Below are 57671 nucleotides of genomic sequence, written 5' to 3' on the forward strand. Positions count from 1 at the left end.
CTCCTCGTCGCTGTCGGTGACGTCCTCGACGACGCCGCCCGTGGCGGGTGTGTCCCAGGCGCGCACACTGTGGTGCTGCGAGGTGATCGCCATCCCCGACAGCTCCAGGTCGACCCCGACCGATCCGGCCGCGGAGAGCAGCAGGAACTGCAGCGCCACCGGCAGCGGCGGTTCGGCCTGCCCGTTCGCGGTGAAGTACGAGCTGACCGCCGCCCTCAGCTCGCTCCAGGTCAACGGGGCCGTGAAACCGTTGGCCGCTCGGGTCCGCTCCAGCGCCCAGAAGCCCCGCAGCAGCGCCTCGAACGCGGTCGCGTCGTTCTCCAGCAGGGGGCCGTAGACCAGCCGGACCGCCCGGACCCACCGCAGGACGACGGGGGCCCGGCCTCGGTCGCCGGTGATCCGCTCGGCCCACCGGGCCAGTTCGGCGGTCGACAGCTCGGGGCGGAACCCGGCCCACCAGTCGCCCTCGGCCAGTTGCCAGCGCGGCCCGGCCATCTGGTCGCCGGGGACGAGGAGTGCCTCCGCACCGCTGCCGGTGGTCCAGATCCAGCGGCCCAGGCCGTTGGCCAGCTGCTGGCCGGCCACCGGGGTCTCCAGCGGGTCGGCGGACGGCGGGCCCGCCAGGTCGGCCTCGGTCACCACGACCGGCCGTTCCGGGGCGAGCGCGGTCAGATCGCCGTCGACCGCGAACAGGAAGTCCACGATCCGGGCGTAAGAGAACGCCGCGTCGGTGCCGTCGGTCAGTGCGAGGAGCGCGCCGTCGGGGCCGCCGCGCAGCCCGACCAGGTACGCGTCGTGGAACGGCAGGTTCTGGACCGGGCTCTCCAGGGTCACCGGGCCGGGGCGCACGTAGGTGAAACCGACCACCTCGGGCAGCAGGCCGTACGTCTGCCGGCGGGCGTCCTGCCAGTCCTGGTCGGGGCGGGAGGAGGTGCCCAGCGGGGTGCCGTCGGCGGCCCGGTGCCTGACCGCGAGGATCCGGTCCAGGAGGACGCGGGAGCCGTCCGCCGCGACCAGCTCGGACGCCCACTCCAGCGGCGGCGGGGTCCGCTCCGGGTCGGCCAGGACCTCCAGGGCGCCCTGGGCGGCGGTGATCATGGCCTGGAGCCGCGGCCGGTGGCCCGGGGGAAGCGTGTCGACGGCGTCGGCCGCCTCCTGGACCGCCGTGCGCAGGGCCCGGTGCAGGGGGTGGTCGGCGGGCAGCGGGGTGCCGAGCGCGTACTCGCCCAGGGCACGGGAGATCCGCTGGCTCTCGCCCACCGGCATCAGGCGGCGGGGGGACCCCGACGGCTGGGGCAGGCCGGCCATCAGGACCATCTGCACGAAGGGGGCGAGGCCCCGGACGGCCTCGTTGTCCAGGATGCGGTTCAGGGACTCGGTCAGGACGTCGTCGGGCAGCGGGGCCCGCTGCGCGAGGGCCCGGCGGTAGGCCTCACGGCTCAGCTCCGCCAGCTCGGCCACGGCCTGCCGGATCTGCTCCGGCGTCATCAGCTGCTCGCCGTCGTAGGCGAAGTGGCGCAGTTCCGTGAGGATCAGCGGGATGTCGAGGCGGCCGTCGTCGGTGTCCAGGGTCGGATACCGGTCGTCGTCCATGTCGACCGTCTGCTTCTGCGTGACGGTTCTGCCGTCGGAGGTGCGGCCGGTCAGCACGGAGGTCGTGTGCTCGCGCGCGGAGGGGACGTCGCCGATCGTGGCGTCGAAGTATCCCGGGAAAAGGGGCTTGTCCGGGGTGATGGTGCGTCGGTAGAGCTCCAGCAGCCGCCCGAGGGTGGCGGCGAGTCCCGCGCTGATGCTGTCGTGGTGCCGGTCGAGGAAGCCCCTGGCCCGGGGCCGCAGCGCCCGCAGGACCCGGTCGAGGGCCGGGCGCGACGCCACCGCCAGGCCGTTCTTCACCATGAAGGCGGCGGGGCCCTGGTTGAGGATGACGCCGGTCGGCCGGGCGACGGCGTGGGCGTAGGCGAAGCGGAGGTAACCCCACAGGTCGTCGACGTCCGGGACCGGGGCGAGGAAGGGGACGACCACGTCGGGCACGTCGGTCCGCCCGGTGACGGCGCGGACGAACTCCGCGGTGGCCTTCATCGCGAACTCCCGGCCCGACGCCTCCACCGTCCCGATCGCGCCCCTGGGCAGCCGGTCCACCGCCCGGTCCTGGAGCAGGCTCAGCCCCAGGGCGGGGAAGCCGGTGGTGGGCTGCACGTAGGCGCGGTTGGTCCGGACCGGGGTCTGGCCGACCAGAGTCCTGCCGCCCAGTTCGGTGACCGTCCAGCCGTCCTGGGCGGGCAGCAGGTCCGCGAGGGCGGTCTGCGGGGCGGCGCCCGGCCGGTCGCGGCCGTCCAGGGCCCGTTCCACCCGGGCGAGCCGCTCCAGCGCCTCCTCGGGGGACTGCCGCCGCTCGCCCGGGAGTACCGCCATCGGCTCGACGACGATCTCGCCGATGAGGTAGCTGAACTGCTGGGGCTTCGGGTCGCCCGGCGCGATGGGCGGGTAGGTCAGGTGCAGGCGGCCGTCGGCCGTCCGCGTGACGCTCGCGTGGTCCGTGACGATGCTGAAGCCGGGGGCGGTGGCCAGGACCTGCTTGGCCGGAACGTCGCCGAGGCCGCTGACCACGAAGACCAGCCGCCGTTCGATCTCCAGGCCGATGGCTCCGTAGGCGCGGCCGGTCGCCGCGTCCAGCAGGGAGTGCGGGGTGGACGACGACGCGGCGAAGGCGGGCAGGGCCCCCTCGACGGCCCGGCCCGCCGGGTCGACGACCATGGCCCGTGCATCGGACGCCGCGACCGGGGGCGGCGCGGAGGAGAGCTGCCGGCCCTCCCGGGCCGACAGGTCCAGCCACATCACACCGTCGAAACCGCCGAGGTGGTAGGCCGCCCACGCGTGGCCCAGCGCCTCGCCCTGACGGCGTGCCAGGACGAACGCCGCCGCGCCCGGCCCCTGGGCGGCGACGGTCCGGGCCACCGCCTCCCACGAGCCCACGGGGCTCCAGCCCGGCCCCGGGACCAGGGCGGAGCCGGGTGTCGTGGTGCTGAGCGCCGCGTCGTCGAGCGTGGCCGCCGGCCGTACGCCGCTCGGGTACAGGGCGTCGCGGAGCGAGCCCAGCAGCACCAGGCACCGCCGCTCGGTGAGGCCTTGGCGCGGCGCGGGGCCCGCGATCCGCCGGGCCGTCGCCGTCAGCCGGGGGCGGCTGAGCGGGGCCCCGCGCGGTGGGGCGGGCGGAGCGGGGACGGGGCCGTGGGGCTGCGGCTCGTACGCCCCGTCGTTCTCGTCCCACAGGGCGCGGAAGGCCGCCCAGGTGTCCTCCTCGGCCCGGGGGTTGGCGCCCCAGTGGTGTACGGCCTTCGGATCGGCTCCGTACAGCTCGCGGAGGAGCGGCAGCAGCTTCGGCTCGTTGCGCCGGACCCACTTCGCGCCGTTGTTGCGGGGATGGCCGGTGTAGGGGTCGGTGCCGGTGTTCGTGCCGAGGTAGGCGTTGGTGAGCTGGGCGAAGTACTCGAACTCGTTGCGGGCCGAGTAGTTGCGGTGGGTGCCGGTGCTGTCGTACAGCGGCCCGTCGGGCCAGGCGGCGAATCCCCCGGCGAGCACCTTGTCGTGGTACGCCTCGGTGATGAGCCGGCGCTGTTCGTCGGTGAGGCCGTGGCGGTGGAGGGCGTGCGCGAACTCGTGGGTCGCGGCGGAGTAGCCGTCGGCGTACAGCCCGGACCCGGGTACGGCGGTGGTGTCGCCCAGCAGGTTCTCCTCGCCGACGGCGGCCAGCCCGCCGGCCTCGACACCGCGCAGGAGGTCGTAGGGGCGCGCGTTCTCGTCCGTCTCGCCGCGCAGGAGGCCGAACGCGTCGAGCGAGGTCGTCGCGGTGTCCTTGGGGACCACGATCAGCCGCGCGCCCTCGTTCAGCATGCGTTCGGCCACGGCGGGCGAGCGCAGCATCCGGGCCACCTGCGCCCGCGCCTCGATGCCGGAGGAGACGGGGAGGTCCACGCCGGGCGGTACGTCGACCATCAGGAGGGCGGCGGTCCGGGCGAATTCCTCGGCGGGCAGGGCCCGGCGCAGCCCGGCGGTGAGCGCCGGGTCGGCGGCCAGGGCCTCGCGGTCGGCGGGCGACAGGGACAGCAGCCGGGAGGTGCGCTCGTCCTCGGTCATCGCGGCCAGCCCGGCGGCCAGTTCGGTGCGTTCGGCGACGGGCAGGCCGGGGCGTGGCGCGGTCGCCGGGGTCGCGGCGGGCGGCGGGGCCGTGGCGGTGGCCGTCGCCGTGGCTGTCTCCGACGTCTCGGGCGGCGGGGCGGGCAGGGGCTGCCCGCGCAGCCGCCCGGCGCGGGTCGGGCGGGCGGGCGCCGAGGAGACGGTGCTGCGCAGGGACGGCCCGTCGCCGAGCCCCTCGGCGCGGCGGCCGGTCTCCAGCGCGTCGGTGAGGGCGGGCAGGTCCTCCCACGCCTGGGTGTGGCGGCGCGCCTGCTCGCTCAGCTCATCGCGTACGTCGATCAGTTCGGCCTCGATGCCGTCGACCTGGTCCTGGACCGTGTCGCGTACCCCGGTCGCCCGGCGTAGCGCGGTCTCCGTCTGCCGCAGGACGCGGGCGGCCTCGGCGACGGCCGTCTCGGCGCGGCGGAGGTCCCCGGCGAGTGCGGTCTCCCGGGCGACGGCCCGCTCCAGGCGGCTCCGCAGCTCGCCCGCCTCCTCGCGGGCGGTCTCCGCCGTGTCCAGGTCCTCCTCGCGCCGCTGGTGCAGTGCGCGGCCCCGGTCCCGGAGCGCGTCGGCCTGTTCGATCGCCGCGTTCAGGGCCTCCTGTCCGTCCGGGGACGCCGGGTCGGCGTCCGGGGCGGCGGCGACGAGCTCTTCGAGCCGGGCCACCTCGGCCCGTGCCTGCTGCCACCGGTCGTGGAGCCCGCGCTCCTCGTCGGCGGTGTCGTCGTAGCGGGCCTGTGCTTCCCGGGCCTCGGTGTCGAGCCGGGTGGTCTCCGCCCGGTCCTCGGCGATCCTGCCCCGCAGCGTGGTGAGTTCCGTCCGTACCGTCGCGGCGTCGCGGCGGGCGGCAGTATGGGCGCGGTCGGCGTCCCGGTGTGCGGTGGTGGCGGTGTCCACGGCCCGGTCGGCGGTGTCCAGCGCGGCGAGCGCGCCGGGCTGTCGCCGGGTGAGCCGCCCCTCGCGGTACCGGGCCGCCGCCTCGGCCCGGACGGCGCCGAGGTAAACGCCGATGGTGTCCGCCACGTTCTGCCAGGCCTCGTCGGTGGCGGCCGTGGTGTCGGTGAGGGAGCCGTCGGCGGCGAAGGGCCAGGTCCGGAGCCCCTGGCCGGTGCGGATGACCAGTTCGACCGGTTTCCCGGCCCGGGCGGCCGTGAGGGAGCCGGCGAACAGGGCGCGGGCCAGCCGGGTGCCGTCCGGGTCGGGGCCGAGCGCGAGCCACAGCTCGGCCGACGCGTCCTGCTCGTCGATGGCGTCCGCCAGCACGTCCGGCAGGTCGGTGACCGGGTGCTGGGCCCAGTCGCGCAGGTCGTCCGCGTCCTGGTCGGCCAGGATCGCGGGCAGGTCGTAGATCCGGGGCCCCGGTCGCGCCGGGGTGACGCCGAAGCCGAGGACGTCGCGTTCCCACAGGCGGGTGGTGGAGCTGCCGGTGACGTACCGGACGCCGTCGGGGCCGTCGACCTCGATGACGGTGTCGACGAGGGTCTCGTAGGTGCGGGGGATGCGCCGGTCGGTCGGGTCGCTGGTCGCACCGGTCCGCAGTCGGCTGAAGGAGAAGGCGGAAGCGTTGCCGCCCGAGGAGAGGGCGTGGGGCTGCTGCGCCGCCAGGGGGAAGGTCACCCCGAGCACCTGGCGGTTGCCGTCGGCCAGGCTGTAGGAGCCCTGCTGGTTGAGGACGAAGGAGCCGGCGGCGGACGATGCCACGGCCACGGTGCGGTTCTGCCGCCGGACCCGGTCGATGGCGACGTCGCCGGCCTCGGTGACCGGCCGCGGGTTGTGCAGGGATATGCGTAGGGACGGCGCGGTGTCGGGGCTCTCGACCGGCCAGCTGCCGGGCATCCGCTCGGTCAGCCCCGCTGCCGAGCGTGAGGGGTCGAGGCTGATCTCGCCTGCCTGGACCAGCTCGGCCAGGCGGGCGGCGACGGCCTCCGCCGAGGCGTTGGCGGGCAGCCCCCACGCGGCGGCCATGCGCGGGTCGACGTCGTGCAGCGCCCGCATCAGCTGCGGGGCGGCGTTGTAGTCGTACACCGGTGTCGGGCCGGTGGTCTCCAGCCGGACGCCCTGCGGGAAGGGGGTGGTCCCCTGGGCCGCGGCGTCGGCAGCCGTGAGCAGCAGCGGATCGCCGCCGAGCAGCGCGGGCGCCCGGGGCCCCTCGTGCCGCTTGGGCTGGTCGGCCTCGGAGGCGACGAACCGCAGGGCCGTCGCGGCCGGTACGGAGACGCGGCTGACCGGGCGGCCGCGCAGCAGGCGCCCGGCCCAGCTGCGGACCCGCTGCGCCACGTCCCCTTCCAGGCCGGAAAGGTTGAGCAGGCCGGACTGGAAGAGGGCGCCGGGAATGTTGGCGGGCCACTGCCACACGGCCTGGGAGCGGACGGTGGCGGTGTAGCGGTAGTCGACGGCGAAGTCGGCGGCGCTGCCCGAACGGGTCCAGAAGCGGTCCTCCGTGGCCACTTCGGAGCGGGCTGTACGGGCCCGGGTCTCGGCCCCCGCCAGGGACGGCCCCGCGCGGTCCGTCCACCCGGTCGCGCCGGGGCGCGGGTAGCGGGAGACCGGGTTGACCGTGCCCTGACGGGTGGTGGTGGTCCCGGACGTGGTCACCCTGGACTGCGGGGTGTGGGTGTCGACGTGTTCCAGTCCGGTGCCCTCGACCGCCCGGCGACCGCGCAGGCCGCGCAGGGCGGGCGTCTGGAGCACCGGTTCGGCGGTCAGGGTGACCTCGACCAGGCGTGCCCCGCCGTAGGCGACGTGGAGGAAGTGGAAGCGCACCTTTCCGTCGGGGCCCCGTCCGGGCAGGGCGCGCAGCGCGGCGGGTTCGGTGACCCGGGCGATCTCGGTGGCCACGCCCGGCAGGTAGGAGGCGTGGCCGGGCCGGAGGGCGCCGGGCGCCTCGCTCTCCACCAGGCCGGACAGCTCCTGGCGCATCCGGTCGCGGCGCTCGCGGCGGTTGGTCGTGTCGTCGAGCTGGGTGACGGTCAGGACGGTCGCCTTGCCCAACTGGCGGGTCCGGGCGTACCGGTCGGGCAGCGGGACGTCGAGCGGGTTCAGGGTGAGGGCGGGGATGCCGGGCATGCTCTGGAACCAGGCCGCCAGTTGCGCCACGGCCTGGGCGGGGGCGAGGTACGTGACGGCGCGCGGCAGATCGATGGCGACCGTGACCGGGGCGTAGGGGCCGAGGCCGACGGTGTTCCCCGCGATGTTGCGCACGCCCCGGCGGACGGTCAGCAGCAGCGTCAGGTCGTTGCCGATCCAGAGGGTGTCGCCGCTGTGCTCCGTGGCGTGGGTGATCTTCGTGCCGGAGCCCACGGTGGCGGTGCCGTCGGTGCGGCGGGACTGGGAGTAGCGGCCGCCCGGGTTGGCCTGGTGGACCAGCAGCTCGGGCGGGGTCGGGGCCGCCTGCAACGCCGTGACCTGGAGGTTGCCCTGGTGGGTGACGCCCACGCCGCGCTGTCGGCCGGAGGTGTCCCCGCTCAGGACGTCCTGCTCCGAGTAGAGCGATTCGGAGCCCAGGTGGCGGGGGTTGGAGAGGTAGCCGCTGACCTCCAGCATCATGACCTGGTCGGCCGCCATGCCGGGCAGCGTCAGCCCCTCCACCACGTAGGCGCCGCCCAGGATCTGCGGGGCCCGGGAGATGAGCTGGCCGGGCCTGATCGCGTCCTGCCGGGCCTCGGCCGCCAGGGTGCCCCGGTCGTTCAGGGAGGCGCCCGCCACGGCGACGGAGGTCCACTTGTAGGTCGCCGCCGCACCGTCCGTGGACGTCTTGGCCGCCCAGACCACCGGTGCGGCGGCCCAGTTGACGGCCGAGCCCGCCCGGTTGACGGCACCGGACAGGCTCGCTGGGAGCGCCTCCTTCACCGCGGAGCCCCGCCGGGCGGTTTCGGTGGCCAGCCCGGACAGCGTCGCGGAGGCGTGCTGGACGGCGCGCCCGACACGGCCCCGGCCCGGACTGCCGGGGTAGGTGCCCGCGACGATCTGCCGCAGAGCCGCCATCAGCGCGGTCGTGCCCCGGAAGGTGTCGACGATGGCGCCTTCCGGGAGCCTGGTCAGGCCGGGCAGCGGACGGCCGCGCTCGTCGACCAGGGCGAGGCGGCGCTGGTCGTCCGTCGGGCCACCGTCGGTGACGGGCTGCCGGATCACATGTCCCGGACGGGGCGCGGGGGCCGGGGCGGGCAGGGGCGCCGGGGCGGGGACGCGGGTGCGGTAGTGCGGCACCAGCAGGCGGACGCTCCCCGGCACGGTGGGCGTGGCCGCGGCCCCGAGCTGCATCTCCAGGTCGTCCTCCGCCTCCGGCTCCGCCTCGGGCCGCGCCGGGTTCCCGTCGGCGTCGGTCTCGGCGAACCGGACGAGCGGGTCCTCGCCGGTGCCCTCGTACAGGTCGAGGCCGAGCCGGGCGGGCACCTCGAAGAGTTCGCTGCCGTTGCGGGTGGTCATCGTCAACTGGTCGTAGCCGACCTGGCCGGCGGTGGCGGAGGCGTCGGTGAGCTGCCGGGTGCCGAGGTAGTCCGGGGCCGTGTTCAGGCCCCAGGAGCCCTGGTCGATGGGGGCGTTGAGGCCGCCGCCGCCACCGAGGGCGCCGCTCAGCGCGGTGCCCCGCTGGCGGCCGCCGCCGGACTCGTACGAGCTGGAGCCGATGTGCAGCACGTCGGGCAGGTGGCGGGTGTGGACGGCGGGCCGGGTGGTGTCCCGGGCGGCGGAGAAGACCAGTTGCACACGACGGGTGCCCGAGACCGCGTTCGGCCGCTCGAACCAGACCGACTCCCCGCCGTCAACGGCGTCCGGCGCCGACGAGGCGAGGCCGAAGGTCGAGCGCATCTGCCGCAGCCGCCGCAGGTTCTCCAACTGGGCCACCACGAGCGGCTCGTCCAGCCGGAACACCGCCGACCTGCTCCGGGGCCGGGCGGGCGGCAGGAACCCCTCCCGGCGCAGCCATGCCTCCGCGGCGGTGAACAGCGGGTCCGCCCCGTCCACCTTCAGCGGCGTCTCGGTGTACCCGATGCTCTCCAGGTTCTCCAGGTGCTCGGGGAGTTCGCGCAGTTCCGCGGGGGCCGGGCGGTGGCCCGCCATCGTGGCGCGCTGGGCGATCCGCAGCCGCAGGCCGTCCGTCCACGGACCGAAGGTGGAGCTGACCCGGCCGCCGCCGGCCTGGTGCAGCGTCGCGGTGTAGGCGACCCGGCCACTGGTCAGCAGGTGGCTGCTCTTGGTGCGGAGCCCGTGCATGAGCGTGGCGCTGCTGACGTTGCTGAGCTGGTCGGTCAGCTGCCAGTTGACGGCGGCCTTGCCCATGAGGTTGCCGCCGAAGGACGAGCCGGCGGCCGGATGGCCGGGCGCGTGGTCGGTGGTGAACGCCGGCCCGCCGGCCGCCTCGACGCCCATACCGCTGGTCAGCTTCGCCGACTTGTCCACGCTGGACGCGTGCGAGAACCAGGTCTCCAGCGTGGACTTGCCGTCGGCGCTCTTGCGCAGCGGCCGGCCCGGTTCGATCACCGCGGTCAGTTCCAGGACGCCGACCGCGTTGCCGTCGTCGTCCAGGAGGGTCGGCGAGAACACCCCGCCGTCGCGCTGGAGGTGGGGGGTGCCCTGGAGCATGCGCTGCGAGAGGAAGGTCTCCAGCGCCCGTTCCGAGTCCTCGTCGAGGTTCCGCAGCGCCGCGAACGTGTCGTCCTGGAGCAGTTCGGTCAGCAGGCGGCGCGGTTCGGCGACGCTGTCGCCGCCCCACAGCGGCAGGTCGTCGACGTCACCGGGCTCCGGCAGCGCGGTGGTGTCGTCGCCGTCGAAGGCGAGGTGCTCGTGGAACCAGATCGTGAGGGCGCCGTGCGACTGCTCCGGCTGCCAGTTGTCGGTCTCGCCCTCGCGGGGGGTGTCGAGCTGGATCTGCCACCGCCCGTCGACGTCCATCGGGTGCGCGGGTTCCTCGGCCTGCTGCTTGCTCGTGACCAGGAAGGTCTCGCCGACCGTCACGGACTGGGTGAGCTGGTTGTGCGTCGCGGACACGTTGACGGTGCTGTCCCACCAGCGGAGCGCCCCGGCGCGGTCGTCCGGGAAGATCCCGCTCCACGGCACCGAGCCGGTGCGGATGTTGCCCGCGCCCTCGACGTGCGAGGAGGACTGCCCGCCGCCGGTCCTGACCTCGAGCCCGATGTCCGGGACGGTCGGCGGGCGCCGGTCGGTGTCGCCGCCGTACTTCGTGGACCGCACGGGGTCGGCGTAGGAGAGACGTACGTCCACCGACCGGTCGCGGCCGCCGTGCCGGAGCGTGATCCGGTGCCCCTGGCGGCTGCGCAGGTACGGCCGGTTGAGCTCGATCTCCTCGGCGCTCAGCACGTCCTGGAGCCGGGTCAGCAGCCGCTGTCCGTCCGCGTCCTCCGGGTCGGCGCCGAGGGCCTGGACGATGCTCCGGTGCAGTCCGTCCAGGACGGTGGCGGGGGTCGGCTCGTGGAGGACGAGGCCGACGTGCCCGTCGTGGCGGCGGCCGTGGTCGCGGATGTACTGCGAGAGCGGGGCGGGCGCGACCGCGGTGGACGTGGTCCCCACCGCCGTGGACGACTCGGTCCCGGGGGCCCGTCCGGTGAACGTGTGGAGGGGCCCCTGCTGGGCGGAGACACCGGGCAGGGCGGCGGGCCGCCGGGTCTGCCAGTGGTCGGACCGTGCGGCCGTCCCCTCGGTCAGGACGATCGTGTTCCGGCCGTTCGCCGGATGGGGGACGGGGGCGCTGGGCAGCTCGGACAGCAGGGTCGTGCGGGCCGTCCCCGCACGCCCGGCGAGGTGCTGCGCGAGGCTGCCGGGGTTGGTGTGGGAACCGATCACCAGGAGCGGGGCGCGCAGGGCGATCTGCTGGTGGACCCGGTCGTGGCGGAGCAGGGCGGCGACCTCGCCGCCCGGCACCCAGCGGCTGGAGCCGTCGGTCCAGGGCATGGAGACATGGCCGTTCGTGCTGTCCGCGTTGAGCACGTACGCCTTGGCGGCCGATCCCCGCGGGGCTTCGGGCCACGGCGCCGGGTGCGGGGTGGCGCCGTCCAGGCCCCCGTCGGACGAGACGAGGTACCCCTCGGTCGCGATGTCCCCGGTGATGGTCCTGCGGGTCCAGTTGCGGCCGGTCGGCACGCCGTCGGCCATCAGCCGGGTGCCGTCGTCGAGGGCGCCGTGCCGTACGAGGTCCCACGCGGCGAGTTCCGTCGGGTCGGCGGGGTCGAACCCGGTGACCGCCGCGCCGGCCATCAGCCACAGCAGCCGGTCGCCCGCCTCGTCCGGCGCCGGGGCGGCGGAGCCGGGCAGGTGCAGCGCCTTCTTCGCCAGGGCGACGGGGTCGGTCACCGACCGCAGGGCCTCGGCGCCCTTGACCGTGCCCCACACCAGCCGGCTCACGTCCGCACGGGATACCGCACCCGCTTCCGGCAGCCGCAGCACGTCGGCGGCGAGCGCGGTCAGATCCGTCCCGGCCAGGCGCTTCAGCGCCCAGTCCAGCGACGGCATGGGTGTGTACTGGTGCAGCGTCAGCCGTCCCGCGGCGGCTTCGTCCGTCTTCCCGGCGGCGTCGAGCAGGACCCGCCGGACGTCGTCCCGGGACGGCGGGTTGTTGCTGGTGCGCCGGTGGCGGGCGTGCGTGACCAGGTGCAGGTGGTGGAGGGTGAAGGGGCCCAGGACGCGCAGGTGCGGATCGGCCCGGCGCATGTTCTCCAGCGCCCCGACGCCTCTCAGCAGCGCCTCGAACTGGGCGTCCGACGCCACGTCGGCGCCGAACGACCGCCGCAGCGCCTTCACGAGCCGCAGCGTGGTGTCGAGGACGTCGGCGGGTACCGGCCCGTCCCCGGTGTGCAGGTGCGCCGTGCGCGCCAGGGCGGCCAGTTCGGCCGGGCCCGGTTCGGGGAGCAGCAGGCGGCGCACGCCCTGCTCGCCCGAGGGGCTCGCCAGCACACCCGCCTTCGGGGTCGCCCCGCGCATCAGCACATGGACGCGGTCCACCGCCATGACCCCGGCACCGCTGCCGTTGGCCACGCCCTGTGCGTACGAGGTGGTGCCGAGGACGTCGAACACGTAGGGGGGCTCCCCCGCGTCCGACAGATAGGGCAGGTCCTCCGCCATGGCGTCGGCCCAGCACGAGCCGAGGTCGATGACGGCGTTCGGGCCGAGCTTCCGCATGCTCGGCCGACGGCGGATGAACCGGCCGGTCTCCTCCCCGCCCACCTGGACCGGCGGACTGCCGTCGGCCACCTCCATCACCCCGCGCAGCGGCTGTCCGTGCTGCGCGAAGTGGTAGACCGGCCGGCCGTTCTCCAGCAGCGCGGCCGGTTCGCCGATCGCTCCCTCCGACACCGGGTCGAACTGGACGAACTCGGTGATCTCCGCCATGGATTCGAACATGGGCTCGTTCGTGACCAGGTCGGGGTCGGACATGGTGACGCGGCCGATGGACCGGCCGTCGTCGCCGATGGTCCGCGTCTTCAGGGCGGGGTCGGGGAGGATCGTGCCGTCCAGCGCGGTCACGAAGCCTTCCTCGGCGACTCCGTCGGGGCCCAGGTCGTCGGCGTCGCTGCCGAACCATCCGCCCAGGGGGCGGCCTTCGGACCGCCGGTTCTCCACGACGACCCGCTCGACGCCGGTGGCGGGGTCGGTGACCAGGCCGACCTGGCCGCTGTGCGCCCAGACGCCGTCGCGGCCCGTCCGGAACGCCAGGGTGCGGGGCAGGGCGAGGCCCTGGTCGCCGCCGTGGGCGAGCACGAGGACGACGGGCGTGTCCGCCGGGAGTCCGACGACGCCGGGGTCATGGGCCACCAGCTCCACGAACTCCCGCCAGGGGACCCTGATCCGCCCCTCGCCCCAGGGCAGCATGACGTGATCGTGTCCGCCGTCGGCGACCACCGCGTACGCCCCGGTACCGGCGTCCCACAGCGGATCGAGCGGGCCCTGGAACTGGCCGTTGCGGCGCTGCCACACCTGGGTGGTGTCCACCGGCCCGACAGGCCGCCCGGTGAGGTTCAGCCCCTGGTAGGCGCCGTTCGCCGCCAGGATATGGCGCCCGTGGTCCAGCGCCCCGCCGGTCGCCAGGTGGTAGGCGCCGAGCGCGTCGACGCTCGACGACCATCCGGCGGCCATCGCGTTCTCCACCGTGACGAGGAGCTGGGCCCGCCGCGCGGCCGAGATCTCGGCGTCGGCGGGCAGGTGCAGCACGCGCCGGGCCAGGCCGTCGATGTCCGGCGTGGTGCCGGGCGCCTCCCGCTGCGCCAGACGCTCCAGTTCGGCGGCGGCGTAGGACTGGGCCGACGCGGGGGCGCCGCCCAGCAGCCGTGGGCGCAGGCCGAGTTCACGCCGTACCCGGGCGGCCAGTTCCGTTCCCGACACCGCGTCCGCACCGTGCGCGGCGAGGTGCTGGGCCACCTGCCGTACGGCGTCGAGGTAGTCGCCGCGCGCGTGGCGGGAGTCGGCGAGCACGGGGTGCAGCTCCAACGGCAGCACCAGCGACGTCGCCCGCCGCCACGCCTCGGCCGAATCGGTGCCGACGGGCGCTGCGGCGGTCCGGAGCGCGTCGAGCGCGAAGCTCTCGTAGGCGGCGTTCCACGTACGACGGGAGGCGCGCGCCGCGATACCGTCGAGCGCTTCGGACCAGGGGCCGGGCCGGTTCATCAGCAGGCGCACCTGCTGGACGGGGTCGGTGATCCCGCTGTCCCCGAAGCGCACGGAGCCGTTGAGGGCGGCTTCCAGCACGGGTGCCCGGTCCGGCGTGACACCGGCGGCGGCCAGCTCCTGGGGAGTGATGAGGTCGTCGGGCGCCGGGCGCGGCGGGTCGGTCGGCAGGTCGTCGGCGGTGACCAGGCCGGCCGTGAGCCGCCGTTCGGCGTCCGTCCGGGACACGCGCGGCACGATCGACGCGACGGCGGCGTCGTGGGCGGCGTCCGCGCCGAGATCGCGCAGCCGGTCCAGGGACGCGTCGAGCCGCCGCTGCGCCCGGCTCACGTCCTGCCAGGCGGCAAACAGCCGCGCGGTGTCGTCCGTACCGCCCCGGCCGCCGGCCACGCGCGCGTCGAGCGTCGAGACGGTGCGAACGGCCCGGTCGAAGACGGCGGCGGCGTCCTCGTACTCCCGGCGGGCCGCGTCCACGGCGTCGTCGACCGCCGCGCTGCCGGGGAAGGCGAGCAGGGTCGGCTCGTCGGCCGGCGCGGTCTCCTGGTCCGTGCTCCGGCCCTTGCCCTTGCCCGCGCCCGGGGCGGGTCCCCGGCCGTCGCCCCGGCCCTCCGTGGCGAGCGGAACGGCGGCGGGCGGGGTCTCCGCGGTGTCCTGCGCGATGGCCTCCTGCCCGGTAACAGCCCGAACGTCTTCGTCGGCGTCCGTGGCGGACGCCGACTGCGGGGTCCGGGCCGCCGTTCCGGTCTCCGTCGGTGCGGAGGACGTGGTGCGGAAGGGGACGGCCGCCTGGACCGGGGCCTCGGGGTCCACGCTGCCGGGAGACGGCGTCCGCAGGGCCCGCGCCGGGTCGTCGATGCCGCTCGGGGGCCGGGTGCCCCGCGCGGTGACCGGGTGATCGGCCACGGCGCCGCTGGTGACGACGGACTCGACCGCCTGGAGGAAGTGCTGCGGAACGGCGGGGCCGGGCGTACGGGTGTCCGTGTCTCGCTGCCGCACCAGTCGGCGCAGCAGCGCCTCGGCCGCCGGGCCCCGGTCCGGCACGCCCGCGTAGCCCAGCAGATGCTGGAGCACCGTCGCGTCGTCGCGGATCCGCCGCTCGGCCGCTTCCTCCGGGGAGATGGCCGGATCGGTGCTGTGCAGACGCCAGTTGAGATGGTCGGAGCCCTCCGGCCGCACGGCCCGGCTCAGTTCGACGGCCTCGGCGTGGTCGGGCGCGGCCGTGAGCGTGACGTCGATGTGGAGCTGGTCGCCCGAGCCCGGGAGCTGGAGACCGTGGTTCAGGTGGGTGTCCAGGAGCGTGCGCATCCGCTCCTGGAGGGCGTCCAGTTCGGCCGGGGAGAACCCCTCCCCCGTCCGGACCGGCAGGTGGAGCGAGACGTTGCTCAACCAGCGGCCGTCATCGGCCTGGATGCGCTGGACCCAGGCCCGTACCGGGGTCTCCGGGCCGTCGAGCGGCGTCGTGTCCGCCGGGGTGGGGCCGACGGCGGACGGCGGGTCGGTCCGTACGGCGGTGACGGGGGCGTCGGTCCGCCCGGCCCGCCACTGCTCGGGCCGCACGGGATCGGCCACCGGCACGGCGGGCGTGGGACCGGCGGCCGGTCCCGTCCCCTTCCCGGCTGTCTCGGCTCCGGGGCCGCCGGTGGTGTCGCTCGTACGGTCGCCGGTGACACCGTCGGCCGGGATGTCCGCGGAGGTGCGTACGGCCTCGGGCGCGGCCGGGGCGGTCTCGGGCCCGGCCGTGCTCCGTCCGCCGCCGGGAGCGCGGGCGGTGTCGTCGCTGCCGGTGCCCCGGGGCTGCGGAGGGGCGGGGTTCTCCGTGCCGTCGCCCCGGTCCTGCCGGCCCTCCGTGTCCGCCTGGTCCGTCTGCTGCTCGTCCGGCGGGCCGTCGGTGTCGCCCGGCTCGGCCGGGCCATTCTGGGAGGGCTGCTGGGACGGCTGCTGCGAAGGGTTCCCCGTACTGGAGGAACCTTGGTGGGTGCCCTGCTGCGTGCCCTGGTTTCCGGCGGCGGGCGCCGGGGTGTTCGGTCCCGCCGAGGTGGCGACGGGGGTGGGCGGGGCCACGGCGTCGGCGTCCGCGTCGGCCGGGTTCGGTGCGCCGTCCGTCCGCTGGTGCACGGTGTCGTCGAGCCCCGGCTGCCCCCCGGTGCTCCGGCCGCCCGAGCCGCGTCCGAGGGCCTCCTGACCGGTGCCGTCGTCCTGCCGCTGGTCCTGTACGCCGTCCGCGTCCGTGTCGACCGAGACGTCGTCGGAAAGGCCGGTGCTGTCCGAGCCGCCGATCGCGCTCGGGTCCGGTGCGGAGGACGAACCCTTGGGCCCGCCGAGGTTGTTGGGGAGGTCGTTCGTCGCCCCCGACGTGTCCGAAGACGCACCCGGCAGGAGGTCGGGCGCCAGGTCCGGCGTCAGATCGGGGGTGCGCTCGGGCGTCAGGTCCGGTGTGGTCTCCGGAGTCAGGTCGTACGAGGTGAGGTCGGTGTTCGTCCCGGGCCCGGACGTGCGCCCCGACGTCGGCGGGGGCGTCACCGGCGTGCTGTCGGGCAGGGACGAGGACGGCAGCGTGGAGGGCGTCGACGAGGGAAGCGACGATGTGGGAGGCGGCAGTTGGGGCAGGGGTGACCCGCTCGTACCGGTGACGCCGTTCGAACCGGTGACGCCGTCGGACCCGATGACACCGTTCGAACCGACCACGCTGTTGGGCCCGACGACGCTGTTGGGCCCAACGACGTTGCCGGGGTTGAGGAGGCTGTTGGGCCCGACGACGTTGCCGGGGTTGAGGAGGCTGTTCGGGCCGGTGACGCCGTTCGGGCCGCTGGGGTTGCGCGGGGTGAAGTCGGTGGGGCGGGTCAGCGCGTCGGATCCCGCCTTCGGCAGGGTGTTCACACCGGCCGGCGGCGACACGGCCGGCGGCGGCGTGTACGTGGGCGGCGGCAAGGTGCCGATTCCGCTGCCCGGACCGTTCGGAAGGTCGGCCGAGACCGTGTTGGGGTAGGGGGTCGCGGGGCCGGGGGTGAAGGGGTTCGTCTTCACCACCGGGGGGCCCTTGACGTCCGTGCCGCTCGCCGGGCCGCCGGTCTTCTCCGGCCCGGACGGTCCCCCGTCCCCGCCGCCCAGGATGCTGTTCGGGCCCGGCAGTTCGTTGATGTCGGTGAACCGGTTGTTGTTGAAGTAGTTGTTGTAGATCGAGAAGGCGCCCGCGCCGACGGCCAGCCCCGCGCCCATGTCGAACACGGTGCTGGTGCCGGAGCCGACGAACGTCTCCCACTTGAACTCCCACTTGTCGTAGAAGGCCCCGTTGATGATGACCTCGGCGGTGCTCTCGGCGGTGGCTCCGACCACGAAGGTGGTGACCACGACCGGCGGACCGTTCACGATCCCCTTGAACAGCAGACTGTTCGGGTCGATCTTGAACTTGCTGAAGACGTCCCCGAGGAGGTCCTTGAAGAAGTTCTTGATGGGCTTCAGGAACTTGTCGAAGATCTCCATGAAGCCGGCCGTGAGCGCGCCGAAGGCGGCGGCGACACCGACGTCCTTCCAGTCCACTCCCCCGGGCTTCCGGCCCCCGGTGTTCAGCCCGATCTGCGCCAGCCGGACCGCCAGCGTCTGGATCGCCTCCTGGATCGCCTGGCCCAGGGTCGGGGCGATGTGCGACATCCGCAGCAGGCGGTCGATGATGATAAGGATCGCGAGCTTGCTCCGGGCCCGCGCCAGGAACATCTGCGAGACCGAGGCGCCGCCGGTGAACGCGATCAGCGCCGCCAGGATCGCCAGTTCGGCGATCAGCATGATGATCTCGGCGATGATCTCCCACTTGGACGCCTGGATCTTCTGCGAGTAGTCCACCTGGCCGCTGGCCAGTTCGTCGAGCTGGAGCAGCAACTGCTGGACGGGGTCGGTGCCGCCCGGTTCGTCGGTGAGCATCCGCACACTCTCGATGTACGGCTTTGCCACCTCCGGCGGCAACGCCGCCTCCACCATCTGGATCGTCTCCCGCGAGGCCGCGCGCAGATCGATCAGGCCCTTCTGGAGGGCCAGGTAGAGCTCACGACTTTCCCACGCCAGATTCTCCCTGGCCTGCAGGGGCATCTCACCCAGCAGGATCCAGAGCATCGTCCGGACGTCCGGCGGAAAGTCGATCTCCTCCACTTAGTGCCGGCCACCCTGGGAGGAGTCGCCCGGCGTGTCCATGCTGGACATCTGCCGGTCGATCTCTTCACGCGCGTAGTTCGAAACGCCCTCGATGTGCTGGCCGTTGGCCCAGACCGCCTGACCGAGGGACGTGAACGCGCTGCTGAGGGCCCTGACCAGGTCCAGGCACGACTGGTTGTTCGCGTCGTACTTGGGCAGCACTTCGAGGGCGAAGTCGTCGCTGTAGCCGGCCCAGCCACGGTAGTTCTGCATGTCGGAGATGAAGTTGTCGCCGATCTTGGCCGCCTGCGCGGGCAGTTGCTCCATCATGTCGCTGGCCCGGCGCAGTTCGCCGGGGTTCGCGGTGAACTTTCCTACCGCCATGGGTGCCTCCCTCTCTCCGGTGGTCCGTACGGTCAGTCTTCGTGGATCTCGTCGTGCAGGCGGGCCGACGATCGCCGCCCGCCGCCGTCCGAGCCCTCCAGGGCCGAGCCGAAGGCCCGGTCCCAGTCGATGTCGATGCCTCTGATGCCCGTGGCCCGTCCCGTGGTCCGGGTCAGCGGCTCGAAGGCGTCCATCACCTTGCGGGCCATCTCCGAGCGGCCTTCCTGTACCGCCTCCATGATCGAGGCGGCCAGCTGAGGGCCCGTCATGGACCTGTGCCGGTTGTCCGGGAACTTCAGCCCCGTCAGCTCGCCCTGCGGGCCGACCGTCACCTCCACCGAACGGTCCCGGGACCGGGCCGTCGCCGTGGACTGGCCGAGTTCGCCCTCGGCGCGTGCCACGGCTTCCTGCACAGCCGTGAGTTCGGCCATGGCCTCGGCCAGCTTCTTCTCCATCGAGTCGCTCAACAGTCGCCCTTCCACCTGCGCGTACACCATTCTGTCGTACGCGTGTGCGTGCTATGAACTCCCTCCGCGCCGGAGCGGCTTCCGAGGCGGCCGAAGCCGTCTCCCACCCCCCGCGCGGGTCCCGGCCGTGGCCGGCGCAACGCTCCCTACCGTCCGATCACCGCCGGCGCGCCGCCTTCGTCGGTGCCCCAGACGTCGTCGTCCTCCGGCACCCAGGAGTCCCGGGTCCGCTCGCCGCTCTGGGTCGCGGTCTGGCCGGGCGCGCCGCCCCCGCCCGGGGCGCCGCCGGCCATCGGCGGCAGGAAGGGCGAACTGCCTGCGGTGGGGCCGCCGGCCGCCACCCGCACCTCGTCGTCGGCGTAGCGCCCGCCCGGGCCGGGGACCGGGGCGCCCGGACGCGCACGGCGGTTCCGGGAGACCGATCCGTCGATGACGTTGCGGACGCGCTCACCGGAGTCGGACTGGCCTCCGCCGCCACCCATACCGCCACCCATACCGCCGCCCATGCCTCCACCCATCGGGGCTCCCCCCATCGGGGCTCCGCCCGTCGGTGCGCCGCTGCCGCCCTCGCCGCCGCCGTAGCTGCTCGGGCCGGGGAAAGGCCCGCTGTTCAGGAACGGGCGGTTGTGGCTCGGTGCGTTCGAGCCACCGGACGCCCCGTTGCCAGCCAGGGGCGACTCGTAGGGCTGGTCGTCGAACAGCTCCTCCTCGTAGGAGATCGGGTCGTACGAGGGGGGCGTGTAGCTGGAGAGGCCGCCGCCGAAGGAGCCGGGGCTGTTGAGGGAGCCGTTGTTGAGCTGGCCGGATTCGAAGCGGGAGGGGCCGGACTCGTCCAGGTAGCCGGAGACCGTCGAGCCGTCGGGCCGGGTGATGGTGGTGGTGCCGGTGTCCGGATTGATCGTCTGGGTGGAGCCGTCCGGGAACTCCGTGACCACGTTGCCGCCGGGGTCCAGGTGCGTGACGCTGCCGCCGGGGTTGGACAGCAGGTCACCCGGGTTGAGCGGACCGGAGATGACGGAGCCGTCGGGCCGGGTGATGGTCGAGGAGTGCGTGTTCGGGTCGATCGTGACCTTGGAGCCGTCGGGGTATTCGGTGATCACGCGGCCGTCCGCGTCGAGCCGCGACTCACCGCCGCCGGGGAGTTCGAGCGGGCCGTCGTTGACCGGGCCGGTGATGGGGGTGGATGACAGGTCGGGAATGTCGCCGTTCCCGAAGAGGTCCCGCCGGGAGCCGTCGAGCCTGGACTCGGCCTCGGCCTGCCGGCGCTCCTGCTCCTGCCGGACTTCCTCCTGCTTGGCCTCGGCCTCCTTCTGCCGGGCTTCCTGCTCGGCGCGGACCTCGTCCTGCTTGGCCTCGGCCTCCTTCTGCCGGGCCTCCTGCTCGGCGCGGACCTCGTCCTGCTTGGCCTCGGCCTCCTTCTGCCGGGCCTCCTGCTCGGCGCGGACCTCGTCCTGCTTCGCTTCCTGCTCCTCGCGCAGCCGGTCCTGCTTGGCTTCCTGCTCCTCGCGGATGCGGTCCTGCTTCTGCTCGGCCTCGGCCTGCTTCTGCTCCGCCTCCTTCTCCTTGGCCTCCTGCTCGGCCCTGGCCTCCGCCTCCTTGGCCTCCTGCTTGGCCTCCTGCTCCGCCTGCTTCTGCTCCGCCTTCGCCTCGGCCTCGGCCTGCTTCTGCTCCTGTTCGGCCTGCTGCTGCTCCTGACGCTCCTCCTGCTCGGTGCGGATGCGGTCCTGCTTCTGCTCGGCCTCGGCCTGCTTCTGCTCCGCCTCCTTCTCCTTGGCCTCCTGCTCGGCCCTGGCCTCCGCCTCCTTGGCCTCCTGCTTGGCCTCCTGCTCCGCCTGCTTCTGCTCGGCCTCCTTCTCCTTCGCTTCCTGCTCGGCCCTGGCCTCCGCCTCCTTGGCCTCCTGCTCGGCCCTGGCCTGGGCCTCCTTGGCCTCCTGCTCCTTCTTCGCCTCCTCCTGCTGGGTCTTCGCCTGGTTCATCTGCATCATCTGCATGTTCTCCGCACGAGCCTGGGCCTCGGCCTGCTTGGCCTCCTGCTCCTTGCGGACCTGCTCCTGCTTGGCCTCCTGCTCGGCCCGGAGCTGTTCCTGCTTGGCCTCCTGCTCGGCCTGCTTCTGCTCGGCCTCCTTCTCCTTGGCCTCCTGCTCGGCCCTGGCCTCCGCCTCCTTGGCCTCCGCCTTGGCCTCCTGCTCCGCCGCCTTGGCCTCGGCCTCCTTCTCCTTGGCCTCCTGCTCGGCCTTGGCCTCCGCCTCCTTGGCCTCCGCCTTGGCCTCCTGCTCCGCCGCCTTGGCCTCGGCCTCCTTCTCCTTGGCCTCCTGCTCGGCCTTGGCTTCCTTCTCCTTGGCCTCGGCCTCCGCCTTGGCTTCCTTCTCCTTACGCTCCGCCTCCGCCTTGGCTTCCTTCTCCTTGCGCTCCGCCTCCGCCTTGGCCTCGGCCTCCTTGCGCTCGGCCTCTTCCTTCTCCTTCTTCCGCTCCGCCTCGGCCTTGGCGGCCTGGTCCTTCTGCCACTGGATGAACTCTTCCTGCTTCCGGGCGGCTTCCTCGGCTGCCGCCTCGGCCTTGGCGGCGTCCGCCTCCGCCTTCTCCTCGGCGAGTTCGGCCTTCTCCTCCTTGTATTCGGACTCCAGCGTGTCGCTCGTCCCCCGCGACTTCACCGATCCGAAGTCCAGCTGACTGTTGCTCCAGCTGTCGCGCACCTTCGTCATGGCCTCGACGGCCGCCTTGTCGAGGTTCTCCTCGACGGTCTGCTTCCACATGAGGAGGGCTTTGTTGCCGATCTTCACCCAGGTGTCGAGTTCCTTGAGCTCACCGAAGTCCTCGGCGGCGACGTTCAGCGCCATGTCGCCCTTGCCCTCGATCGCGTCGATCGCGGCCTGGTTGCTGAAGAACTCTTCCGAGATGTAGTTCGTCGTGGTGGTGTAGCCGCCGCCGTACGACCCGTGGGTCTCGATCTCGTACGTGATCTTCGTGATGTTGTTGTCCCAGACGTGCTTCATGATCGCGGAGAGCAGGGTGTGCAGCACCACGAGCGGGTTGCCGTACTGCCACTGCCACTTCGCCCAGACGCTGTGGAGATCCCAGACCGCATTCTGGAAGTCCTTCTTCGCCTGCCGGATCTCGTCGCCCTGCTTGGACCCGGTGCTGCTCCCGCCCGGCTTCATGTCGTCGGCGTAGTCCGAGTACTGCTGGTTGATCTTGTTGATGAGGTCCCAGAAGACACCGGCGGCCTTGCCCCGCCACGCCTTGTCCTTCTCGGTCCCGAGCCTGCTCTGCCACTCCTCCACGATCTTCTGCTGGGACGAGAAGAACCCGGCGACGCGGTCGAACGCTGCGGCCACGATCTCGAAGTTGTCGAGGGTCACCGAGTCCGGGTCGTCCACGGGCTTGCCGTTGAAGCTGAACCCGTACGTACCCTGCGAGTCGTTGTTGAGCAGTTCCTGTAGGGCGAGCCCGGTGCCGTAGGCGTAACGCGCGGTGGGCGTGGTGTCCCAGGTCGGCTTGCCGTCCATCCCCAGGTGACCGTCGATGGAGCTGGAGAACTGCCCGCCCTCCTGCCACCCCTGGCTCGGTACCCGCCCGTCCCCCTTGCTCCCGAGCAGGGTGATACGCGCCCGGTGCATCGTCACGTCGGATCCCGTCCCGCCCTTCGCGTGGTAGAAGGGGATGACGAAGTCGGTGTTCTTGATGTCGGAACCGGCATTCTCGTACAGCCAGTTCAGGTCCTCGGTGTCGACGTAGTCGACATAGCCCACGTCGGAGATCTCCACCTTCATCAGGGGGATGCCCTCGTTGCCGACGAGCGAGTCGAACAGGTCGTTCCGGTTCGGCGCCTTGAATCCCGTGAAGAAGCCGACAGCCTCGGCCCACTTGTCGTTGGTACCGCCGCCGAGGTCTTCGACGACCTTGCTGGAATCGAGCGCCATGCCGGAATGCCTTTTCGTCGGAAGGAGACAGAGGGGACGGGAGGGCGGGGGTACGGTCCGCCGGGCCGCGGGCGTGCGGGGGAGCGCCGGCCGGGGCTACCGGCCGACCACGACGAAGGTCAGTCGTCCTCGTCGTTGTCCGAGCCGCCCCCGGCGGATTCGGAGAGCACCTCGTCCACGCCCTCGAAGAAATCGATCAAGTCCTTGCCGTCGATCTTCTCCAGGTTGCTGTCCTGGGTCTTGAAGAGCTCCTCGATGGTGTCCTCCAGGTCCTCCTCGATCTGCTCGAAGAGCTCGACCTGGAGCTTGAGGATGTCGTCGAGCTGATCGACCAGCCCGTTCAGGCACTTGACCAGGTAGCCGCCGTTGGTACGGCCGTTCTCGTCGCTCGCCATCGTCCCGATGGCGAGCGGCTTCCTCTGGCCGTCGTGGAAGCCCGCCGCCGTCGCGGACCCGTCCTCACCGCCCTGCAGCGTGGGAATTCCGGGCACGGTCGTGCCTTCGGACGTGGTGCCGTCCTCCCTCATCTTCTTGATCTCGGCGAGGAACGGGACGAGGTCGTTGTCGAGGAAGCTCTGCAGCCACGCCTTGTTGAGATTGAGTGCGGGTGCTTCCGCCATGTCGCACTTCTCCAGTCTTCCGGGATGTCCAAGGGCTCACGGGGCCGGCGCCCGTCCGTCGGCGGCTCGGGGCCGCCGGCGGACGACGCACCGCCCCGACTGCGGCGGGCGGCCGTGCGCGAAGGACACACGCGAACGGCCGCCCGGGAAGGACCAGGGGCGTGCCGCCCCGGGTCAGCTGCCGATGCGCACGCCCTCCCAGAGCGACTTCAGGGAGTTCTCGCTGTACTTGTAGCTGCCCGAGACGTCGTTCAGCAGCGCCGAGTGCTCGGCGAGGATGCGCTTCATCTCCTCGACCGCGTTGTTCCAGGAAGCCTGCTTCTCGGCGTACACCGCCTTGTCCTCACCTTCCCAGCTGCGCTGGAGCTCCTGGAGTTCGGCTTCCAGGTTGGTGAGGATGCTGTCGATCGCCTTGGTCTGCTGGACCATGTCGTCGGCGGCGTTCTCCATGTGGGAGTAGTCGACGTAGATCTGGCCGTCGGTGAAGTCAAGCGGAGGGGTCATGGTCTTCCTCGTCTCGCGGCAGGTGCGTCAGGGTCAGTGGTGTGCGGGGCCCGGTCACCCGTCAGGGCTCCGGGTACCGGGAGGAGTGGTCAGCGGCCCGCGGTGGAGCCGGCGAGCGCGTTGAAGATCTCCTCGGAGCGGTTGAACGCCTGCTGGATCGAGTCGTTCGAGTTGTTCTGCTGGATGCCCTGCGCGCGCATGGTCTCCTCCAGCGTCGTGATCATGTCGCGGAGGTTGCCGGAGATGATCTCCGCCTGCTGGTCCCACCGGTCGAGCAGCTTCTGGAACGCGCCACCGTCGCTGCCGGCGTAGCCGGAGGCGAGGTTGTGCTTCATGTTCTCCACGTCCTGGCGGCTGTTCTGCACACCGGTGAAGGCCATCTCCAGTGCGGTGACACCGTTCTGAGTGGCTGACGCCAGTGACTGCTGCGTGCCCGTACCTGCCATGTTGCTGCGCCTCCTGATGTGTCGCGCCGCCGGATTCCGGTTCCCGCGCGGCGCGGTGCCTGGCCGGACGCGGCCGGAAGACCGGCGTCCGAATGGTCTGGACGAACGGAGCCTAAAGAAAGGGGCGTTGAGGATTCAATGGCCTGCGTCATCTTCTCGGCCCCGACCCCGCTTTTGGGGTGATTCGCGAAGGAGATTTGATGGGGATCTGAGGTAGGCCCCTTGCGGAATCACCTGCCGAATGGATCTGTTTCCCGGCGCCCGAACGGGCAATGCCCGCCGTGGGAAACGGTATTGGCGGATCCCTTCGGGGAGGAGGACGGTGGATCGCCCCCTCCGGTTGTCACGACACGCGCCTTTATCAGCCGCGCCACCAGAAATTCACCTCCTCCGGTACGACGATCCGCCGGGCTCTCAAGTCCGGGTGCAGCGTGGGGTCGTGTTCGTGTTCCGGCCCAGGGCGGCGGCCTCCTTGGTGAGGTCCGGCCCGGTCGGCAGCATGGCCAGCAGCGGCGCCGGCAGCCCTCGTGCCTGGCCCTCGCTGTAGCCGAGGGCAGCCAGGCCGTCAGCGGTGCCGACCCGGTACTTCATCCCGGTGTCGGTCACGAGGTAGACGGTGGTGCCGACCGTGCTCCCGCTCGCTCCGAGCGCGCGCACCAGGGATCCGCCGCCCGGCCGCACGCTGATCGTGCCGACCGGCATGCAGGCCGGGGTGAGGCCCTCGGGCGGCGCCTGGGCGGCGGGTCCCAGGGTGCCCGTCCCGGTCAGCGCCACGCTGATGCGCGGTCCGCGCTCGCTCGGCTGGACCCGGATGCATACGGTGCGGTCCTCGCCGAGGGCCACCGCCTCCGGCGGCTCCGGGGGCAGGTTCGCCTCCTCCGCGCCGGTCCCCGCACCGGGGGCCAGCCGGCCGCTCAGCGCGTCCGCGCCCAGCGTCACGACCTTCGCCGCGCCTCCCCCGTACACCTTCTCGCGGGTCTCCGGGTCGCCGAGCACCAGCGCGGCCCCGGTCGCGGTGAGCGGGGTCAGGCCCTCCTGGCGCAGCAGGTAGTAGCGGTCGGCGGAGCCCGGGACGGTGACCCGGAAGACCTGGCCGATCCGGGACTCCTCGCCGCCGAGCGCGGGGCCCTTCCCGCCCTTGCCCGGTACGTTCGGCGGGCGCAGGTCGGGTCCCGAGGGCAGGGCGTTCAGGAAGGCGGCGGAGACGGGCAGCCGGGAGATGGAGGCGTAGCCGAGGGCTTCGCGGGCACGGGTGTCCTCGTCGAGCAGCAGCTTGCTGCCGCGCCAGACCAGGTAGTCGGCCTTGTCCGGCCCCGTGACGAGCATGGCCTGGTCGGTGGGCAGCCCGGTGGCGTCCGCCGGCAGGCCCACCGCGACGGTGGTGCCGGTCCCTCCGGTTCCGCTGCCCGAACAGACCTGCCAGGGACCCGTGTCCAGGTCCGCGCTCCCGGGCAGGGCGTCCGGGGCGCCGCTGATGCCGATGGGCGCCCCGTGCGGGGTGCCGCTCAGGGACTTCGAGCCGACCGCGACCGCTTTCATGTCGGCGCCCGCCAGCAGCCGCGCCGAGGCGTAGTTGCGCACCGGACGCAGCCGCCCGTCCAGGTAGAGGTAGCGGGACCCGGTGTCCTTGTCGACGACGAGGGTCCCGGCGGCCCGCCAGGAGTCCTTGGTACCGGGCTTGAGGAGGCCGAGGACGAAGGAGCCGGCCGACAGCAGGACGGCGATCACGATGCCGATCACCACGCCCCGGTTGGTGCGCCCCTGCGGGCTCTCCGGGGCGTCGGGGTCGGCGCGGAGCATGCCGGAGGTCAGCCGGCCCATGATGAACATGTGGGCCTGGACCTGGTCGCGTTTCGACTGCACGGCAGCGGTTCTCCCTTCCGGTCAGCCGTTGATGGCCCGCAGGGCGCCGTACACGCCGAGCACCCACAGGGCGAGCGGGAGCACGGCGATCGCGAGGGCCGAGTGGAGCACTTCGCCCGCGCGGCCCCAGTACGGGACGAGCCGGCGGCCGGGCACGGTCCAGGCGGTGATGGCGACCGCGGCGGCCGCCGCGAGCAGCCCCGCGGCGGTGACCAGGCGGTTCCCCGGGGACGCGGCGGGGGCGGCGACCAGCACCAGCAGGATCAGCCCGAAGACCCCCGGGGCCACCAGGGACATGCGCTGCCAGATGTTGCCGAGGCCCCGGGCGTGCAGGACGAGCAGCAGGCACAGCGCCACCGTCATGATGATCTCGGCCAGCTCACGCTCCCGGGCCAGGATGGCCACGCACGCGGCCCCGACCAGGCCCACCGCTCCGTAGAGCGACGTCATCCAGCCGTCGGCGAGGATGGCGCGGGCCGAGACCGCGGAGGCGGCGTGCGGCTCGATGCCCTCCTGCAACTGCTGGGCGTTGGTCGGCAGCGGGGGCATCCGCATCCCGGACATCCGGAAGGCGAGCGAGGGGACGAACGCCCCCAGGATCACCGCGAGGACGGCGAGGATCCCGGCGGCGTGCACCGGCGCCAGGTCCGTGGTGAGGAGCAGGACGGCGGCGATGGCGGCGAACAGCGAGACGACGGCGACGCTCAGGAAGAGGGCTGCGAACGCGGCCACGACGGCGAGCGCGAGGACCGCCCCGCCGGCCAGCGCCGCACTGGCCGCGAGCAGCCGGGCCCCCAGGGTCTCGTAGACGTGCGGCCCGCTGAGCTCCCCGCCGGGCAGCAGCCAGCCGGCCAGCGCCAGGTAGGGCCCGACCATGAAGCCGAGCGCGGCTCCGGCGCCCGCGTCGCCGACCGCCCGGCTGGCCGCGCCCGCACCGGCGAGCAGGAGGAGGCCGGCCGCGGTGGCGAAGACGGACCGGGACAGCGAGGAGCCGCCGGGCCAGGCGATCACCAGAACGCCGCCGGCGAGGACCGCGACAACGATGCCAAGGAGCACCCAGCGGCTCACCTTGGGGGTCCAGCCGAAGGGGTGGTCGCGCATCGTGGTGGCGATGCCGTCGACCAGGTCGTCGAGGTGCACCTCGGGCAGGGCCTCGGCACGCGGCCGGAGGTAGAGGGTGTCGCCGTCCCGCAGCCCGTAGGAGTCGAGGGTGAGTTCCTCGTCCAGGGGCTCGCCGCCGAGCCGCTGGAGGACCCAGCCGCCGTGGTCGATGCCGGCTTCTTCGAGGTTGTCGCCCGCGTAGCCGAGCACGGCGGGCAGCAGGTCCGCCACGGGGACGTCGGCGGGCACGGCGAGATCGATGCTCTTGGCAGGAGCTCGTACCGTCAGACGGCACAGCTCGGCCACCTGAGTGTCAGTCATCGAGATGGCTCACGCTTCTCCGGTTACGGCTGAGAACGGGCGGGGGAACAGGGGCCGGCGGACCGGTGAACACCCTGCGTCGGTGGGGGGTTCCAAACCGTCTGACGCCAACGGTTGTTGACGATCGATACGGCGATCGTAATATCAGCGGCCTAGTCTGGGCCACGTGGCCCGCGCCACGGAATACGAAACGGCCGTCCGCGTTCGGCGAATTGCGGCAGGGTCGGCCGTACGGGCACGAAGGGCGGTTCGGCATGCGCGGTTTCGGCCGGGAAATAGCTCCGCGTGTGCCCGTCCGACCGGAAAGGCCGTTCCGCGTGTGCCCGTCCGGGCAGGAAAAAGGCTCCAGGGGCGCCCGTTCGGCCGGTAAGCGCCTCCGTTTGCCCTCTTCCGGCCGGGCGAACGGCCGCGCGGGTCCTGCCCCGAAGCCGTGATGTAGCCGAACTGTGACACGGCGGTCCGGCCCCCTCCCGCCCACCGCGGGAGCCCCGGGCGGGCTTTCGGCCCCGGCCGGGGCGCGGCGTAGGGTGCGTGCACGGCGAAGGGCTGTCCGCGTCCCGGCCCCCGGTCGACGGCGGGCGGCGTGCCCTGCGGCGCCGTTCCGCCCGCTCTCCCCCCATGTCCCTGAAGGAGACGGTTCCTTGAGTGTGATCCTGTTCCGCCGCCCGGCCCGACGCCGCGGCCCGGAGATGCCCGACGGGGAGCTGAATCTCCAGGAGCCGCCGGTCCTCCCCGAGACGGTGCCCGACACCTCCGCCGTGTGGACGTACCTGCCGATGGCGCTGATGTCGGTCTCGATGATGTTCATGTTCATGCGCCCCGGTATGACCCGGGGCTCCGGTGGGTTCATCTACATCGCCCTGGGGCTGATGGTGCTCGGTGCCGCCGCGATGTTCATCGGCCAGTTCATGCGCCGGGCGGCGGAGCGCAAGCAGAAGCTCAAGGGCGAGCGCCGGGACTATCTGCGCTATCTCACCCAGATCCGGCGCAAGGTGCGCGGCGCCGTCGTGGACCAGCAACTGGCCCTGGCATGGCGGCACCCGGAGCCCGCCGCCCTGTGGTCGATGACCGGCACCACCCGGCTGTGGGAGCGGCGCCCCCGGGACGAGGACTTCGGCGAGATCCGGATGGCCGTCGGCGAGCAGAAGCTGGGCCTGAAGCTGGCGTCGAACTCGACCAACCCCGTGGAGGACCTGGAGCCGCTCAGCGCCCACGCGTTGCGCAGCTTCATCCGCGCCTACTCGACGGTGCCGGACCAGCCCATCGCGATCTACCTGCGCGCCTGGGCCCGCGTGCTGTTCCAGGGCGACGAGGAGCGGATACGCTCCCTGGTGCGGGCGCTGCTCGCCCAGTTGGCCACCTTCCACTCGCCGGACGACGTGTGGATCACGTTCTGCGTCTCCGACGAGCGGCGCGCGGACTGGGAGTGGACGAAATGGCTCCCCCACAGCCTGCACCCGCACGACACGGACGGCGCGGGCCCGACCCGGATGACCGTCTCCGCCTGGGGCGAGCTGGAGAACCTGCTCGGCGCCGAGTTCACGGAGCGGCCGCAGTTCGACCCGGACGCGGTGCCCGGACGCGAGGAGCCGTTCACCGTGATCGTCGTGGACGGCGGGGTCATTCCGGCGGGTCACCGGCTCGACGGCCCCGGCTTCCGCAACACGGTCGTCCTGGACCTCAGCGGCGCCCTCTCCTGGCGCCCCGGCCGCATCACTCTGCGCTTCACGGTCGATGAGGACGGACTCGGCCTGGTGCGGACCGACCGCGAGCGCAAGGAGCAGGTCACCCGGCTCGGCCGGCCCGACACCTTCGGGCTCACGGGCGCGGTGTCGCTCGCGCGGCGGCTCGCCCCGTACCGCATGGGCCTGGGCTCGGCGTCGGACTCCTCCGAGCCGCTCTCCGCCAACGTGGAACTGACCACGCTGCTGGGCATACCCGACCTGCACCGCCACGAACCGAACACCCTGTGGCAGCAGCACACCGGCCCCAACCGGCTCAAGGTGCCGATCGCGGTCGGCGCGGACGGCGAGCCGGTCGAGCTGGACATCAAGGAGTCCGCCCAGGGCGGCACCGGGCCGCACGGGATGCTGATCGGCGCCACCGGCTCCGGCAAGAGCGAACTGCTGCGCACCCTGGTCCTCTCGCTCGCCCTGACGAACTCCTCGGAGACGCTCAACTTCGTCCTGGTCGACTTCAAGGGCGGTGCCACCTTCCTGGGTCTCGAGGACCTCCCGCACACCTCCGCCGTCATCACCAACCTGGCGGGCGAGGCGGCGCTGGTCGGCCGTATGCAGGACGCCCTGCACGGCGAGCTGATGCGCCGGCAGGAGCTGCTGCGGTCGGCGGGCAACTACACCTCCGCGCTGGACTACGAGAAGGCCCGCGCGTCCGGCGTCCCGCTGGAGCCGCTGCCCAGCCTGTTCGTCGTCGTCGACGAGTTCAGCGAGCTGCTGGCGGCGCACCGCGAGTTCATGGAGCTGTTCGTGATGATCGGCCGTCTCGGCCGGTCCCTCGGCGTGCACCTGCTGCTCGCCTCGCAGCGCCTGGACGAGGGCCGCATGCACCAGTTGGAGAGCCATCTCTCCTACCGGATCGGTCTGCGGACGTTCTCCGCGATGGAGAGCCGCGGCGTGCTCGGTGTGCCCGACGCCTACCAGCTGCCCTCGGCCCCCGGGAGCGGCTTCCTCAAGTCGGGCGTGGAGGCGCTGACCCGGTTCCGCGCCGCCTACGTCTCCGGCCCCTACCAGCAGCGCCGGGGCAGTGCGAACCAGGCGCGGGTAGCCAGCCAGACCGTGCCGTGGACCAGCAGTTACGTCGTGCCGCGCCAGCTTCCGGACACCCCGGAACCCGAGCCCGAGCAGCACGAGGAGACCGGTGAGACCCTGCTCTCGGTCGCCGTGGACCGCCTGCTGACCGCAGGACCGCCGGCCCACCAGGTGTGGCTGCCGCCGCTGGACCTCCCCGCCACGCTCGACCAGGTGCTGCCGCCGCTCACCCCGCACCCCGAGTACGGGTTGACGACCGACGCGTCGCATCGCGGACGGCTCACCATCCCGCTCGGCATCGTCGACCGCCCCTTCGACCAGCTGCGCGACCTGCTGACCGTCGACCTCTCGGGCGCGGGCGGGCACATCGCCATCGCGGGCGGACCGCAGAGCGGCAAGAGCACGATGGTCCGGACGATCATCACCGCGCTGGCGCTCACCCACACTCCGCGCGAGGTCCAGTTCTACTGCCTCGACTTCGGCGGCGGCACGCTCGCCGGGCTGGCCGGACTGCCGCACGTCAGCGGCGTCGCGGCACGACTGGACGCCGAGCGGGTGGGCCGTACGATCTCCGAGGTCACGACCCTGCTGGCGGAGCGCGAACGGTTCTTCCTGGACAACGGCATCGACTCGATGGCGACGTTCCGCCGCCGGCTGGCCGCCGGGGAGTTTCCGGAGCACCACCACGGCGACGTGTTCCTGGTGATCGACGGCTGGTCGACGGTGCGCCAGGACTTCGACCGGCACATCCAGACGTTCGGCGCGATCGCCGCGCGCGGTCTGAACTACGGCATCCACCTGATCGTCACCACCGCCCGCTGGGTGGAGGTGACCTCGGCGATCCGGGACCAGGCCGCGACCCACCTGGAGCTGCGGATGGGTGACCCGATGGACTCCGAGATCGACAACCGGCGCGCCGCGACCGTGCCCCGGCTGCCGGGACGCGGCCTGACCCGGGACGCCAAGCTGCACTACCTCACGGCGCTGCCGCGCATCGACGGCGTCGAGTCCGCCGACGACCTCTCCGACGGGGTGGCCGGCCTGGTGGCGGCGGTCCGCGAGAGCTGGCAGGGCCCGCCCGCTCCGCAGGTGCGGATGCTGCCGACCCGGCTCAAGCTGTCCGAACTCCCGGCGCCCAAGGGCGACTTCAAGATGCCCATCGGTTTGGAGGAAGAGCGCCTGTCGACCGTGTGGCACGACTTCTCCGAGACCCCCCACATGATCGTGGTCGGGGACACCGAGAGCGGCAAGACCAACATGCTGCGGATGACGGCCAAGGCCATCATGGACCGGTACACCCCGGCCGAGGCGCGGATCATGGTCGTGGACTACCGCCGCGCCCTGGTGGAGGCCATCCCGGACGCGTACCGGCTCGGCCACGCGGTGTCGATGGACGCCCTCAAGGAGCTGATCGGCGGCGCGGCGCGGGCGGTGGCGGCGCGCGTACCGGGCCCGGAGATCACCCCGGCGCGGATGCGCACGTGCGACTGGTGGGACGGGCCGCGGCTGTTCATCCTCGTGGACGACTACGACATGCTCGGCACCAGTGCGATGAACGCGCCGTTCGACCCGCTGCTGAACCACCTCGCGCTCGGCTACGAGGTCGGTCTGCACCTGGTCGTCGCCCGCTCGGCCGCCGGTGCGGGCCGAGGCCTGGGCGAGCCCATGCTGCGGCGTATGCAGGAGGTCAACACCCCGACGCTGCTGCTGTCGTGCCCGCCGTCGGAGGGCTTCATCCTGGGCAGCGTCAAGGGCCGCAACCTGCCGCCGGGCCGAGGCACGCGGGTGACGCGCCGCAAGCAGATCCAGGTGCAGACGGCGGTGCTGGAGGACGAGGAGTCCTGAACCGCGGGCCGCACGGGGCTCCCCGGTCCGGGGGCAGCACGGTGAGGCCGGGGCCCTGGCCTCACCCGGCCCTCAGCAGCGCCTCAGGGGGTGCCGGAGCCGCTCCGCCACGCGGGACGGTCCCAGCACCCCCCGAGCGCCCTCAGCTCCCCGCAGGACGCCAGCCGCGGGCCCGCCCGCGCGGGATCACCACCGCGCCCGCGGCGACCAGCAGCACCACGCCGCCGCCCACGCCCGCCGCGATCAACGCGCGGGTACGGGGCTCCGCCGCGGGCGGCGGCGGGACCTCGGCCCGCTCGGTCCGGGGCACCGTCCCCTTCTCGTCCGTCAGGACGGCCGTCAGGGCCGCGTACGGGTCCAGGCGCGGCGGGCTCGCCGGGTAGGCCGCCTCGGTCAGGCGGCGTGCCGTGTCGGCCGCCGACAGCTTCGGGTGGCGCGCTCGCACCTGCGCCGCCGCCCCCGCGACGTGCGCGGCGGCGAACGAGGCCCCGTAGCCGATGAAGTGGCCCGAGCCCTCGGGGCCGATGCTCACCACCGCGTCCCCGGGCGCGGCCAGGTCCGCGCCGCCCACCACGGGCGCGTTGGTGGGGCGCTGCCCGTCCGGGCCGTAGTCCGTCACACCGATCGCCCCCGGGGCGGCGGCGGGCCAGTACCAGGCGGCGGGCTCCGCGTCCCTCGGCAGCACGTCCGGGGCCAGCGGGGCCACGACCAGCGCGTCCTTGTCGCTCGCGTAGGCGACCGCCCTGGTCAGCTCCGCCTTGCCGCCGGCCAGGGCGGCGGCGACGTAGATGACGGAGGCGCCCTCGTCGGCCGCCTCGCGGATGCCGGCGGCGACCTGGGCGACCGTGGACCCGCCGCGCTCGTCCGCGCCCCGTACGGCCAGGATGCGGGCCTCGGGGGCCAGTCCGGCCGGCCCTCCGGCGGCACCCGGGGTCGCCGCTATCAGACCGGCCGCGAAGGTGCCGTGCCCCACGCAGTCCTTGCCCGCGTCCCCGATCGCGGTCACCCGGCCGGAGAGCGCCGGGGCCGACTGCCCGACCCCCGTGTCCACGACGGCCACGGTCTGCCCGGCGCCCTGGGAGAGCGGCCGCGCGCGGGCCGCCCCGAGCGCGCCCATGGTCCAGGGCTCGGACCGGGCCTTCACCTCGGAGGCCTCGACGCAGGTGTCGTCCTCCGCCAGTACGGAACGTACGACGGGGAGTCCCACGGAATCGGCCGCGGCTGGCGTGGTGCCCGCGGCGGCCAGCGCGGTCGGGAGCACGGTGAGCGACAGGGCGGCGGCGACGGCCGTGGCCCGTGGGCGGCGGCGAACTCGGGCAGGGGGCATGGCGCGCATGATAGGCCGAACGGATGACGGTATGCCGCACGGGATGCGGCACCCGCTTTTCGGTTCCGGCCTGAACTGTCCTGTCCCACCTGGAACATCGCGGTGCCGGTCCCGTAGCCTTCCTCGCGTGCGCACAGCTGCACGGCCCCGACGCGATCCGGTTTCCTCCGGCCCGGCGGGAGATGCAGGCACCTCCTTCCGCTCCCCGGCGGGAGAGGCGGGCAGCGGCACCACTAGGAGGAGGATCGGGCGTGTCACGGCAATTGCTCAGGGTCGGGTCGGACCAACCGGACAGCTTCCGGACGATCGGTGAAGCCCTGGACAAGGCACGCACGGGTGCGGTGATCCGGGTGAGCCCAGGCCGCTACCCGGAGAACCTGACGGTGCGGACGCGGGTCACCATCGTCGCGGACGGGGAGCCGGGCAGCGCCGAGATCTGCCCGCGGCGGGGCACCGCAGTCATCCTGGTCGCCGACGCCGTCATGCTCACCGACCTCACCCTGCGCGGCGGGAGCGAGGACCTGCCGGTGGTCGACGCCCCGCGCGGCCAGGTAGCGATGGACGGGTGCACGATCGTCGGCTCCGGCTGGACGGCCGTGCTGGCCCGGGAGTCGGGCTCGGTCGCCATGCGCGACTGCCAGGTCAGCAACCCCAAGGGCGCCGGGGTCGTGGACTCCGCACCCACGGGCAGCGTCATAGCCGGCTGCCGCATATCGAACCTCGGAACCTCCGGCGTCGTCATCGGCGCGGAGGCCCGGACGACGGTGCGGGACTGCCGCATCCTCGACGCGCGGGCCAACGGCGTACTGACCTCGGACGAGGCACAGGGCCTGGTGGAGGACTGCGACATCTCCGGCACGGACAAGCCGTCCATCGCCCTGGAGGGCCGCAGCGGTACCCGGGTCCTGCGCACCACCGTGCACGACACCTCCGTCGGCGTCTACATCACCAGCTCCGCCCGCCCGTCCCTGGAGAGCGTCTCCGTCAGCGACACCTCCGGCCCCGGCATCATGCTGGCCGTGAGCGCCGACCCGGAGTTCCTCGACTGCCGGACCTCGCGTACCAAGGGCAGCGGCCTCGTGGTCAGCGAGCGCTCCCGGGGCACCTTCCAGCACTGCGAGTTCGACACCGCCGCCGCCCCGGCTGTCCGGGTGATCAACTCCAGCTCACCCACCCTGATCGGCTGCGCGGTGCGCGACTGCGCGGACGCGAACGGTGCCGTCCTGCTGGAGGAGGACTCGACCGCCGAGTTCGACGAACTGCTCGTCAGCGACGCGGCCGGAGTCGCCGTCCGTATCCGCACCGGGGCCGACCCGCTGCTGCGCCGCGTGCGGATCACCTCGCCGGGCGGCAACGGTGTCGAGGTGGCCGAGGACGGACGCGGCCGGCTGGAGCACTGCGAGATCGACCGCGCGGGCGGATCGGCGGTACGGATCGCCTCGGGCGGCAACCCCGACATCCGCGACACGGTCATGAGAGCGGCCGAGGACACCACGATCTCCGTCGGCACGGAGGGGCGGGGCACCGTCCGGGACTGCGCCGTCGAGTTCGCGGCGGCGGGCGGCATCACGGTGGACAACGGCGGTGAACTCTCCGTCCTGCGCGTCCACATCACCGACTCCGGCGCCCACGGTGTCCTCCTCGCCAACGGTTCCCGCGCCACGCTCACCTCCTCGCAGGTCATCGGCAGCGTCGGCGACGGCATCCGGATCGACAGCGCGGAACCGGTCACCGTCGCCGACTGCACCGTCCGCGACAACCGCGGTGCGGGCCTGCGACAGACCCGGATCAACGAACGCCTCACGATCGAGGGCCTCAACAGCGCCGGCAACGCGGTCCCGGACGCCTGGGGCGACACTCTCCCTCCGGACGTCGCGGGCGGCGGCCCCGACGCCGCGAAGAAGGGGCCCGAGGGTCCGCTGGAGGAGCTGGAGTCCCTCGTCGGCCTCGCCGAGGTCAAGAGCCAGGTGCGCAACCTGGTCAACCTGAACCAGCTCAACCAGCGCCGTGCCCAGCTCGGCATGCCCGTCGCCCAGGTCAGCCGCCACCTGGTCTTCTCCGGTCCGCCCGGCACCGGAAAGACGACGGTCGCCAGGCTGTACGGCGGCATCCTGGCCGATCTCGGCGTCCTCAGGTCGGGACACCTCGTGGAGGTCTCCCGCGCCGACCTGGTCGCGCAGGTGATCGGCGGCACGGCCATCAAGACCACCGAGGCGTTCAACGAGGCGCTGGGCGGGGTGCTGTTCATCGACGAGGCGTACACCCTGCTCTCCGACAGCAAGGGCTCCGGGGCCGACTTCGGCCGCGAGGCGGTCGACACGCTGCTGAAGCTGATGGAGGACCACCGCGACGACGTCGCCGTGATCGCCGCCGGGTACACCGGTGAGATGGAGAGCTTCCTCTCCTCCAACCCGGGTCTGGCTTCCCGGTTCACCCGGACCATCGACTTCGCCAACTACTCGGTGGACGAGCTGGTGACCATCACCGAGAACATGTGTCTGGGCCATCGCTACGAGCTGGCCCCCGAGACCCGGGAGGCCCTGGCCCGGCACTACGAACGCATGCCGCGCGACGCCACGTTCGGCAACGGCCGCGCGGCACGCCGGGTGTTCGAGGAGATGGTGGACCGCCAGGCCTCCCGGTTCGCCTCGATGAAGAATCCCGCCGAGAGCGACCTGGCCCTCCTGCTGCCCGAGGACGTCGCACCCGACACGGGCACACCGGCGGACGAGGGCCCGGGCTCCGAGGAACTCCTCGCCCAGCTGCACTCCATGATCGGCCTCACGGCGGTGAAGAACGAGGTGACCGCGCTGGTCAACCTCCTCACCGCGACGAAGCAGCGCAGGGCCGCCGGACTCCCCACCCCGAAGATCAGCAACCATCTCATCTTCTCCGGGCCGCCCGGTACGGGCAAGACCACCATCGCGCGGCTGTACGCAGACCTGCTGCGCTCCCTCGGAGTGCTGCCCAAGGGCCAGTTGGTCGAAGTGGCGCGCGCCGACCTGGTCGGCCGGTACGTGGGCCACACCGCGCAGTTGACCAAGGAGGCCTTCGAACGCGCTCTGGGCGGTGTGCTGTTCGTCGACGAGGCGTACACGCTCACGCCGGAGGGCGCGACCTCCGACTTCGGCCGCGAGGCGGTCGACACGCTGCTGAAGCTGATGGAGGACCACCGCGACGAGGTCGTGGTCATCGCCGCCGGGTACACCCGCGAGATGCGCCGCTTCCTCGATTCCAACCCGGGCCTGGCCTCGCGGTTCTCGCGCACGGTGGAGTTCGAGAGCTACTCCACGGACGACCTGCTGGAGATCCTCACCCAGCAGGCCACCGGCTACGGGTACGACTGCTCCACGGAGACGATCGCCGCGCTGTACGCCTACGTGGATTCCCTGCCGCGCGACCACTCCTTCGGCAACGCGCGGACGGCCCGTCAGATCCTGGAGGCGATGATGACGCGCCAGGCGGGCCGCCTCGGTGCGATGTCCGCACCGAGCCTGGACGATCTGCGCCTGCTGCTCCCGGACGATCTGCCCCCGGAGGTGGCGGCGGTGCAGCACTGACCGGGCAGCTCCGGAATTCGGTCGCGCGCCACGGGGTGAGCCGTTGGCTTCCCTCCGGACGCCGGGGCCTGCCCGGGGCTCTACGACGAGGGGGCTGCGGATGAGCGGCGAGGGTCCACGGACCGACCGACTGGGTGTTCTGCTCGAACAGTTCGATCAGGCACGGGAGATGGCCGAGGTCCGGCTGCACGGACTCGGGGACGAGGAGTACCTCTGGGAGCCCGCCCCCGGCAGCTGGTCGGTCCGGCGCCGGGAGGAGGCGGTGACGCCCCGGGCGTACGGCCCCGGCGCCTGGGTCATCGACAAGGGGGCGCCGGAGATTCCGGCGAGCGAGTACGCGGAGGTCGCGCGGCAGGCGGCGGACGGGATGTCCGTCGCGGAGATCGCCGAGGACTGGGGCGTGAGCGCCGAACGGGTCGAGGAGGTCCTCGCCTTCACCGGTGAGCCGGAGCCCGACGTCGTACCGGTCACCACCATCGCGTGGCGGCTCGGACATCTGCACTCCGACTTCGCGGGCCGCTGGGAGTGGACCTTCGGCGGGCGGCGGCGGGACCCGCGTCTGCTGGTCGACTTCACCCCGTCCGCCTCGCTCGCGCTGGAGCGGTTCTGGGCGACCCTCGACCGCCATCGCGCGAGCGTCGGCACGCTCACCGAGGAGCAGCTCGACACGGTCGGCCTCTCGCAGTACCCGTACGGCTCCGATCCCCACGACGCGTACATCGGCACACTGGCCAACGCCAATCTGGAGCTCATCCACCACATGGCCGAGATCGCGCTGCTGCGTGACCTGTGGCGGGCCCGCGGGGGCGCGTAGGGACGGGACCGGCGCCGTCAGCCCGCCAGCTCCCAGACCAGCAGCTCCGCCGGGCCCGCCACCGCGACCGCCGCCAGGCCCCGGGCGCCGGTGATCCGGGCGGCGTCGCCGGGACCCAGTTCCCCGCCGCCGAGACCGACGCGGCCCCGCACCACATGCACGTACAGGCGCACCGCGTCCGCGACCGCGGTGCGTTCGCCCTCGGCCAGGCGGCGGACGTGGAGCATCGCGCCCGCGCCGGGCAGGGCGTACGGGGTGGAGTCGGCGATGCCGGGCACCACCGTGTACGACGGTTCGCCGCCCGGCTCCAGAGGGGCCAGCCACATCTGGAGGAAGGCCAACGGGTCGGTACTGTCGTTGCGTTCGACGTGGCGGACCCCGGAGGCGGCGCTCAGGTGGGCCACGTCCCCGGCCCGGACGGCGGTGGAGTGGCCGGCCGAATCGCGGTGGGTCAGCTCGCCCTCGACGACCCAGGTGACGATCTCCGTATGGCTGTGCGGGTGCTCCTCGAACCCGGCGCCGGGCGCGAGGCGTTCCTCGTTGCAGGCCAGGATCGGACCGAAGCGGAGGTTGTCGGGGTCGTAGAAGGGACCGAAGGAGAGGGCGTGCCGGGTGTCGATCCCGGCGGCCTCGTCGCCGCCCCGGTAGCGGTCCTCGGACCGGTGCACGGATATCACCCGGCCACGGTAGCCCGGGGGACGCCGATCCGGCTCGGTGCGGGCAGAGGCGGGACGCCCGTACGGCTCGGCACGGGCACAGGCGGGACGCCGCTGCGGCTTCGCGCGGTGCGGGCGGGGCCTTGCGCCCCGTGTTGCACTACCCGTCGGTACGGGGCAGCGTCGCCCCGCCCCACCGGTCCACCGGCCCGATAAGGCAGTCTTGTCCTCGTGCCCCGACCCGATCCTGAGCATTCCGCCGCCCACGACGCCCACCTGCATGCCGCGACCCTGAAACGGCTGGAGCAGTCCTCCGGCCGGCTGGCAGCGAACGCGATTGCCCGCATGGACGAATCGCTGCCGTGGTACCGGGCGATGCCGCCGGAGAACCGGTCCTGGATCGGCCTGGTCGCCCAGGCCGGTATCGCCGCGTTCACCGAGTGGTTCCGGCATCCCGAGACCCCGCAGGCGATCTCGACCGATGTGTTCGGCACCGCCCCGCGCGAACTGACCCGGGCCATCACCCTGCGGCAGACCGTGGAGATGGTGCGGACCACGATCGAGGTCATGGAGGCCGCGATCGAGGAGGTGGCCGCCCCCGGCGACGAGTCGCTGCTGCGGGAGGCACTGCTCGTCTACGCCCGCGAGATCGCCTTCGCCACCGCCCAGGTATACGCCCAGGCCGCCGAGGCCCGGGGCGCCTGGGACGCCCGGCTGGAGTCGCTGGTGGTGAACGCGGTGCTCTCCGGCGAGGCCGACGAGGGCGCCGTCTCCCGGGCCGCCGCGCTCGGCTGGAACTCCCCGGAGCACGTGTGCGTCATCCTCGGCACCGCACCCGACGGGGACAGCGAGCTGACCGTTGAGGCGATCCGGCGCGCCGCCCGGCACGCCAAGCTCCAGGTCCTCACCGGGGTTCTCGGCAACCGGCTCGTCGTCATCGCGGGCGGCAGCGACAATCCGCTCCAGGTCGCGAAGGGCCTGATCGGGCCGTACGCGGCCGGGCCTGTCGTGGCGGGGCCCGTCGTGCCCGACCTGCTGGCCGCGACCCGGTCCGCGCAGGCGGCGGCGGCCGGGCTGAAGGCGTGCTCGGCGTGGCAGGACGCGCCGCGCCCGGTGCTGGCGGACGATCTCCTCCCGGAGCGCGCGATGGCCGGAGACCCGGCCGCGCGGGACCAGTTGGTGGAGGAGATCTACAGACCGCTGGAGGAGGCCGGTTCGGCTCTCCTGGAAACGCTGAGTGTCTATCTGGAGCAGGCGAGCAGTCTGGAAGGGGCCGCCCGGATGCTTTTTGTGCACCCCAACACCGTGCGCTACCGGCTTCGACGTGTGACCGACGTCACCGGATGGTCACCCTCCGACGTGCGCTCCGCGTTCACGCTGCGGATCGCCCTGATCCTGGGGCGCTTGGCCGCAGCGGATCCTCAGTCCTAGACTTTTGTTGGACTTCAACAATTCCCCCGACGGTTCTTCGTCCCTGTCCCCACGGGCGTACGGAGCCGTCCACAAGAGAGAGTGTGAGGGTGCTCGTACTCGTCGCTCCCGGCCAAGGCGCTCAGACGCCCGGCTTCCTGACTCCCTGGCTCGACCTCCCCGGTGCCGCCGACCGCATCGCGGCCTGGTCCGACGCCATCGGGCTCGACCTCGCCCACTTCGGCACGGCGGCCGACGCGGACGAGATCCGCGACACCGCCGTGGCCCAGCCGCTCCTGGTGGCCGCCGGGCTGCTGTCGGCGGCCGCCCTGGACGCCGCCTCCCCCGACGTCGTCGCGGGCCACAGCGTCGGTGAGATCACCGCCGCCACGCTCGCCGGTGTCATCGAGGACGAGGCCGCCCTGCGCTTCGTCCGGACCCGCGGGCTCGGCATGGCCGAGGCCGCCGCGGTCACCGAGACCGGTATGGCGGCCCTCCTCGGCGGCGACCCCGCCGTCACGGTCCCGCACCTGGAGAAGCTCGGGCTGACCCCGGCCAACGTCAACGGCGCCGGCCAGATCGTCGCCGCCGGCACCGCCGCGCAGCTCGCCGCCCTGGAGGCCGACAAGCCCGAGGGCGTGCGCCGGGTCGTCCCGCTGAAGGTGGCCGGCGCGTTCCACACGCACCACATGGCCCCGGCTGTGGAGAAGCTGCGCGCGGCGGTCGGCGACCTCACCGTCTCCGACCCGACGGTGCGCTACGTTTCCAACGCCGACGGCCACACCGTGGCCACCGGCACCGAGGTCATCGCCCGGCTGGTCGGGCAGGTCGCCAACCCGGTCCGTTGGGACCTGTGCATGGAGACCTTCCAGGCCCTGGGCGTCACCGCACTCGTCGAGCTGAGCCCCGGCGGCACGCTGACCGGTATCGCCAAGCGTGCGCTGCCCGGCGTGCGGACGCTGGCGCTCAAGACCCCCGACGACCTCGACGCGGCCCGCGCGCTCATCTCCGAGCACGCAGGCGTCTAAGGAGCGAGCATGTCGAAGATCAAGCCCAGCAAGGGCGCCCCGTACGCACGGATCCTCGGGGTCGGCGGCTACCGCCCGACCCGGGTCGTGCCGAACGAGGTGATCCTCGAGACGATCGACTCGTCCGACGAGTGGATCCGCTCCCGCTCCGGCATCGTCACCCGCCACTGGGCCTCCGACGAGGAGACCGTGGCCGCGATGTCGGTCGAGGCGTCCGGCAAGGCCATCGCCGACGCGGGCATCGACCCCGAGCAGATCGGCGCGGTCGTCGTCTCGACCGTCTCGCACTTCAAGCAGACTCCGGCCGTCGCCACCGAGATCGCGCACCGGATCGGCGCGGGCAAGCCCGCCGCCTTCGACATCTCGGCCGGCTGCGCGGGCTTCGGCTACGGCCTCACCCTCGCCAAGGGCATGGTCGTCGAGGGATCGGCCCAGTACGTACTGGTGATCGGCGTGGAGCGGCTCAGCGACCTGACCGACCTGGAGGACCGCGCGACGGCCTTCCTGTTCGGTGACGGCGCGGGCGCGGTCGTCGTCGGCCCCTCCCAGGAGCCGGCCATCGGCCCGACCGTGTGGGGCTCCGAGGGCGACAAGTCCGAGACCATCAAGCAGACGGTCGGCTGGAACGAGTTCCGCCTCGGCGACGTCTCGCAGCTGCCGCTCGACTCGAAGGGCGAGGTCAAGTTCCCCGCCATCACGCAGGAGGGCCAGGCGGTCTTCCGCTGGGCCGTCTTCGAGATGGCGAAGGTCGCCCAGCAGGCGCTGGACGCGGCCGGGATCGCCCCGGAGGACCTGGACGTCTTCATCCCGCACCAGGCCAACATGCGGATCATCGACTCGATGGTGAAGACCCTGAAACTGCCGGAGCACGTCACGGTCGCCCGTGACATCGAGTCCACCGGCAACACGTCCGCCGCCTCGATTCCGCTCGCCATGGAGCGGCTCCTGGCGACCGGTCAGGCGAAGAGCGGCGACACCGCGCTCGTCATCGGCTTCGGGGCGGGTCTCGTCTACGCCGCGACGGTCGTTACCCTCCCCTAGTCACACCGGACCTTTTGGGTCCGGACGCACGAACACCGAAGAAACCACCGAAGGAGCGCCAAGATGGCCGCCACGCAGGAAGAGATCGTCAAGGGTCTCGCCGAGATCGTCAACGAGATCGCCGGGATCCCGGAGGAGGACGTCCAGCTGGACAAGTCCTTCACCGACGACCTCGACGTCGACTCGCTGTCCATGGTCGAGGTCGTCGTCGCCGCCGAGGAGCGCTTCGACGTGAAGATCCCCGACGAGGACGTCAAGAACCTCAAGACGGTCGGCGACGCCGCCGACTACATCCTGAAGCACCAGGGCTGATCCCAGCCCGGCTGTGTCGCCACCCGGCGGTGGCGCCGCTGATTCACGACCCTCTACACGTGGAGAAGATTTTCCAGTGAACTCGACCAATCGCACCGTGGTCGTCACCGGTATCGGCGCAACCACTCCGCTGGGTGGCGACTCCGCATCGACCTGGGAAGGTCTGATGGCCGGCCGGTCCGGCGTCAAGCCTCTCGAAGGCGAGCGCTTCGCCGAACTGCCCGTCCGGATCGCCGCCCTCGCGGCCGTCGACCCGGGCGAGGTCCTTCCCCGCCCGCTGGCCCGCAAGCTGGACCGCTCGGCGCAGTTCGCGCTGATCGCGGCCCGCGAGGCATGGGCGGACGCGGGCTTCACCGCCAAGGCCGGCGAGGACGAGGCCATCGCCCCCGAGCGCCTCGGCTCGGTCATCGCCTCCGGTATCGGCGGCGTGATCACCCTGCTCGACCAGTACGACGTGCTGAAGGAGAAGGGCGTACGCCGCGTCTCCCCGCACACCGTGCCCATGCTCATGCCCAACGGCCCGGCGGCCAACGTCGGCCTGGAGGTCAACGCCCAGGCCGGTGTCCACACCCCCGTCTCCGCCTGCGCGTCCGGCGCGGAGGCCATCGGGTACGCCGTCGAGATGATCCGTTCCGGCCGTGCCGACGTGGTCGTCGCCGGTGGCACGGAGGCGGCGATCCACCCCCTGCCGATCGCCGCGTTCGCCAACATGATGGCGATGTCCAAGAACAACGACGAGCCCGAGAAGGCCTCGCGTCCGTACGACACCGGCCGGGACGGCTTCGTCCTCGGCGAGGGTGCGGGCGTCGTCATCCTGGAGTCCGCCGAGCACGCCGCGGGGCGTGGCGCGAAGGTCTACTGCGAGGTGCTGGGCCAGGGCCTGTCGGCCGACGCCCACCACATCGCGCAGCCCGAGCCGACCGGGCGGGGTATCGCCGCCGCGATGCAGAACCTGCTGGACTCCAGCGACCTCAAGCCGTCCGAGGTGGTCCACCTCAACGCGCACGCCACGTCGACGCCGCAGGGTGACATCGCGGAGATCAAGGCGCTGCGGAAGGTGCTGGGCGACGACCTGGACCATGTCGCGATCTCGGCGACGAAGTCGATGACAGGTCATCTGCTGGGTGGCGCGGGCGGTATCGAGACGGTGGCCACGGTGCTCGCGCTGCACCACCGCACGGCACCGCCGACCATCAACGTCGACGATCTCGACGAGGCGATCGAGGCGGACGTCGTGCGCGGTGGGCCCCGGGCGCTGCCCGAGGGGCCGATCGCGGCGATCAACAACTCGTTCGGGTTCGGTGGGCACAACGTGGTGCTGGCGTTCCGGTCCGTGTAACCCCTGGTTCGACGAGTGGAGCCCGCTTCCCGGTTGCCGGGAGGCGGGCTCCATCGTGTTCGGGGCTCTGCCCCGGCCCCCGCGCCTCAATCGCCGGAGGGGCTTGAAACGCGGCCGGTCACCGCGGGATCAGGAGCGTCGGCGGGGCTTGCATCGCGCCCCGGAATCAGACGACCTGGTGCAGCCAGCGGACAGGCGCGCCCTCGCCCGCGTGGCGGAAGGACTCCAGCTCGTCGTCCCACGGCTTGCCGAGCAGGGAGGCGATCTCGGCCTCCAGGTCGCTCTCGCCGCGCGCCGAACGCGCCAGGGCGGCCCGCAGCCGGTCCTCGGGGACCAGGATGTCGCCGTGCATGCCGGTGACGGCGTGGAAGATGCCGAGGCCGGGGGTGGAGCTGTAGCGCTCGCCCTCGGCGGTGGGGCACGGCTCGGCGGTCACCTCGAAGCGCAGCAGATCCCAGCCGCGCAGGGCCGAGGCGAGCTGCGAGGCGGTGCCGGCGCGGCCCTTCCAGGAGAACTCGGACCGCCAGGTGCCGGGGGCGGCCGGCTGTCTGATCCAGTCCAGCTGGACCCGCACTCCGAGGACGCCCGCCACTGCCCACTCGACATGTGGGCACAGCGCGCGCGGTGCGGAGTGAACGTACAGGACTCCACGTGTCGTCACCGGAACCTCCCGTGTGGGACGAGGTACGCCTTCCCCAGCGGCCTCGCGTCCGTACCGCCTCTTTCCGGCCAGAGCCCGAGGTTGTCATCAGTAAACAGCATCGGGAGTTAATCTCCTGAAAAGGGACAGTATGTGACCTGACGTAATGTACCGGAGCCGTCCGTGTGTGCGCGGCCGGGCGGAACGCCACTGGTTCGACGGGGAAAAGCTACCGTGCGCCGGGGCCGTCCGTGTGACGTACCGTCGGTCTCAGGCCCCTGATTCGCCGGGTTTCACCCGGCAGGGCGCGCACGGCCCCGACCTGGGGATCCTGTGTTTGCCGGGGGCATGTCCAGAGGCATACGCCACAGGGTGACCGGAGGGGATCCGACCGATGCCGGAGCGTGCGACACGCCCACGGATGCGTACCGCTGCCGCCGCGTTGACGGCGCTCTCCTTCGTCGGCGCCGCCGCGCTGGCCGGATGCTCCGGCGGCGGCCCGGAGGGCGGCGTGTCGCACGACGCGCCGGCCGCCTCGCGCAGCGCCTCGCCGCCCCCCTCCCCCACCCCGGACTGGAACCCCCGGCCCCGGTCGATCGCGGCGGTCGGGGACTCGATCACCCGGGGCTTCGACGCGTGCTCGGTGCTGGCCGACTGCCCCGAGGTGTCGTGGGCGACCGGCACGGACGACACGGTGCGCAGTCTCGCGGTCCGGCTCCTCGGCCCGTCGGAGGCGGCGGACCGCAGCTGGAACCACGCGGTGTCGGGGTCGCGGATGGTGCAGTTGCCCGAGCAGATGGCACGGGCGGCGAAGGAGCGGCCGGAGCTGGTGACGGTGATGACGGGCGCGAACGACGCATGCCGGGACTCGGTGCGGCTGATGACGCCGGTGGCGGACTTCCGGGCGTCCTTCGAGGCGTCGATGCGGCAGCTGCGGGCCGGGGCGCCGAAGGCGCAGGTGTACGTCTCCAGCGTGCCGGACCTGAAACGGCTCTGGTCGACGGGGCGGGTGAACGAGCTGGGCAAGAAGATCTGGGACCTCGGGATCTGTCAGTCGATGCTGGCCGACGCGGACGACCTCGGGCCCGCCGCCGTGGCCCGGCGGGACGCGGTGCAGGACCGGGTGGTGGCCTTCAACGAGGTGCTGCGGGACGTGTGTGCGAAGGACCGCCACTGCCGCTACGACGGCGGGGCGGTGTTCGACTTCCGGTTCACCGGGGCGCAGCTCAGCCCGTGGGACTGGTTCCACCCGAGCCGCGACGGCCAGGCCAGGCTGGCGGAGATCGCCTACCGCAACGTCACGGCCGCACAGCCGCCCGCGTAGGGTCGATGACCATGACCAGCGGCGCGGACACGGACACGGCGGTACAGGCGGAAGACTTCGGCGCGCTGGCGGACGGGACGCCCGTTCGCCGGTGGACGCTGGAGCGGGACGGGGTCCGGGTGCGGATCCTGACGTACGGCGCGATCGTGCAGTCGGTTCGGGCGCCGGGCCGGGACGGCTCCCGGGCTCCGGTGGCGCTGGGGCTGCCGGACGTCGCGGGTTACGAGGAGTTCCCCGGCCCGTACTTCGGCGCGGTGGTCGGGCGGTACGCGAACCGGATCGGGGGCGCGTCGTTCGTGCTGGACGGGCGTACGCACCGGCTGACGGCCAACGAGGGCGACACCCATCTGCACGGTGGGGCCAGGGGCTTCGACAAGCGGGTGTGGGACGCGGTGGCGGTGCCGGGCGGGGTGCGGATGTCCCTGGTCTCGGCGGACGGGGACGAGGGGTATCCGGGGCGGCTCGACTTCTCGGTGACGTACACCCTGGGTACCGGCGGGGCGCTGGTGCTCGACTACCGGGCGGTGACCGACGCGCCGACGGTGCTGAACCCGACCAGCCATCTGTACTGGAACCTGGCGGGTGCGGACGGCGGGAGCGCGCTGGGGCAGCAACTGCGGATCGCGGCGGGGCACTTCACCCCGGTGGACGGGGCGTCGGTGCCGACCGGCGAGCTGCTGCCGGTGGCCGGGACCCGGTTCGACTTCCGGGAGACGCGGGCGGTGGGCGCGGGGTACGACCAGAACCTGGTGCTTCAGGAGGGGGCCCGGGGTGCGGACGCCGTCGCCGCCGAGCTGTACGACGCCTGGTCCGGGCGGGTGCTGACGGTGCGGACCACCGAGCCGGGGCTCCAGCTGTACACGGCCGACCACTTCGACGGGCGGCCGTTCGGGCCGTGCGCCGGGATCGCGCTGGAGACCCAGCACTTCCCGGACTCGCCGAACCGGCCGGAGTTCCCCTCGACGGTCCTCCGGCCGGGCGAGGGGTTCGCCTCGCGCACCGAGTACGCGTTCTCGGTGCGCTGAGGCGCTCCGGTCCGGGCGCTCCGCTCAGCGGGCCAGGCCCAGGGTGACGCCGAGGCCGACCAGGACCGAGCCGATCGAGCGGTTCAGGGCCTTCTGACGGCGCAGCATCGCGCCGCGCAGCCGGGAGTGCGAGAAGAACAGCGCGACCAGGGCGAACCAGCCGAGGTGGGCGGCGGACATGAACAGCCCGTACCCCGCCTGCTGCCAGAGCGCCGTGTCGGGGCCGACGACCTGGGTGAAGGTCGCGACGACGAACAGGGTCGTCTTCGGGTTGAGCGCGTTGGTCAGGAAGCCGCTGCGCAGCGCACCGAACGGGGAGAGCCCGGGCCGGTCCGACAGATCGACGTCGAGGTCGGCGCGGGCCAGGAAGGTGCGCACCCCGATGTAGATCAGATAGGCGGCTCCGGCCAGCTTGACCGCGGTGAACAGGGCGGTCGAGGAGGCGATGAGCAGCCCGACGCCGAGCATCGTGTACGTGACGTGGACCAGGACGCCCGCGGCGACCCCGGCGGCCGCGAGGACGCCGGTGGTGCGCCCGTACAGATAGCTGTTGCGGACGACCATGGCGAAGTCGGCGCCCGGGGAGACGACCGCGAGGACGGTGATGGCGGCGACCGCCAGCAGCTCGGTCACGCGGACCACGCCCGGGGGGGCGGAGCGTCACCGCTGCCGGCGGCGCCGGGCCCGTTGGCCGGGGCCGGGTCCGGGTCGACCAGGTCGCGGGCGAGCAGGGTGGCCCCGGCGACGGCGCCCGGCATCAGGAACACCGCGACGAACGGGATCAGGAAGGACAGGACCAGCGGGACGCCGAAGCCGAGCACCAGCAGCCGGCGGCCGCGGAGCAGGGCGAGGCGGTCCTTGAGGACCATGCCCCGGCGCTGGAGGGCGACGGCGGTCAGCTCCTCGGCCAGGAAGTAGCCGGAGACGCAGAAGCCGATCGCGGGGACCGCGGTCTGCCCGACGACAGGGATGAATCCGCAGGCGAAGAGGATGATCCCGTACAGGGCGACGCGCAGCAGGATGCGTACGGAGTCGCGGGCGGAGATCCACAGTTCCTGCCAGAGCGTCAGTCCGGACTCGGGGACCCCGCCGCCCTCGCTGCGGTCGACCTCCTCGGAGAGCGACTCGTAGAAGGGCTGGCCGACCAGGAGGGTCACGGCGGTGAAGGTGATGACCGCGAGGAACAGGCCGAAGACGAAGACGAGCGCCGTCAGCCCGGTGCGCAGCAGTCCCTGCCAGGGTGAGGACCAGTCGTCGGCGAACGGGGTCGCCCAGCCGACGAGGTCGTCGGCCCCGTAGCCGAGTCCGATCAGCGCTCCGGCGTAGACGACGAGGGTGACGAGTCCGGGCAGCAGCCCGAAGCCGAACCATCGTCCGTGTCGGGCAACCCAGCGCTGCCCCTTCATCAAGTAACCGAAACCCGCCCCGAGATCACTCATGGGCGTCAGCGTACGGCGTGCGGGACAGCCGTGAGGACCGCACCCCTGGGAGGGGTGCGGTCCTCACGAGGAGCCTTGGCCGTCAGGCGACCGAGAGCTCGACCTTGATGTTGCCGCGGGTGGCGTTCGAGTACGGGCAGACCTGGTGGGCCTTCTCGATGAGCGCCTGCGCGGTGGCGGCGTCGACGTTCGGGATGGAGGCGCTGATCGCGACCTCCAGGCCGAAGCCGCCGGCCTCGGTCTTGCCGATGGAGACCGAGGCGGTCACGGTCGAGCCGGAGATGTCGGCCTTCTCCTGGCGGGCGACGACGCCCAGCGCGCCCTGGAAGCAGGCGCTGTAGCCCGCCGCGAAGAGCTGCTCGGGGTTGGTGCCCGCGCCGCTGCCGCCCATGGCCTTCGGCGGGTTCACGACGACGTCGAGCTGACCGTCGTCGGAGGAGACCCGGCCGTCGCGGCCGTTCTCGGCGGTGGCGACGGCGGTGTAGGCGACGTCGATCTTCTGGATGGTCATGATGTGACGATTCCTCCGGTTGGTGCGCCGCGACTCGCGCCCACGATCGCGACGGCCTGCGGATGAGCCTAACGCGTGGCCGGTGGGGGGAGGCGGTGGGTCAGACCAGGGAGACGACCATCTTGCCGGTGTTCTCGCCGCGCAGCAGGCCGACGAAGGCCTCGTAGCCGTTCTCGATGCCCTCGACCTTGGTCTCCTGGTACTTCAGCTCGCCCGAGGCCAGCCAGTCGGCGACCTCCTGGACGAACTGCTCCTGGAGGTGGGCGTGGTCGCCGACGAGCATGCCCTGGAGGCGCAGCCGCTTGCCGATGATGAGCGCCATGTTGCTCGGGCCGGGGGTCGGCTCGGTGGCGTTGTACTGGGCGATCATGCCGCAGATGGTGGCGCGGCCGTGCACGTTGAGCGAGGAGATCGCGGCTTCGAGGTGCTCGCCGCCGACATTGTCGAAGTAGACGTCGATGCCGTCGGGGGCGGCCGCCTTGAGCTGGTCGCGGACCGGCCCGTTCTTGTAGTTGAACGCGGCGTCGAAGCCGTACTCCTCGACGAGGAGCTTGACCTTCTCGTCGGAGCCCGCGGAACCGATGACCCGGGAGGCGCCCTTGAGCTTCGCCAGCTGGCCGACCTGGCTGCCGACCGCCCCGGCCGCGCCGGAGACGAAGACCGCGTCGCCCTCCTTGAAGGAGGCGACCTCGAACAGGCCCGCGTAGGCGGTGAGTCCGGGCATGCCGAGCACGCCGAGGTAGGCGGAGAGCGGGGCGATGTCGGGGTCGACCTTCACCGCGTGCTTGGCGGGCAGGTCGGCGATCTCGCGCCAGCCGAGACCGTGCAGGACGTGGTCGCCGACGGCGAAGCCCTCGGCGTTCGAGGCGATGACCTCGCCGACCGCGCCGCCGTCCATGGGGTGGTCGAGCTTGAAGGGCGGGGTGTAGGACTTCACGTCGTTCATCCGGCCGCGCATGTACGGGTCGACCGAGAAGTACTTGTTGCGGACGAGGATGCGGCCTTCGGCCGGAGCGGACACCGCGGCCTCACGCAGGGCGAAGTCCTCGGCCCTGGGCCAGCCGTGCGGGCGGGCGACGAGGTGCCATTCGCGGCTGGACGTGGGAAGTGCTGCAGACATGGGCTCGGGTTCTCCTCAATGTCCTACGGGGGGGGGTGAGCCTCCGCGCCGTACGGCACGAAAAGCTTCATTACATGAAACAACCATGCTCCTGAATATTTCATGATGTCAAGTAAATCGGTACGCTGTCGTCCATGGCCACTCGTACAGACACCCTGACCCTTGAGGTCGTCGAGCTCATCGGCACCGTCGTGGCGCGCTACCACGAGGAGTACGACCGGGCCGCGGCCGAGCACTCCCTCACGGGTGCGCAGGCACGGGTGCTCGGGCTGCTCTCGCTGGAGCCCCTGCCGATGCGGAAGATCGCCGTCAGGCTGAAGTGCGAGCCGTCGAACGTCACCGGGATCATCGACCGGCTGGAGGCCCGGGGACTGGTCGAGCGCCGGCCCGATCCGGCCGACCGGCGGGTGAAGCTGGCCGCCGCGACGGAGAAGGGCCGGCGCACGGCCCGTGAGCTGCGGGACGCGCTGGACTTCGCCCGGGAGCCGCTCGCCGGGCTGTCGGATGCCGAGCGCACGGTCCTGCGGGACCTGCTGCGCCGGATGCTCGGCGAGGAGACCCCCTGAGGCCCGTCGTCACACTGCCTACGAGCACCACCAGAGAAAGCGGGTGCAGGTCGGGGACGGGGTCGGGCTGGGCGTCGGCTCCGCCGGGGGCGGCGGGGGTGCGGGCGCGGTCGTCGTCGGCTCCTGCGGGTCGCCCGGGCCCGACGGGTCGGCGGTCGGGCTGCCCGGGGCGTCGGACGGGTCCGCCTCGTCGGGGTCGGGGGAGGCGGTGGGCTCGTCCGGGGCGGAGGCGTCGGGGCTCGGCGAGCCGGACGGGTCCGGGCTCCCGCTGCGGGCCTCCGCCGGTTCCGCGTCCGCGCCGGGGCCCGTGGTCGCCCCGGCCCGGGAGCCGACGGGGCCGGGGTCGCGGGGTGCGTCGGCGGAGGTCTCCGCGGGCGCGGGCTCGGCCGGGTCGCCCGGCGCGTCGCTGACGAAGTCGGCCGCGGCGTCGTCCCGCCCGGGCTCCAGGGCCAGTTCCGCGAGGCTCAGGGCGCCCGCCGCGAGGAGCAGCCCGAGGGCCCCGAGGAGCACGGTCCGGCCGCGCCTGCGGTGGCTGCCGCGGGCCCGCCGCCGGGAGCCGGGGCGAGGCTCGCCCGCGGCCTCGCGGCGGGACTTCCGCCCGGGCTCGCGCCGGGCGTCCCGCCGGGTGCGGCGGGGGGCGTCGGTCTCGTCGGCGGGGGCGGCCGTCCCGTACGGCTCGTCGGGGGCGGGGCCGGCGGCCGCGGGCATCGCATAAGGGCCCAGCGCCTCGGCGGGCGTACCGCACCCGGCGCAGGCCAGGGCTCCGTTGAGATGCCGTCGGCACGGGTGGCAGTAATCCATGGCGCCCGCAGGTTAGGCGCGCGCGGAACAACCGGGGAAGCCGCCCAGGTGAGGATTGTGTGAGGAAGGTCGAATTCCGGGGACAGCCGGTCCGATACGCCTGACACGCGGGAGGATGGGCGGCATGAGCACTCCCGCCCCCTTCGGCCCGCTCCAGTTCCAGCTGGTCCTGCTGCGCCGGATGGCCGACTTCCAGCCCGGCCTGGTCGAGGACGCCCGGCACGAACTGAGCGCCTCCCCCGCCGACATGCGGGAGGCCAACCGCCGCTGGCAGGCCATGGTGCGGGCGCCCCGGGGACGCGGATCGCTGCGGCGCTACCGCTCGGCCCTCGGCGAACCGGAGCTGATCCTGCCGCGCCGGATCGGCGACCTGGAGTGCGAGGCGCTGCTGTGGCCGGTGCCGCTCTGGCCCGCCCTGCGGTTCGAGGTGACGGCCGGGCCGGGCGGCGCCGTCTGGAACGAGTGGCTGGTCCGGGCCCCGGGAGCGGCGGGCCCGGAGCTCACCTCCGTAACGGATCTGCTCCCCTGGTCGTGCACCGTGGACGAGGCGGCCCGCGCCTTTCCCCCGGCCCGGCCGATGGAGGGCAGCGCCCCGACCCGGTGGTCGCTGGCCGTCACGGACCCCGAGTCCGGCCGGGAGCGGGTCGCCGAGTTCACCTGGGGCCTGTTCCAGCGGCTGCTGCCGGACTCGTGAGCTGAGGAGCCGTCAGCTTCCGCTCCCCTTACGGCGCATCTCAACGCGCGCGACGGGCCGGACGGCGCGACCATGCAAGGAGGGACCGGCCGCCCGCCGGTGCCCCTCCATCCGCGCGCTCGGGAGAACCGCCGTGACCGTCAGCCTTGAGCAGTTGCAGCGTTGCCATGTCGCCGTCGACCTCGGGGCCGCGAGGACCCGGGTGTACGTGAAGGGGCTCGGGCTCGTCGTCGACGAACCGAGCGTCGCCGCCGTCAACACCCGTACCGGCTCCCTCATCGCCGTCGGCGCGCTCGCCGAGCAGATGACCGGCCGCACCCCGGAGTACATCCGGGTGGTCCGCCCGGTCTCCGGCGGGACCGTCGTCGACATCGAGATGGCCCAGCGGATGCTGCGCCATCTGCTGGGCGACAAGCTCCGCCGCCAGTTGCGCCGCAAGCCCCGGCTGCGCGCCGCCGCCTGCACCCCGCACGAGGCCGATCCGCTGGCCCAGCGGGCGACGGTGGAGACCCTGGTCGGGCTCGGCGCCCGCCGCGTCGAGCTGGTGGACACGCTGATCGCGGCGGCCGTGGGCTGCGGGCTGCCGGTCGAGCAGCCGACCGCCACCATGATCATGGCGTGCGGGGCCGCCACCACTCAGATCGCGGTGCTCTCCCTCGGCTCGATCGTGACCGCCGTACGGCTCCCGGTGGGCGGCAACGCGATCGACGAGGCGGTCATCCAGTACCTGCGCCAGCACCACGAGCTGCTGCTGCCGAGCCAGTCGGTGCGCCCGCTCCAGCTGGCGCTTCACGGCAACGGGCTCCAGCTGACCGGTCCCGCCCTCACCGACATCCACGGCCGCGACGTGGCGACCGGTCTGGCCCGCACGGTGCAGGTCGACACCGCCGCCGTCCGCCAGGCCATCAACACCCCGCTCACCGCGGTGCTCGACGGGGTGGGCAAGGTGCTCCGCGACTGCCCGCCGGACCTGGTGGCCGACCTCGCCGACCGCGGGATCATGATGGTCGGCGGCAGCGCGCTGCTCCCCGGCCTCGACCAGATGCTGCGGGACGCGACCGGGATGCCGGTGCACATCGCCGAACGCCCCGACGTCTGCTCGGTACTCGGCCTGGGCGCGATGCTGGAGGGAAAGATCCAGCCGATGGTCCTCAATCCGCTGGCGGGGTGAGCGCGTCGGCGCGGACGCCCGGGACCATGGAGCCGGGACCGGCCGGGAGCGGGCCGGGCAGCACCGGGGCCCAGCCGGAACCGGCTGAGGCCGATGCCGCCGTCGGGCGGCTGCCGATGCTTCTGGAGGCGGTCCTCAACGTCGGCAGCGATCTGGACCTGGGCTCCACCCTCCAGCAGATCGTGGAGACCGCGACGGCTCTCACCGGGGCCCGCCACGGTGCGCTCGCGGTGCTGGAACCCGACCGGGACCGGATCGACGCCCTGTACACCACCGGAACGGCGGAGGCGGAGGCGGAGGCGGAGGCGAGCTTCCTCCGGGCGCCCATCGTGGTGCACACCGAGGTCTTCGGTCACCTCTGCCTCGGCGGAAAGCGGCCGGGGCCGTTCACCGACACGGACCTGGGCCTGCTGCGGGCCCTGGCCGCCCAGGCGGGCATCGCGATCGGCAACGCCCGGCTGTACGGGACGGCCCGGCAGCGCGAGCGCTGGATCGCGGGCGCGGCGGCCGTCACCACGGCCCTGCTGACCGGCACCGACGCGGCCGACGCGCTGATGACGGTGGCCGAGCAGGCCCGGGTGCTGGCGGGCGCGTCGGCCGGGGTGATCCTCCAGCCGACGGAGGAGGGCGGGATGGAGATCGTCACCGCTTCGACGCCGGACGATCCGGCGGGCATCGTCGGCACGGTGATCGAGCCCGGCTCCCCGGTGCTCGTGCAGTTGCTCGGCGGGGAACCGGTCTTCATCGACGACTCGGCCGCCGATCCCCGGATGACCACCGGCGTACGCTCCCGCTTCGGGCCGAGCATGATGCTGCCGCTGCAGAGCGGCGGGCGGCTCATCGGCACCCTCGCCCTGCCCCGGCGGCGTGGCGAGCGCCCCTACACGGAGCTGGACCGGTTGCTGGCGACCCAGTTCGCCTCACAGGCGGCCCTCGCCCTGGTGCTGGCGGACGCGCAGGCCGACCGGGAGCAGCTCGCGGTGTACGAGGACCGCGACCGGATCGCCCGTGACCTGCACGATCTGGTGGTCCAGCGGCTCTTCGCCACCGAGATGATGCTGGAGTCGACCCGGCGGCGGGCCGCGTCGGAGGAGAGCCCGGGCGCCCGGGGCCGCGGGGAGGCGGAGGAGCAGGCGGAGGCCGGCGTGCTGCTGGGGCGGGCCGTGGACGAGCTGGATTCCACCATCCAGGAGGTCCGCACCGCCATCTTCGCGCTCCAGCAGCCGCCCGCCGCCGCCCCGAGCACCTTCCGGGGCCGGGTGCTGCGGGAGACCGGGGGTGCGGCGGCCCTGCTGGGCTTCCCGCCGTCCGTGCAGTTCACCGGGGCCGTGGACGCGCTGGTGGGCGAGGAGACGGGCCGGGAACTGCTGGCCGCCCTGCGCGGGGCGCTGGCCGCCGCGCACCGCAGGCCCGGAGTCTCGGCCATCGAGGTCGAGGTGGACGCCACGGTCCGGCTGCCGGACGGGCGGAGCGGGGTGCGGCTGGTGGTCGCGGACGACGGGCGTGGCGAGGACGGCGGCCGACCGACGACCGTGACCTGGCAGGCCCCGATCTGATCCCGGGCCCGGCGGGGCGGACTCAGTGCTTCGGGGCCGCCCGCAGCGCGATCCGGGTGTTCGAGTGGGCGACGCCCGCCTCCCGTTTCAGCCGGCGCAGCAGGCTGTCCAGCGCCCCCGGGTCGGCGGCGGTGGCCCGCAGGAGGTAGTCGTGGCCGCCGGTCACATGCACCACCTCCGTGATTCCCGGCAGCATCAGCACCGAGCGTTCGAACTCCTCGTTCGTCGTGTCGAGGCGCAACGTCACATCGATGAAGACGACCAGGCCCGAACGGGTGTCGGCGGCCGGGTCGACGATGACGGTGAAGCCCCGGATGACCCCGTCGCGGCGCATCCGGCGGACCCGGTCGCCCGCCGCGTTGGCGCTGAGACCCACGCGTACGCCCAGATCCCGGTACGAGATCCGGGCGTCCTCCTGGAGAATGCCGAGGATTTCCCTGTCCAGCCGATCCATATGGCAATTGTCCCAGTTTGTGACGATATTGGCTGAGGGAGCCCGGGGGCGGACCGCTGTCGCCCGGTCGGCGCAGTCCCACGGGCCGTGCGATCGCCCGCCCCCTTGACTTGCTCGTGTGGACACCTCCGTCAAGCAGTCCCCCGAGCCGCCCGCACCGGCGGCAGCGGCGCCGTCCCCGGCCGCGTACCGCAATCTCGTCCTGGCGACGGCCGGCTTCGCGCTGACCTTCTGGGCGTGGAATCTGATCGCGCCGATGTCCGGGGACTACAAGGACCGGCTGGGCCTCAGCTCGTTCCAGCAGTCGTTCCTGGTGGCGGTGCCGGTGCTGGTCGGGTCGCTCGGCCGGATCCCGGTGGGGGCGCTGACGGACAAGTACGGCGCGAAGCTGATGTTCCCGCTGGTCTCCGCTCTGACGATCGTGCCGGTGCTGCTGCTGATCCCGGCGAAGAACTCGTACGCGGCGATGATCGCGGTCGGCTTCCTGCTGGGGCTCGGCGGGACGACGTTCGCGATCGGCGTTCCGCTGGTCAACGCGTGGTTCCCGCCGCGCAAACGGGGCTTCGCGCTGGGCGTGTTCGGCATGGGCATGGGCGGGGTGGCGCTGTCGGGGTACTTCACCCCCCGGATCGCCGAGCACGGTGACGATCTGCCGTTCCTCGTGGTCGCGGGGGCGCTGGTGGTGTTCGCGCTGCTCGCCGCCGTCCTGATCAGCGACCACTCCGACCGCAGGATCCCCACGGACACCCTGGCGCACCGGCTCGCCGAGGCCGGGAAGCTGCGGGTGACCTGGGAGCTGTCGGCGCTGTACGCGATCGGCTTCGGCGGCATCGTGGCGTTCGGGGTCTATCTGCCGACGTATCTGAAGACCTGGTACGAGATGTCGCCGACCGAGGCGGGCACCAAGGCGGCCGGGTTCGCCCTGGTCACGGTGGTCTTCCGGCCGGTCGGTGGCTGGCTCTCGGACCGGGTCCACCCGGCGGTGGTGACCTCGTCGGCGCTGCTGCTGGCCGCGCTGATGGCGATCGTGCAGGCCTTCGAGCCGCCGCTGGACCCGGTCGGTACGATCGCGCTGCTGGCCATGGCGGCCGGGCTCGGCACCGCGAGCGGCAGTGTGTTCGCCCTGGTCTCGCAGGTGACGCCACAGCCGAAGGTGGGCAGTGTGACGGGCATCGTCGGGGCGATGGGCGGGCTCGGCGGGTTCGTGCCGCCGCTGGTGATGGGCGCGATCTACAGCGCCAAGGACAGCTACGCGATCGGTTTCATGCTGCTGTCCGATCTGGCGCTGGCGGGGTGTGTGTACGCGTACGGGCGGATGCGGACCGTCCAGCGCGACGAGTGATCCTCGGCCGGGCGTGAGAACGGCCGCGTTCCCGCCGGAACGCGGCCGTTCGTCCATGGGCCCGGCAGGGCTACCCGCGCTGCTGCCTCAGCTTCTGTTCGAACCGGTCGGCCCAGTACGCGGTCCGGTCGAGGTAGGCCGTCTCGGCGGCTTCCCCGGACTTTCCGTAGGCGCCCTCGAAGGTCCCGTAACCGTGGCCCGGGGGCGGGCTGGAGGAGGCCGGTTCGATGGCGCTGCCCTCGTGCCACTCGTTGAACGAGGTGACCGAGACCCAGGCGGGGTCGCCGCCGACGGCCGGGTCGAGGGCGTTGTTCCACTCCAGGTCGTAGGAGGCGCCGTCGTCGCGGCCGAGGGTCGGGGTGGTGTTGCCGGGGACGGCCCGGTCGTCGATGTAGCCGGGGGCGACCGAGGGGGCCCAGACGAGGCCGTTGGCCTTGGCGTAGTCGCCCGCGTTCTTCCAGCCGGGGGCGGTGGCGCCGGCGATGCCGTCGTAGGTGTAGATCCCGCCGAAGTGGTCGGCCTTGCTGGTGTCGGTGGTCTGGGCGAGGACGATGGCGGTGTCTTTGACCGCCTCCAGCGCCGACCAGTCCTGGATCTTCAGGCTCTCGAAGATGTAGTACGCGCTGCGGTCGCCGTGCGCCGCGTCCCGGTAGAACGCGGGGTGGTCGCCGAACTTCTCCTCCAGATAGGCGATGTCGTCGACGACGGATGCGGCGGTGCGGCCGCCGTACGGTTCGATGTGCCAGGCGACCTCGATGCCCTGGCGGGCGGCGGCGTCCATCACCTCACCGGCGAGGTCGTCCTCGTACCCCCCTTGTCCCCACCAGCTGTAGACGATGACGCCCGCGCCGGACCGTTTCACCCACTCCATGTGCTGGTCGACGGCTCCGGCGATGTCCCCGGAGTCGTACGGGCCGAGCTTCGGGTAGAGGTCGGCGCCGATGGAGTCCGGCGGGGTGTGGCCGCCCTGCTGCCAGTGCCGCCAGCTGCCCGCCGGGCCGTCGGGCGTGCCGTACCAGGGGTAGTAGAAGAGGTGCACGTTGGACGAGCCCTCGCCCTCGGTGGCCGGGGCGCGGGTGAGGGTGAAGCGGTCCACGTCGAAGAGGGCGCCCGCTCCCCCGGTGAACCGCAGGAACAGCGGACCCGTCCCGGTGGCGGTCAGGGCGGTGGTGACCTCGGTGAAGGTCTCCCAGCCGCCGGTCGGGGCGACGTCCACGGAGCCGAGGAGCGGTCCGGTGGCGGAGCCGGAGCGGATCTCGATCGTGCCGCCCGCACCGGCCGAGGAGACGGTGGCGGTGAAGCCGGTGGCCCCGGCGGTGTCGAGGGAGGAGTAGCCCGCCCAGTCGCCGTCGTCGATGTAGCCGAGGGTGGCTCCTGCGCCGGCCGGTCCGT

The 57671-nt window shown here is 72.9% G+C and carries 34 protein-coding genes (2 of these 34 cut by a window edge); 15 read left to right on the forward strand and 19 right to left on the reverse strand.

Going from position 1 to position 57671, the window contains the following annotated elements; all coding sequences use genetic code 11:
• The 9 genes from RNL97_RS09460 to eccD all read right to left on the reverse strand — a co-directional run.
• Positions 1–17928 carry the beginning of a lonely Cys domain-containing protein gene (locus RNL97_RS09460; RefSeq protein WP_313750573.1) on the reverse strand. 22356 nt of this gene lie to the left of the window's left edge, so the window shows 17928 of its 40284 coding nt (coding positions 1–17928); it begins with the start codon at positions 17926–17928; its stop codon lies beyond the left edge, outside the window.
• Positions 17929–18294, reverse strand: a complete 366-nt coding sequence (locus tag RNL97_RS09465; RefSeq protein ID WP_030577738.1) for a hypothetical protein — start codon at positions 18292–18294, stop codon at positions 17929–17931.
• Between the two features lie 32 nt (positions 18295–18326).
• Positions 18327–18761, reverse strand: a complete 435-nt coding sequence (locus RNL97_RS09470) for a YbaB/EbfC family nucleoid-associated protein (protein ID WP_234313346.1) — start codon at positions 18759–18761, stop codon at positions 18327–18329.
• Positions 18762–18907: 146 nt separating this feature from the next.
• The gene (locus RNL97_RS09475; RefSeq protein WP_313750574.1) at positions 18908–22681 is read right to left on the reverse strand and encodes an AAWKG family protein; all 3774 of its coding nucleotides are present in this window, start codon (positions 22679–22681) and stop codon (positions 18908–18910) included.
• Between the two features lie 119 nt (positions 22682–22800).
• Positions 22801–23301, reverse strand: coding sequence for a type VII secretion system-associated protein (locus RNL97_RS09480; protein ID WP_030577733.1), 501 nt, complete (start codon positions 23299–23301; stop codon positions 22801–22803).
• Between the two features lie 174 nt (positions 23302–23475).
• Positions 23476–23805, reverse strand: a complete 330-nt coding sequence (locus RNL97_RS09485; RefSeq protein ID WP_030577731.1) for a WXG100 family type VII secretion target — start codon at positions 23803–23805, stop codon at positions 23476–23478.
• An 89-nt stretch (positions 23806–23894) separates the two neighbouring features.
• Complete coding sequence (locus RNL97_RS09490; protein ID WP_030577729.1) at positions 23895–24251, reverse strand: hypothetical protein; 357 nt, start codon at positions 24249–24251, stop codon at positions 23895–23897.
• A gap of 414 nt (positions 24252–24665) precedes the next feature.
• A complete protein-coding gene (gene eccB / locus RNL97_RS09495; RefSeq protein ID WP_030577727.1) occupies positions 24666–26114 on the reverse strand; it encodes a type VII secretion protein EccB in 1449 nt (482 codons plus the stop codon).
• A gap of 21 nt (positions 26115–26135) precedes the next feature.
• A complete protein-coding gene (eccD, locus tag RNL97_RS09500) occupies positions 26136–27536 on the reverse strand; it encodes a type VII secretion integral membrane protein EccD (RefSeq protein WP_243313965.1) in 1401 nt (466 codons plus the stop codon).
• A 647-nt stretch (positions 27537–28183) separates the two neighbouring features.
• On the opposite strand from eccD, the gene RNL97_RS09505 reads away from it, so the two are divergent.
• Entirely contained in the window at positions 28184–32149 is a 3966-nt protein-coding gene (locus RNL97_RS09505) for a type VII secretion protein EccC (protein ID WP_032764909.1), read from the forward strand.
• 142 nt (positions 32150–32291) lie between these two features.
• Here the strand turns inward: RNL97_RS09505 and RNL97_RS09510 are convergent, their stop codons facing one another.
• Positions 32292–33476: a S8 family serine peptidase gene (locus RNL97_RS09510; protein WP_050499942.1), complete on the reverse strand. Its 1185-nt coding sequence runs from the start codon at positions 33474–33476 to the stop codon at positions 32292–32294.
• Between the two features lie 251 nt (positions 33477–33727).
• Here RNL97_RS09510 and RNL97_RS09515 point away from each other — a divergent pair, with 251 nt between their 5' ends.
• Positions 33728–37036, forward strand: coding sequence for a right-handed parallel beta-helix repeat-containing protein (locus tag RNL97_RS09515; protein WP_030577719.1), 3309 nt, complete (start codon positions 33728–33730; stop codon positions 37034–37036).
• Positions 37037–37136: 100 nt separating this feature from the next.
• The gene (locus RNL97_RS09520; RefSeq protein WP_030577717.1) at positions 37137–37850 is read left to right on the forward strand and encodes a DinB family protein; all 714 of its coding nucleotides are present in this window, start codon (positions 37137–37139) and stop codon (positions 37848–37850) included.
• Positions 37851–37867: 17 nt separating this feature from the next.
• Here the strand turns inward: RNL97_RS09520 and RNL97_RS09525 are convergent, their stop codons facing one another.
• On the reverse strand, positions 37868–38527 hold the full coding sequence (locus tag RNL97_RS09525) for a pirin family protein (RefSeq protein WP_313750575.1): 660 nt from the start codon (positions 38525–38527) through the stop codon (positions 37868–37870).
• 210 nt (positions 38528–38737) lie between these two features.
• Here RNL97_RS09525 and RNL97_RS09530 point away from each other — a divergent pair, with 210 nt between their 5' ends.
• The 5 genes from RNL97_RS09530 (at position 38738) to RNL97_RS09550 (ending at position 43636) form a co-directional block, all read left to right on the forward strand.
• A complete protein-coding gene (locus tag RNL97_RS09530) occupies positions 38738–39937 on the forward strand; it encodes a PucR family transcriptional regulator (protein WP_030577707.1) in 1200 nt (399 codons plus the stop codon).
• An 89-nt stretch (positions 39938–40026) separates the two neighbouring features.
• On the forward strand, positions 40027–40944 hold the full coding sequence (locus tag RNL97_RS09535; protein ID WP_030577705.1) for an ACP S-malonyltransferase: 918 nt from the start codon (positions 40027–40029) through the stop codon (positions 40942–40944).
• A gap of 9 nt (positions 40945–40953) precedes the next feature.
• A complete protein-coding gene (locus tag RNL97_RS09540) occupies positions 40954–41985 on the forward strand; it encodes a ketoacyl-ACP synthase III (protein ID WP_030577703.1) in 1032 nt (343 codons plus the stop codon).
• 63 nt (positions 41986–42048) lie between these two features.
• Positions 42049–42297 carry an acyl carrier protein gene (locus RNL97_RS09545; protein WP_003969376.1) on the forward strand — a complete coding sequence of 83 codons (249 nt, stop codon included), beginning with the start codon at positions 42049–42051 and terminating at the stop codon, positions 42295–42297.
• A gap of 76 nt (positions 42298–42373) precedes the next feature.
• On the forward strand, positions 42374–43636 hold the full coding sequence (locus tag RNL97_RS09550) for a beta-ketoacyl-[acyl-carrier-protein] synthase family protein (RefSeq protein WP_030577702.1): 1263 nt from the start codon (positions 42374–42376) through the stop codon (positions 43634–43636).
• A 166-nt stretch (positions 43637–43802) separates the two neighbouring features.
• Here the strand turns inward: RNL97_RS09550 and RNL97_RS09555 are convergent, their stop codons facing one another.
• The gene (locus tag RNL97_RS09555) at positions 43803–44297 is read right to left on the reverse strand and encodes a DUF3145 domain-containing protein (protein WP_030577700.1); all 495 of its coding nucleotides are present in this window, start codon (positions 44295–44297) and stop codon (positions 43803–43805) included.
• A gap of 400 nt (positions 44298–44697) precedes the next feature.
• On the opposite strand from RNL97_RS09555, the gene RNL97_RS09560 reads away from it, so the two are divergent.
• Both RNL97_RS09560 and RNL97_RS09565 read left to right on the forward strand, forming a co-directional pair.
• On the forward strand, positions 44698–45600 hold the full coding sequence (locus RNL97_RS09560; protein ID WP_030577691.1) for an SGNH/GDSL hydrolase family protein: 903 nt from the start codon (positions 44698–44700) through the stop codon (positions 45598–45600).
• Between the two features lie 5 nt (positions 45601–45605).
• On the forward strand, positions 45606–46625 hold the full coding sequence (locus RNL97_RS09565) for an aldose epimerase family protein (RefSeq protein WP_030577688.1): 1020 nt from the start codon (positions 45606–45608) through the stop codon (positions 46623–46625).
• A 24-nt stretch (positions 46626–46649) separates the two neighbouring features.
• Here RNL97_RS09565 and RNL97_RS09570 read toward each other — a convergent pair whose 3' ends face one another.
• The 4 genes from RNL97_RS09570 to RNL97_RS09585 form a co-directional block, all read right to left on the reverse strand.
• Positions 46650–47258 (reverse strand): LysE family translocator, encoded by a 609-nt coding sequence (locus tag RNL97_RS09570; protein WP_030577685.1) that lies wholly within the window; start codon positions 47256–47258, stop codon positions 46650–46652.
• Entirely contained in the window at positions 47255–48064 is an 810-nt protein-coding gene (locus tag RNL97_RS09575) for an EI24 domain-containing protein (RefSeq protein ID WP_030577682.1), read from the reverse strand. Before RNL97_RS09575 ends, RNL97_RS09570 begins: the two co-directional genes overlap by 4 nt.
• Positions 48065–48146: 82 nt before the next feature.
• Entirely contained in the window at positions 48147–48575 is a 429-nt protein-coding gene (locus RNL97_RS09580) for an organic hydroperoxide resistance protein (protein ID WP_006124225.1), read from the reverse strand.
• A 100-nt stretch (positions 48576–48675) separates the two neighbouring features.
• Positions 48676–49695 carry an NADP-dependent oxidoreductase gene (locus RNL97_RS09585; RefSeq protein ID WP_243313972.1) on the reverse strand — a complete coding sequence of 340 codons (1020 nt, stop codon included), beginning with the start codon at positions 49693–49695 and terminating at the stop codon, positions 48676–48678.
• Between the two features lie 134 nt (positions 49696–49829).
• Here RNL97_RS09585 and RNL97_RS09590 point away from each other — a divergent pair, with 134 nt between their 5' ends.
• The gene (locus tag RNL97_RS09590; RefSeq protein ID WP_030577677.1) at positions 49830–50261 is read left to right on the forward strand and encodes a MarR family winged helix-turn-helix transcriptional regulator; all 432 of its coding nucleotides are present in this window, start codon (positions 49830–49832) and stop codon (positions 50259–50261) included.
• An 18-nt stretch (positions 50262–50279) separates the two neighbouring features.
• On the opposite strand, the gene RNL97_RS09595 is transcribed toward RNL97_RS09590, so the two are convergent.
• Complete coding sequence (locus RNL97_RS09595; RefSeq protein WP_313750576.1) at positions 50280–51062, reverse strand: SCO2400 family protein; 783 nt, start codon at positions 51060–51062, stop codon at positions 50280–50282.
• Positions 51063–51186: 124 nt separating this feature from the next.
• On the opposite strand from RNL97_RS09595, the gene RNL97_RS09600 reads away from it, so the two are divergent.
• The 3 genes from RNL97_RS09600 to RNL97_RS09610 all read left to right on the forward strand — a co-directional run bounded on the left by RNL97_RS09600 (position 51187) and on the right by RNL97_RS09610 (position 54483).
• A complete protein-coding gene (locus RNL97_RS09600; RefSeq protein ID WP_313750577.1) occupies positions 51187–51756 on the forward strand; it encodes a hypothetical protein in 570 nt (189 codons plus the stop codon).
• Positions 51757–51889: 133 nt separating this feature from the next.
• Positions 51890–52927: a rod shape-determining protein gene (mreB, locus tag RNL97_RS09605; protein ID WP_030577671.1), complete on the forward strand. Its 1038-nt coding sequence runs from the start codon at positions 51890–51892 to the stop codon at positions 52925–52927.
• Positions 52928–52953: 26 nt separating this feature from the next.
• Positions 52954–54483, forward strand: a complete 1530-nt coding sequence (locus RNL97_RS09610) for a sensor histidine kinase (protein ID WP_398866332.1) — start codon at positions 52954–52956, stop codon at positions 54481–54483.
• A gap of 22 nt (positions 54484–54505) precedes the next feature.
• Here RNL97_RS09610 and RNL97_RS09615 read toward each other — a convergent pair whose 3' ends face one another.
• Positions 54506–54937: an Lrp/AsnC family transcriptional regulator gene (locus tag RNL97_RS09615; RefSeq protein WP_030577666.1), complete on the reverse strand. Its 432-nt coding sequence runs from the start codon at positions 54935–54937 to the stop codon at positions 54506–54508.
• Positions 54938–55055: 118 nt separating this feature from the next.
• On the opposite strand from RNL97_RS09615, the gene RNL97_RS09620 reads away from it, so the two are divergent.
• Complete coding sequence (locus RNL97_RS09620; RefSeq protein WP_313750578.1) at positions 55056–56279, forward strand: nitrate/nitrite transporter; 1224 nt, start codon at positions 55056–55058, stop codon at positions 56277–56279.
• 70 nt (positions 56280–56349) lie between these two features.
• Here the strand turns inward: RNL97_RS09620 and RNL97_RS09625 are convergent, their stop codons facing one another.
• A protein-coding gene (locus tag RNL97_RS09625; protein ID WP_313750579.1) for a glycoside hydrolase family 99 protein crosses the window boundary here: on the reverse strand, positions 56350–57671 show its 3' portion. It continues 853 nt past the right edge of the window; the window shows 1322 of its 2175 coding nt (coding positions 854–2175); its start codon lies off the right edge, out of view — the gene reads right to left on this strand; the stop codon is at positions 56350–56352.

Source organism: Streptomyces parvus, assembly GCF_032121415.1.
GTDB classification, from domain to species: Bacteria; Actinomycetota; Actinomycetes; order Streptomycetales; family Streptomycetaceae; genus Streptomyces; species Streptomyces globisporus_A.

What these genes read in the sequence shown, in the direction of transcription:
- RNL97_RS09540 (WP_030577703.1), top strand. Translation starts at nt 40,954, where the DNA reads ATGTCGAAGATCAAGCCCAGCAAGGGCGCCCCGTACGCACGGATCCTC.
- RNL97_RS09600 (WP_313750577.1), top strand. Translation starts at nt 51,187, where the DNA reads ATGAGCACTCCCGCCCCCTTCGGCCCGCTCCAGTTCCAGCTGGTCCTG.
- RNL97_RS09545 (WP_003969376.1), top strand. Translation starts at nt 42,049, where the DNA reads ATGGCCGCCACGCAGGAAGAGATCGTCAAGGGTCTCGCCGAGATCGTC.
- RNL97_RS09585 (WP_243313972.1), bottom strand. Translation starts at nt 49,695, where the DNA reads ATGTCTGCAGCACTTCCCACGTCCAGCCGCGAATGGCACCTCGTCGCC.
- RNL97_RS09610 (WP_398866332.1), top strand. Translation starts at nt 52,954, where the DNA reads ATGGAGCCGGGACCGGCCGGGAGCGGGCCGGGCAGCACCGGGGCCCAG.
- RNL97_RS09510 (WP_050499942.1), bottom strand. Translation starts at nt 33,476, where the DNA reads ATGCCCCCTGCCCGAGTTCGCCGCCGCCCACGGGCCACGGCCGTCGCC.
- RNL97_RS09465 (WP_030577738.1), bottom strand. Translation starts at nt 18,294, where the DNA reads ATGGCGGTAGGAAAGTTCACCGCGAACCCCGGCGAACTGCGCCGGGCC.
- RNL97_RS09485 (WP_030577731.1), bottom strand. Translation starts at nt 23,805, where the DNA reads ATGACCCCTCCGCTTGACTTCACCGACGGCCAGATCTACGTCGACTAC.
- RNL97_RS09595 (WP_313750576.1), bottom strand. Translation starts at nt 51,062, where the DNA reads ATGGATTACTGCCACCCGTGCCGACGGCATCTCAACGGAGCCCTGGCC.
- RNL97_RS09560 (WP_030577691.1), top strand. Translation starts at nt 44,698, where the DNA reads ATGCGTACCGCTGCCGCCGCGTTGACGGCGCTCTCCTTCGTCGGCGCC.
- RNL97_RS09520 (WP_030577717.1), top strand. Translation starts at nt 37,137, where the DNA reads ATGAGCGGCGAGGGTCCACGGACCGACCGACTGGGTGTTCTGCTCGAA.
- RNL97_RS09490 (WP_030577729.1), bottom strand. Translation starts at nt 24,251, where the DNA reads ATGGCAGGTACGGGCACGCAGCAGTCACTGGCGTCAGCCACTCAGAAC.
- RNL97_RS09480 (WP_030577733.1), bottom strand. Translation starts at nt 23,301, where the DNA reads ATGGCGGAAGCACCCGCACTCAATCTCAACAAGGCGTGGCTGCAGAGC.
- eccD (WP_243313965.1), bottom strand. Translation starts at nt 27,536, where the DNA reads ATGACTGACACTCAGGTGGCCGAGCTGTGCCGTCTGACGGTACGAGCT.
- RNL97_RS09580 (WP_006124225.1), bottom strand. Translation starts at nt 48,575, where the DNA reads ATGACCATCCAGAAGATCGACGTCGCCTACACCGCCGTCGCCACCGCC.
- RNL97_RS09575 (WP_030577682.1), bottom strand. Translation starts at nt 48,064, where the DNA reads ATGAGTGATCTCGGGGCGGGTTTCGGTTACTTGATGAAGGGGCAGCGC.
- RNL97_RS09565 (WP_030577688.1), top strand. Translation starts at nt 45,606, where the DNA reads ATGACCATGACCAGCGGCGCGGACACGGACACGGCGGTACAGGCGGAA.
- RNL97_RS09615 (WP_030577666.1), bottom strand. Translation starts at nt 54,937, where the DNA reads ATGGATCGGCTGGACAGGGAAATCCTCGGCATTCTCCAGGAGGACGCC.
- RNL97_RS09590 (WP_030577677.1), top strand. Translation starts at nt 49,830, where the DNA reads ATGGCCACTCGTACAGACACCCTGACCCTTGAGGTCGTCGAGCTCATC.
- RNL97_RS09475 (WP_313750574.1), bottom strand. Translation starts at nt 22,681, where the DNA reads ATGGCGCTCGATTCCAGCAAGGTCGTCGAAGACCTCGGCGGCGGTACC.